Annotated in this window: 56 protein-coding genes and 3 tRNA genes (1 of these 59 only partly in view); 34 read left to right on the top strand and 25 right to left on the bottom strand. The window is 49.3% G+C overall.

Annotated features, from left to right (window positions below; translation table 11 throughout):
- The 3 genes from LQZ19_RS08280 to LQZ19_RS08270 all read left to right on the top strand — a co-directional run.
- Positions 1-372, top strand: partial view of a flavin reductase gene (locus LQZ19_RS08280; protein ID WP_411047198.1) — the 3' portion only. The gene continues 180 nt to the left of window position 1, outside the view; 372 of the gene's 552 nt are visible here — the last part of the coding sequence; its start codon lies off the left edge, out of view; it ends in the stop codon at positions 370-372.
- A 127-nt stretch (positions 373-499) separates the two neighbouring features.
- On the top strand, positions 500-772 hold the full coding sequence (locus LQZ19_RS08275; protein WP_411047197.1) for a type II toxin-antitoxin system RelB/DinJ family antitoxin: 273 nt from the start codon (positions 500-502) through the stop codon (positions 770-772).
- Complete coding sequence (locus LQZ19_RS08270; protein ID WP_411047196.1) at positions 769-1,179, top strand: type II toxin-antitoxin system VapC family toxin; 411 nt, start codon at positions 769-771, stop codon at positions 1,177-1,179. The genes LQZ19_RS08275 and LQZ19_RS08270 overlap by 4 nt, the downstream gene beginning before the upstream one ends.
- A 54-nt stretch (positions 1,180-1,233) precedes the next feature.
- Here the strand turns inward: LQZ19_RS08270 and LQZ19_RS08265 are convergent, their stop codons facing one another.
- From LQZ19_RS08265 to LQZ19_RS08255, 3 genes are all read right to left on the bottom strand, one after another.
- Positions 1,234-2,130, bottom strand: coding sequence for a M28 family peptidase (locus LQZ19_RS08265; RefSeq protein WP_411047195.1), 897 nt, complete (start codon positions 2,128-2,130; stop codon positions 1,234-1,236).
- An 8-nt stretch (positions 2,131-2,138) separates the two neighbouring features.
- On the bottom strand, positions 2,139-4,859 hold the full coding sequence (locus LQZ19_RS08260; RefSeq protein ID WP_411047194.1) for a helicase-related protein: 2,721 nt from the start codon (positions 4,857-4,859) through the stop codon (positions 2,139-2,141).
- Between the two features lie 229 nt (positions 4,860-5,088).
- Positions 5,089-5,535: a retroviral-like aspartic protease family protein gene (locus tag LQZ19_RS08255; protein ID WP_411047193.1), complete on the bottom strand. Its 447-nt coding sequence runs from the start codon at positions 5,533-5,535 to the stop codon at positions 5,089-5,091.
- A gap of 301 nt (positions 5,536-5,836) precedes the next feature.
- Between LQZ19_RS08255 and LQZ19_RS08250 the strand changes: the two genes are divergently transcribed.
- The 5 genes from LQZ19_RS08250 (at position 5,837) to LQZ19_RS08230 (ending at position 11,776) form a co-directional block, all read left to right on the top strand.
- Positions 5,837-6,724, top strand: a complete 888-nt coding sequence (locus tag LQZ19_RS08250; RefSeq protein WP_411047192.1) for a hypothetical protein — start codon at positions 5,837-5,839, stop codon at positions 6,722-6,724.
- Positions 6,721-7,467 carry an ATP-binding cassette domain-containing protein gene (locus LQZ19_RS08245; RefSeq protein ID WP_411047191.1) on the top strand — a complete coding sequence of 249 codons (747 nt, stop codon included), beginning with the start codon at positions 6,721-6,723 and terminating at the stop codon, positions 7,465-7,467. The genes LQZ19_RS08250 and LQZ19_RS08245 overlap by 4 nt, the downstream gene beginning before the upstream one ends.
- Positions 7,468-7,470: 3 nt before the next feature.
- Complete coding sequence (locus tag LQZ19_RS08240; protein WP_411047190.1) at positions 7,471-8,145, top strand: hypothetical protein; 675 nt, start codon at positions 7,471-7,473, stop codon at positions 8,143-8,145.
- A gap of 470 nt (positions 8,146-8,615) precedes the next feature.
- The gene (gene ppdK, locus LQZ19_RS08235; RefSeq protein ID WP_411047189.1) at positions 8,616-11,615 is read left to right on the top strand and encodes a pyruvate, phosphate dikinase; all 3,000 of its coding nucleotides are present in this window, start codon (positions 8,616-8,618) and stop codon (positions 11,613-11,615) included.
- Positions 11,616-11,703: 88 nt separating this feature from the next.
- A tRNA-Thr gene (locus tag LQZ19_RS08230) sits at positions 11,704-11,776 on the top strand.
- 31 nt (positions 11,777-11,807) lie between these two features.
- Here LQZ19_RS08230 and LQZ19_RS08225 read toward each other — a convergent pair.
- A tRNA-Arg gene (locus LQZ19_RS08225) sits at positions 11,808-11,881 on the bottom strand.
- A gap of 7 nt (positions 11,882-11,888) precedes the next feature.
- Positions 11,889-11,960, bottom strand: a tRNA-His gene (locus LQZ19_RS08220).
- Positions 11,961-12,231: 271 nt separating this feature from the next.
- On the opposite strand from LQZ19_RS08220, the gene flgN reads away from it, so the two are divergent.
- The 5 genes from flgN to csrA are packed head-to-tail and all read left to right on the top strand — an operon-like array spanning position 12,232 to position 16,575.
- Positions 12,232-12,732 carry a flagellar export chaperone FlgN gene (flgN, locus tag LQZ19_RS08215; RefSeq protein ID WP_411047188.1) on the top strand — a complete coding sequence of 167 codons (501 nt, stop codon included), beginning with the start codon at positions 12,232-12,234 and terminating at the stop codon, positions 12,730-12,732.
- A gap of 12 nt (positions 12,733-12,744) precedes the next feature.
- Positions 12,745-14,622 (top strand): flagellar hook-associated protein FlgK, encoded by a 1,878-nt coding sequence (gene flgK, locus LQZ19_RS08210; protein ID WP_411047187.1) that lies wholly within the window; start codon positions 12,745-12,747, stop codon positions 14,620-14,622.
- Between the two features lie 6 nt (positions 14,623-14,628).
- Positions 14,629-15,876: a flagellar hook-associated protein 3 gene (locus LQZ19_RS08205; RefSeq protein ID WP_411047186.1), complete on the top strand. Its 1,248-nt coding sequence runs from the start codon at positions 14,629-14,631 to the stop codon at positions 15,874-15,876.
- 16 nt (positions 15,877-15,892) lie between these two features.
- Entirely contained in the window at positions 15,893-16,342 is a 450-nt protein-coding gene (fliW, locus tag LQZ19_RS08200; RefSeq protein ID WP_411047185.1) for a flagellar assembly protein FliW, read from the top strand.
- Entirely contained in the window at positions 16,336-16,575 is a 240-nt protein-coding gene (csrA, locus tag LQZ19_RS08195) for a carbon storage regulator CsrA (protein WP_411047184.1), read from the top strand. Before fliW ends, csrA begins: the two co-directional genes overlap by 7 nt.
- Before the next feature lie 6 nt (positions 16,576-16,581).
- Here csrA and LQZ19_RS08190 read toward each other — a convergent pair whose 3' ends face one another.
- The 10 genes from LQZ19_RS08190 to LQZ19_RS08145 all read right to left on the bottom strand — a co-directional run bounded on the left by LQZ19_RS08190 (position 16,582) and on the right by LQZ19_RS08145 (position 25,667).
- The gene (locus tag LQZ19_RS08190; protein WP_411047183.1) at positions 16,582-17,640 is read right to left on the bottom strand and encodes an HD domain-containing phosphohydrolase; all 1,059 of its coding nucleotides are present in this window, start codon (positions 17,638-17,640) and stop codon (positions 16,582-16,584) included.
- Positions 17,641-17,656: 16 nt separating this feature from the next.
- Positions 17,657-18,355, bottom strand: a complete 699-nt coding sequence (gene tsaB / locus LQZ19_RS08185; protein WP_411047182.1) for a tRNA (adenosine(37)-N6)-threonylcarbamoyltransferase complex dimerization subunit type 1 TsaB — start codon at positions 18,353-18,355, stop codon at positions 17,657-17,659.
- A 1-nt stretch (position 18,356) separates the two neighbouring features.
- Entirely contained in the window at positions 18,357-18,779 is a 423-nt protein-coding gene (gene tsaE, locus LQZ19_RS08180) for a tRNA (adenosine(37)-N6)-threonylcarbamoyltransferase complex ATPase subunit type 1 TsaE (protein ID WP_411047345.1), read from the bottom strand.
- Complete coding sequence (locus LQZ19_RS08175; protein WP_411047181.1) at positions 18,772-19,035, bottom strand: hypothetical protein; 264 nt, start codon at positions 19,033-19,035, stop codon at positions 18,772-18,774. The genes tsaE and LQZ19_RS08175 overlap by 8 nt, the downstream gene beginning before the upstream one ends.
- A gap of 36 nt (positions 19,036-19,071) precedes the next feature.
- A complete protein-coding gene (locus LQZ19_RS08170; RefSeq protein ID WP_411047180.1) occupies positions 19,072-20,178 on the bottom strand; it encodes a flagellar brake protein in 1,107 nt (368 codons plus the stop codon).
- Between the two features lie 12 nt (positions 20,179-20,190).
- A complete protein-coding gene (locus LQZ19_RS08165; protein ID WP_411047179.1) occupies positions 20,191-21,024 on the bottom strand; it encodes a hypothetical protein in 834 nt (277 codons plus the stop codon).
- 5 nt (positions 21,025-21,029) lie between these two features.
- On the bottom strand, positions 21,030-23,069 hold the full coding sequence (gene fliD / locus LQZ19_RS08160) for a flagellar filament capping protein FliD (protein ID WP_411047178.1): 2,040 nt from the start codon (positions 23,067-23,069) through the stop codon (positions 21,030-21,032).
- 21 nt (positions 23,070-23,090) lie between these two features.
- A complete protein-coding gene (locus tag LQZ19_RS08155) occupies positions 23,091-23,462 on the bottom strand; it encodes a flagellar protein FlaG (RefSeq protein ID WP_411047177.1) in 372 nt (123 codons plus the stop codon).
- Between the two features lie 172 nt (positions 23,463-23,634).
- Positions 23,635-24,489 (bottom strand): flagellin N-terminal helical domain-containing protein, encoded by an 855-nt coding sequence (locus tag LQZ19_RS08150; protein ID WP_411047176.1) that lies wholly within the window; start codon positions 24,487-24,489, stop codon positions 23,635-23,637.
- A gap of 317 nt (positions 24,490-24,806) precedes the next feature.
- Positions 24,807-25,667 (bottom strand): flagellin N-terminal helical domain-containing protein, encoded by an 861-nt coding sequence (locus tag LQZ19_RS08145; protein WP_411047175.1) that lies wholly within the window; start codon positions 25,665-25,667, stop codon positions 24,807-24,809.
- Positions 25,668-25,883: 216 nt separating this feature from the next.
- Between LQZ19_RS08145 and LQZ19_RS08140 the strand changes: the two genes are divergently transcribed.
- Positions 25,884-27,044 carry an FIST C-terminal domain-containing protein gene (locus LQZ19_RS08140; protein WP_411047174.1) on the top strand — a complete coding sequence of 387 codons (1,161 nt, stop codon included), beginning with the start codon at positions 25,884-25,886 and terminating at the stop codon, positions 27,042-27,044.
- A 9-nt stretch (positions 27,045-27,053) separates the two neighbouring features.
- Positions 27,054-29,258: a response regulator gene (locus tag LQZ19_RS08135; protein ID WP_411047173.1), complete on the top strand. Its 2,205-nt coding sequence runs from the start codon at positions 27,054-27,056 to the stop codon at positions 29,256-29,258.
- Positions 29,259-29,267: 9 nt separating this feature from the next.
- Here the strand turns inward: LQZ19_RS08135 and LQZ19_RS08130 are convergent, their stop codons facing one another.
- From LQZ19_RS08130 to LQZ19_RS08115, 4 genes are all read right to left on the bottom strand, one after another.
- The gene (locus tag LQZ19_RS08130) at positions 29,268-31,526 is read right to left on the bottom strand and encodes an AAA family ATPase (RefSeq protein ID WP_411047172.1); all 2,259 of its coding nucleotides are present in this window, start codon (positions 31,524-31,526) and stop codon (positions 29,268-29,270) included.
- Between the two features lie 3 nt (positions 31,527-31,529).
- Positions 31,530-32,732, bottom strand: coding sequence for a hypothetical protein (locus tag LQZ19_RS08125; protein ID WP_411047171.1), 1,203 nt, complete (start codon positions 32,730-32,732; stop codon positions 31,530-31,532).
- Between the two features lie 16 nt (positions 32,733-32,748).
- Positions 32,749-33,375, bottom strand: coding sequence for a TP0733 family outer membrane beta-barrel protein (locus LQZ19_RS08120; RefSeq protein ID WP_411047170.1), 627 nt, complete (start codon positions 33,373-33,375; stop codon positions 32,749-32,751).
- A 67-nt stretch (positions 33,376-33,442) separates the two neighbouring features.
- The gene (locus LQZ19_RS08115) at positions 33,443-34,234 is read right to left on the bottom strand and encodes a hypothetical protein (protein WP_411047169.1); all 792 of its coding nucleotides are present in this window, start codon (positions 34,232-34,234) and stop codon (positions 33,443-33,445) included.
- A gap of 86 nt (positions 34,235-34,320) precedes the next feature.
- Between LQZ19_RS08115 and LQZ19_RS08110 the strand changes: the two genes are divergently transcribed.
- Positions 34,321-34,674 (top strand): hypothetical protein, encoded by a 354-nt coding sequence (locus LQZ19_RS08110; RefSeq protein WP_411047168.1) that lies wholly within the window; start codon positions 34,321-34,323, stop codon positions 34,672-34,674.
- Positions 34,671-35,054 carry a chorismate mutase gene (gene aroH / locus LQZ19_RS08105; protein WP_411047167.1) on the top strand — a complete coding sequence of 128 codons (384 nt, stop codon included), beginning with the start codon at positions 34,671-34,673 and terminating at the stop codon, positions 35,052-35,054. Before LQZ19_RS08110 ends, aroH begins: the two co-directional genes overlap by 4 nt.
- Positions 35,055-35,149: 95 nt before the next feature.
- Here aroH and LQZ19_RS08100 read toward each other — a convergent pair whose 3' ends face one another.
- Together LQZ19_RS08100 and LQZ19_RS08095 are read right to left on the bottom strand one after the other, a co-directional pair.
- Positions 35,150-36,346 carry an HD-GYP domain-containing protein gene (locus LQZ19_RS08100; protein WP_411047166.1) on the bottom strand — a complete coding sequence of 399 codons (1,197 nt, stop codon included), beginning with the start codon at positions 36,344-36,346 and terminating at the stop codon, positions 35,150-35,152.
- A 287-nt stretch (positions 36,347-36,633) separates the two neighbouring features.
- Positions 36,634-37,566 (bottom strand): AraC family transcriptional regulator, encoded by a 933-nt coding sequence (locus tag LQZ19_RS08095; RefSeq protein ID WP_411047165.1) that lies wholly within the window; start codon positions 37,564-37,566, stop codon positions 36,634-36,636.
- 118 nt (positions 37,567-37,684) lie between these two features.
- Here LQZ19_RS08095 and LQZ19_RS08090 point away from each other — a divergent pair, with 118 nt between their 5' ends.
- The 9 genes from LQZ19_RS08090 to LQZ19_RS08050 all read left to right on the top strand — a co-directional run bounded on the left by LQZ19_RS08090 (position 37,685) and on the right by LQZ19_RS08050 (position 45,333).
- A complete protein-coding gene (locus LQZ19_RS08090; RefSeq protein ID WP_411047164.1) occupies positions 37,685-38,140 on the top strand; it encodes a cyclophilin-like fold protein in 456 nt (151 codons plus the stop codon).
- Positions 38,141-38,154: 14 nt separating this feature from the next.
- Entirely contained in the window at positions 38,155-38,997 is an 843-nt protein-coding gene (locus tag LQZ19_RS08085) for a formylglycine-generating enzyme family protein (protein ID WP_411047163.1), read from the top strand.
- Between the two features lie 24 nt (positions 38,998-39,021).
- Positions 39,022-39,591, top strand: a complete 570-nt coding sequence (locus tag LQZ19_RS08080) for a flavodoxin (RefSeq protein ID WP_411047162.1) — start codon at positions 39,022-39,024, stop codon at positions 39,589-39,591.
- A 14-nt stretch (positions 39,592-39,605) separates the two neighbouring features.
- Entirely contained in the window at positions 39,606-40,157 is a 552-nt protein-coding gene (locus tag LQZ19_RS08075) for a flavodoxin (protein ID WP_411047161.1), read from the top strand.
- Positions 40,158-40,273: 116 nt separating this feature from the next.
- Complete coding sequence (locus LQZ19_RS08070; protein ID WP_411047160.1) at positions 40,274-41,395, top strand: aldo/keto reductase; 1,122 nt, start codon at positions 40,274-40,276, stop codon at positions 41,393-41,395.
- A gap of 73 nt (positions 41,396-41,468) precedes the next feature.
- A complete protein-coding gene (locus tag LQZ19_RS08065; RefSeq protein ID WP_411047159.1) occupies positions 41,469-42,521 on the top strand; it encodes a flavodoxin in 1,053 nt (350 codons plus the stop codon).
- A 39-nt stretch (positions 42,522-42,560) separates the two neighbouring features.
- Positions 42,561-43,934, top strand: a complete 1,374-nt coding sequence (locus tag LQZ19_RS08060) for an MATE family efflux transporter (RefSeq protein ID WP_411047158.1) — start codon at positions 42,561-42,563, stop codon at positions 43,932-43,934.
- Positions 43,931-44,644, top strand: coding sequence for a DUF4405 domain-containing protein (locus LQZ19_RS08055; RefSeq protein WP_411047157.1), 714 nt, complete (start codon positions 43,931-43,933; stop codon positions 44,642-44,644). The genes LQZ19_RS08060 and LQZ19_RS08055 overlap by 4 nt, the downstream gene beginning before the upstream one ends.
- Positions 44,641-45,333: a flavodoxin gene (locus LQZ19_RS08050; protein ID WP_411047156.1), complete on the top strand. Its 693-nt coding sequence runs from the start codon at positions 44,641-44,643 to the stop codon at positions 45,331-45,333. Before LQZ19_RS08055 ends, LQZ19_RS08050 begins: the two co-directional genes overlap by 4 nt.
- A 142-nt stretch (positions 45,334-45,475) precedes the next feature.
- Here the strand turns inward: LQZ19_RS08050 and LQZ19_RS08045 are convergent, their stop codons facing one another.
- The 4 genes from LQZ19_RS08045 to LQZ19_RS08030 form a co-directional block, all read right to left on the bottom strand.
- A complete protein-coding gene (locus LQZ19_RS08045) occupies positions 45,476-45,757 on the bottom strand; it encodes a DUF2971 domain-containing protein (RefSeq protein ID WP_411047155.1) in 282 nt (93 codons plus the stop codon).
- Positions 45,757-46,221: a hypothetical protein gene (locus LQZ19_RS08040; RefSeq protein WP_411047154.1), complete on the bottom strand. Its 465-nt coding sequence runs from the start codon at positions 46,219-46,221 to the stop codon at positions 45,757-45,759. Before LQZ19_RS08040 ends, LQZ19_RS08045 begins: the two co-directional genes overlap by 1 nt.
- 73 nt (positions 46,222-46,294) lie before the next feature.
- Positions 46,295-46,534 carry a hypothetical protein gene (locus LQZ19_RS08035; protein WP_411047153.1) on the bottom strand — a complete coding sequence of 80 codons (240 nt, stop codon included), beginning with the start codon at positions 46,532-46,534 and terminating at the stop codon, positions 46,295-46,297.
- A 40-nt stretch (positions 46,535-46,574) separates the two neighbouring features.
- Complete coding sequence (locus tag LQZ19_RS08030) at positions 46,575-46,892, bottom strand: hypothetical protein (RefSeq protein WP_411047152.1); 318 nt, start codon at positions 46,890-46,892, stop codon at positions 46,575-46,577.
- A 241-nt stretch (positions 46,893-47,133) separates the two neighbouring features.
- On the opposite strand from LQZ19_RS08030, the gene LQZ19_RS08025 reads away from it, so the two are divergent.
- The 8 genes from LQZ19_RS08025 to LQZ19_RS07990 all read left to right on the top strand — a co-directional run bounded on the left by LQZ19_RS08025 (position 47,134) and on the right by LQZ19_RS07990 (position 56,572).
- On the top strand, positions 47,134-47,805 hold the full coding sequence (locus tag LQZ19_RS08025) for a response regulator transcription factor (protein WP_411047151.1): 672 nt from the start codon (positions 47,134-47,136) through the stop codon (positions 47,803-47,805).
- Positions 47,802-48,911: a HAMP domain-containing sensor histidine kinase gene (locus LQZ19_RS08020; RefSeq protein WP_411047150.1), complete on the top strand. Its 1,110-nt coding sequence runs from the start codon at positions 47,802-47,804 to the stop codon at positions 48,909-48,911. Before LQZ19_RS08025 ends, LQZ19_RS08020 begins: the two co-directional genes overlap by 4 nt.
- 180 nt (positions 48,912-49,091) lie before the next feature.
- A complete protein-coding gene (locus tag LQZ19_RS08015) occupies positions 49,092-50,204 on the top strand; it encodes an efflux RND transporter periplasmic adaptor subunit (RefSeq protein ID WP_411047149.1) in 1,113 nt (370 codons plus the stop codon).
- Positions 50,201-53,311 (top strand): efflux RND transporter permease subunit, encoded by a 3,111-nt coding sequence (locus LQZ19_RS08010; protein WP_411047148.1) that lies wholly within the window; start codon positions 50,201-50,203, stop codon positions 53,309-53,311. Before LQZ19_RS08015 ends, LQZ19_RS08010 begins: the two co-directional genes overlap by 4 nt.
- Positions 53,298-54,617: a TolC family protein gene (locus tag LQZ19_RS08005; protein ID WP_411047147.1), complete on the top strand. Its 1,320-nt coding sequence runs from the start codon at positions 53,298-53,300 to the stop codon at positions 54,615-54,617. The genes LQZ19_RS08010 and LQZ19_RS08005 overlap by 14 nt, the downstream gene beginning before the upstream one ends.
- A 33-nt stretch (positions 54,618-54,650) precedes the next feature.
- The gene (locus tag LQZ19_RS08000; RefSeq protein ID WP_411047146.1) at positions 54,651-54,980 is read left to right on the top strand and encodes a hypothetical protein; all 330 of its coding nucleotides are present in this window, start codon (positions 54,651-54,653) and stop codon (positions 54,978-54,980) included.
- Positions 54,980-55,852, top strand: a complete 873-nt coding sequence (locus LQZ19_RS07995) for a DUF4421 family protein (RefSeq protein WP_411047145.1) — start codon at positions 54,980-54,982, stop codon at positions 55,850-55,852. Before LQZ19_RS08000 ends, LQZ19_RS07995 begins: the two co-directional genes overlap by 1 nt.
- A gap of 54 nt (positions 55,853-55,906) precedes the next feature.
- Positions 55,907-56,572: a flavodoxin gene (locus tag LQZ19_RS07990; protein WP_411047344.1), complete on the top strand. Its 666-nt coding sequence runs from the start codon at positions 55,907-55,909 to the stop codon at positions 56,570-56,572.
- Positions 56,573-57,165 lie beyond the last annotated feature (593 nt).

Here is a 57,165-nt window from a genome sequence, read left to right as displayed (position 1 = left end):
CTCTGGGGGAAGGACGTGTCCTTTATCTTTGTCCGGCCCCAGCGTTATACCTTTGAATTTGTCAACGCCAATCCCCTGTACACCGTTGCTTTTTTTGACAAGCCCTGGAAGAAAGCCTTGGGAATCGCCGGAGCTAAGTCCGGCCGGGACATCGACAAGGCTGCCGAGACGGGGCTTACCCCCATCGTTTTCAAAGATGGTACTATCGGTTTTAAAGAAGCTACTGAAGTTATCAGCTGCCGAAGGTTTTACGACCATGATTTTGATCCCGCAAAGTTTCTGGACAAGACTCTCCGCGATACGATCTACCCCGACAAGGATTATCACCGAATGTATATTGGGGAAGTAACAACACTGTGGGTAAAGGGTTAGTGTTTTTTCTAATACCACACGCACGGTAGTTTGAGAGGACGGCTACTCAAATCATGGATAGCCTCCTAATCAATTTTGTCTTGACAATGGCCATACAGTGTCTTACATTATAAATAGAGAGGATCCTATGGCGCAATCAATGTTAAGTATAAGGATAGATGAGGGGCTAAAAAAACAATTCGACAGCCTTTGCAGTGAATTTGGCATGACTGCTACCACTGCAATAACGGTGTTTGCAAAAACTGTTGTGCGGGAGCGGAAAATCCCTTTTGAAATAGCAGCGCCGATTTTCAGCAATGGGAAAACAAGGCGGGAGGCGGTTCAATCGCTTGTTACTCATAACGGGTTGTTTAGCAATAAACGGGAAATTCTGGAAGCTGTCAAAGAGGGCAGAAAGTGATCTATGTTCTTGACTGCTCATTCTGTGCTTCGCTCTTATTACCCGATGAAGAAACAGACGAATACACGAAAAAATTTGAAGCCATAGGCGATGATGATGAAGTTGTCGTACCACACCTTTGGTGGTATGAAATAAGTAACACTTTGAAAAATCAGCTAAGACGTAAACGTCTTGAATTCAATGTTGCTATAGCATTGATTCCTGATTTTTCATCATTAATAGACACTACGGATTCAGCTTTTGGAACCGAATATTCTGAAAAGCTGCTGAGTCTGGCTAAGGAATATAAGCTCTCCGCTTATGATGCCGCCTATCTGGAATTGGTATTACGCAAACAGGCGATCTTGGGTACCCTTGATGATGATTTACAAGCTGCTGCAAAACTATGCGGAGTAACATTATTATAAAAGAAAGACTGTCGATTAACGGGTTATAGGTAGTGTTCTGTCGGGGACTGAACTCTAGCTTCGGCAGAGTTCGCAGGCAAACTTAACCACCCGGCCGTAGTTTTTGGGGGTGAGCCGGTGGGGGGTGTCGGCGGGGCCGTTGAGGCTGCGCCAGGTTTCGGGGGCCGGGAACTTTGTTGCAAGTAACGCGTCCCGGCTGATCAGGGCGTTGATGAATTCCGGCTTGTTCCGTAAAAGGGACGCTAAACCGGCGGCTTCCCGGGAGGGGAGTACCGTGATGGTTTGGGCTGCCAGGCCTGCCCGCAGGAAACCTGCGTCGTCCGAGAAGGGGGTGGGGACCAGCAGTACCCGGTCCATCATGAGGTTCCGGGCGGTTTTCAGGGCGCCGTCCCGCAGGGCTTTGACGACCCGCCGGGTATGGGCCGCTCCCGGGCCGCTTTCGTTTTTTATCAGATGATCCGCCATGGTGGAAATGATCAGCGTATCCCCGGACCCGCAGGCGTCGAAGATGTAGTACCGGCAATCCTTAAGGGCGGTTTCCCGCAGACCCTTGGCCAAGCCGTAGGAACCCTGATCCCGTATACCTTCACCGGGGCCAAGCTCCTCCTTATCGGTAAAGATGATCAGCCAGTTCCGCAGTTTATCATCCCGCATCCTGAGGGCCGCTTCCAGGAGCATGAACACCGCAGCGCTGTTATCGTTAGCCCCGGGACTGCCCGCTACCCGGTCGTAATGGGCTACTAATACTATCGTTGGAAACTCTCCGGCAGGAAAACCCTGGCCCCGGTGGGGGAGTACAAAGAAGTGCCGGAGCCGGTGCTCGGGCCGGCCTAAAACTATGGATGAATACCCAAAGCCCAATTCCTCCAGGAGATCCCCCAGTATTTTGTAGCGGTCCGCGCCGGGGGCGAGAAAATCTTTGAACCGGTGATAGGGGGGGGCGTCCTGCATAGCGATCCTTATAGGTAGTCCGAAAGCCGGCGATAAATCTGGTTAACCTGGTGTTTAATTTCGATATCCACCTCGGCGCCTAACTCGTCAATCAGGGTTTCCACGCTGGCCAGGCTTTCGTTGAGGCTGGTGTGGAATCCCCGTGAGCAGGTAAACCAGTAGCGCCCCTTATTATCGGTAAGAAGGCAGAGAAAACCCAGCTCTTTTTTTCCGTTCCGCCAAATTGCCGGGGCAAGAATGAGGGGCAGCTCCTCCAACAGGGCGGAAAGACCTTCGGCGGAATTAAACTGCGCTTTGCGGGGCCACTTTCGGGTGAGGGCGCCCTCTATGTCCAGGGAAGGGACCAGGGAGAGGATCAGCGCGAGTTTTTCGCCCCCCAGAAGGGTATACCTGCCCTCCAGGATGATTTCACCCTTGAGGCCCTTGTACTTCGATGCTTCCCCAATATCGTCTTTGACTTTGGAAAGCCGTTCCCAGTTTAGGCGCGCCGTTTTTTTACCCTTGATGGTTTCAATCTCAAAAACCTCGGCGCCGATTTTGATATTGTTGGTAAAGTCCCGGGCCTTGAGTTTTTCCCGGGGAAAATCGGATTTGTTCCCCGGCCCGGCGCTTTTGCCCCCCAGGGCTTCGTAGAGTTCCGCACTGATCTTTTCCAGGGCGTTTCTTGAAAGCGGGGAGACCGACATGGCGTACATGCGGGAGGTCCTGACTATTTCCCCCGCCACAATGTACTGGGGGTTCAGGCGGAACATCACCGAACCGGGATGGATAAGGATACGGTCCGCAGTAAGGCTGCGGTACAATTCCCGGCCATCCCGGACGCACACAAACTGTATCATCCCCCGGGCTACGGAACAGAGGTAGTCCTCGGTACTGCCGCCGGAAAGGATGGGGACTCCCAGGTCCGATACTATCAGTTCCAGCTGGGTGCTTACATTTACTATTTCCGCCATGGCTTTTTCGTCCAGGTAGCTTTTCTCGCAGAATTTTCTCCGGTCCGGGGCCGTGGTGTAGGCACGATAGAGTTTGAGGTAGGAAACAAAGTCCCCGTCCGGGTCACGAAAACTGTGGTGGGCCTTACGGGCATCCGTCTCTTCCCCCGGAGGCAGTACGTAGGGGCTTTGGGTAGACAGGAATGCTGCGGCGATGATGGTTTCCTGGGTAACGTCGGGATACCGGAGTATGGCCTCCACGATGATCCGGGACTGACGGGGCGCCAGGGGGAACTCGGTCATCATCTTTCCCACCTTAGAAAGACTGCGGTCGCTTTCCAGGGCGTCCAGGAGGTACAGGGTGTCGATGGCTGCGATAAGCCCCTCACGGTTGGGGGGTGAAATAAAGTCGAATTCCTCAAAGGCGGAGATTCCCAGATCGGCCATGCGGAGCACCACCTCGGAAAGGTCGGTGCGGTAGATTTCTTCGGTGGTAAAGAGACTGCGGTTTTCAAAGTCCTTGCGCGCGTAGAGCCGGTAGCAGGTTCCCTCCCGGGTACGTCCCGCCCGGCCCTTCCGCTGGTTCCCCGAAGCCTTGGACACCGGCCCTTCGATAAGGCTGGAGGTGAAGGTCTTGGGGTTGTAGTAATTCAGTTTGGAAAGCCCCGAATCGATCACCGCGGTAACGCCGTCTATGGTAACCGATGTTTCAGCAATGTTGGTGGCGATCACCACCTTGGTTTTTCCCCGGGGGGCCTTCTCAAAGACCCGCTCCTGTTCATCCTTGCCCAGACGGCCGTAGAGGGGGACCATGTGGAGATACTTTCCCGAAGGGCTCAGGGAAAGACGGTTCATACATTCCTTTATCATTTTTTCGCCCGAAAGGAAGATCAGAATATCCCCGTCGCGTTTATCACCAATAAAACGTTCGGTGATGGATACTATTTTATCCAGCAGTACGTCCTCGGAGGAATTCTGCGCGATACCGGGCCTTCTGCCGGCCTGACCGCCAACTTGGCCGGGAGCATTACTACCCCTGCCGTCTCTGCTGCTATCACGACCGCCTCTGCCGCCGCGTCCGCCCCGGTTATCCCGGCCTCTGCCGCTATCCCGCCTACCCTGATCATCTTTACCGCGATCCGCCGGAGCAGCAGCGGGGCCGCCCAAACCGGCTGAGCCGGGTAGGGTAGGGGCGTCAAAAACAGCTGCGCCGCTTGGGGCAGGGGGATCGTAGATCAGGGTTACCGGGTAGGTAATGGCGTCGATCTTTACCACCGGGCATTCGCCGAAGTATTCAGAAAAGATCTGGGCGTTGATGGTGGCGGAGGAAACTATCACCTTGAAATCCCGGCGGGATTCCAGGACCCGTTTGAGGAGCCCCAGGATGAAGTCGATATTGAGGCTCCGCTCGTGGGCTTCGTCCACCACCAGGCTGCCGTATTTGGAAAGCCAGGGGTCCAGCTTCATCTCCTGGAGCAGGATGCCGTCGGTCATAATTTTTATCGCCGTATTGGGATTGGTTTTATCCTCAAAACGCATTTTATAGCCCACCAGCCCGGGGATACTGGTCCCCAGCTGCCGGGCGATAAACTCACTCACCGAAACGGCGGCGATGCGCCGGGGCTGGGTTACCCCGATGATGCCGTTTTTGGAATACCCCGCGTCGTGGAGTATTACCGGCATTTGGGTAGTTTTGCCGGAACCCGTGGGGCTTTCCACTACCACCACCTGATTGTCCGCCAAGGCGGAAAGGATGAGGTCCTTATGTCTGTACACCGGAAGTTCAAGATAATTCATGATTTCAGTATAACACAGACGGGAGGAAAACGATATGCCTTTAAAAAAGGGGGCGGAATTTAAAGATTAACCACGGACCACACGGACCTCACGGACGAAGAGGAAGAAGGGGGAAAAACACAGAGGTCACAGAGGAAGCACAGAGGTCACAGAGGAAGTAAAATAAAAAATTTCTATGCGTTTATCCTGAAATGGGGTGGTCCCGGTTCCCCGAGACCGTTTTGACAGCTTATTTAGCCAGAAGCAGGACCCTATCGCCGTGGGCGCCGGTTACTTCCTGGCGCGCGGGGTTTACCGTTAGGTCCATGGCTTCCATGGGGATGGCGCCGAGCAGTACCTCGTCGCCATGAACCATCACCATCGCCTCGCAGGATGTTGAACGGTTTTTCCAGCATACCTTGACCGGTTCCGTAAATTGGCATTCCTCAGTCTCGCCGTCGGCGAGGGTAACATCGCCAACAGACTCAATGCCCAGCCCCAGTTTCTGCCGCATCGCCTCGTTGATAACCAGGGTCGCCGCGCCGGTATCCACCAGCGCCCGGACAGTTGTTTTCCGGATTTCTGCCGCTTTAATAATGCCGCGCCGGGCATTACTCACATCACCCGCATTTAGCAGGGTGATCTCTGTGTAGGTTATTCCCACCATGCGAACCTCCGGTTCGATGCCTCGTTCCATATAAGATTTAGTATACCATACCGGGGATGTTTCTGCAAACTGCAGCGGGCCTTAGTCCGAGCGAACTAAAGATCCGACTACCCCGGCGCCCCATATACGGCGCTGCCCGGTAAAACACATTAGCGGAAATAAAATTTCTTGAAAAAATTACATACCTTTATATAAAGCCCGGGTCTGACAGATTTTTAACCGGATAAAGGCCGGGAAGTATGAATTTTACCCGCATTGCCCGGTCCTGGACCATTGAACGGGGCCGGCGGGGAAATTGAATAATTAAAAAATATAGGGTATAATCCCAAACATGGTTTTATTGTTTTTCTGGCTAAAAATTGCCGCTAAAGAAATTGCCAATTTATTTAAGGTGTCTCCAGTTATTGTTATTTGGACGCTTTTAATTATAGCCGCTTTTATTGTCGGAAAGAGAGATGTGTTTTTAGCGTTGAACGAGCGGTCTCTTTTTTTCATAGTTATTGTGTTGCTTATATCGTTTATTATGTATTACAAAAAACATGACTTTTTTCCTGCTTTAATTTTCTATGCAAGAAGTAGTAATCCAATCTGCGTGTGTTTCTGTAAATTGTTCCGAAACAAGGTCAACAAAAATAAAAGAATAAAAACAAATAAGAAAACGTTATATATAAACCCAATTATTAAAAGTACTATAAGTGATTTTTGTACCATAAGTTTTATTCAAGAGGGCTTAATAAGCATTGGTTTATTTATGGTTGTTATTATGCAGCCGGTTAATAAAAATACGTATTTCATAATATTGACAGCTTTATTATCGATTGGGTTTATGGGAATCATAGATTCCATACCCCATGCAAACTGGAAATTTTATGCGATTGTTTCGGGAAATAATTTCAAGTATCATATAAAAAGAACGGCTATTTTTTTAACGGCATTTTTTGCGGTGCTGCTTATACCGTTTCTTTTTATGCTAAGCTATTTTAGTTTGTTATCATTATTAAAATATATGTTTGTGGTGGTGGTGTTATTGGTTTTATCAATAAATATTTCATTCTCCGTTGATAATATGCTTTTGAAGGCAATAGGTATGATTATTATAACGGGACTAACATTGTGGGCTTCCGCCTTAAATGTATTTCTTTTATTATTGTCAATAATACCGGTAGTCCTTACAATGGTAAGGGCAAAAAGTGAATATGGGGATTGGTATTTGTTATGATTGAATGTGTTAATGCGGCTAAATTATTTAACGAAACCGCGGGAATAAAAAATATTAATTTGCAATTTTTGCCGGGTATTATTTATGGTATTATCGGTTACAATGGTGCGGGTAAAACAACGCTTTTACGTTGTATTGAAGGTTTATACCTGCCGACATCCGGATGTGTATATCATAACGGCGTTAAAACATCCGATCAAAAGGATTTTTTCCCCATCAGAAAACGAATTGCTTTTCTCCCGACAGAGGATTATTTATACAATAGATTAACCTGTATGGACAATATAGAATTGGCGACGATTTTACGAACCGGAAAAAATAAAATATTAAAGGAAACGTCGAAACTTATAAAGTATTTTGAAGTAAACAGTTTTTTGAACAAACGGTTTAAAGATTGCTCTACGGGTATGAAAAAAAAGGTACAGCTGATTATCAGTTTAATAGGCGAAATAGATACTATTATTTGGGACGAGCCGAATGACGGGCTTGATATTGTTTCAAACATAAAAATAAAAAATTTATTAAATTACTATAAAAGTAAAAATGTTACCATATTATTTTCTTGTCATGTTATAGAGTTTCTGGATAATTTTATAGATTATTGTTTTTTGCTTAAAGACGGAAGTGTTGTAGAAGCGATGGAGGTAAAAAATGTTAATTCGCTAAATGAATTATATATTAGCCACATCAACAAGGATGATTTAATTTTTCCTTTTAATAATGATATAAAAAATGATGGATAACATATGGATATAAATACTATCATTGATTTCATTAAAGAAGTTGAAAAGGATAATGCCAATAAATATAATAATGGCCAATGTGAAGAAAGACAGATAAGCGGGGTATTCATTGACATACTAAAAACCATTATGGATAGAATGGATTTTACAGAATATTTAAAACAACCGCCCTATTCTGTGGGGGCTGAGTGTAGGAATATAAGCGATGATGTAAATCCTATTTATAAAATGACCTATGGCGCCAGAATACTTTCCGACAAAGCAATAGTCCGGAATGGCTTTAATGAAATATTTGCCCTTCCCGGTTCAACGCTTATCCAATTAAACGTCGGCTTTTCAATCACCATACAAGCGGAAAGCATGTATGTTTGCGGGGGTGTATTAAATGATGATACGCTCTTAGGTTTTCTGCATGATTACATACAAGAACATGAAAGTGAATATACTACCATCGTTGAATCATTTGATTCGGGTGTTATTATAGACAAAGAAAATTGCACGGTAAAACAGTATTTGGAAAAAGATGTATTAAGCAGCCCGGAACTGTTTGTAGAAAAGATTGTTTGGATATTTCAGTCTATGAAGCCGTTTATAGATTTTATTACCGATTCTGTAAAAGGATACACAAAAGAATTTCAGGATTACTTGCTTGATCTGCCTGATATATATAAGAAATGACATAAAATAAGAATGAAGAAAAAAAACACAGAGATCGCAGAGGGGTACACAGAGAACACAGAGAACACAGAGATAAAGCAAAGACTAACAAAAACTGTGTCCTCTGTGTTCTTCCCTCTGTGTCCTCTGTGTTCTTCCCTCCGTGTCCTCTGTGTTCTTTCCTCCGTGTCCTCTGTGTTCTTTCCTCCGTGTCCTCTGTGTTCTTTCCTCTGTGTCCTCTGTGTCCTCTGTGTCCTCTGTGTTCTTTCCTCTGTGTCCCTTCCTTCTGCGCCTTCTGCGACTTCGTGGTTCATCATTCTTCTTAAGCTTTTGACATCGTACCTGACATCGTTGGGGGCGTTGCGGGGGTGGAACCCCCGCTGAGGGGGGTGCCGGAAGCCCGAAGGGCTGGAGGCAGGGGGGAGACTTCCCCTCCTATTGCTTTTTTGCTCCTATAATGCTAAAATAGAAGCATCATATTGGAGGAATTAATGGCAAAGCAAAAATACGTGTATTTTTTCGGCGAAGGTAAGGCCGAAGGTGAAGCGGGGATGAAGGATGTCCTTGGCGGTAAGGGCGCTAATCTGGCGGAAATGACTAATCTTGGAATTCCGGTTCCCCCGGGATTTACTATTTCTACCGAAGTATGCGCTGCGTTTTATGAAAACAAGAGAAAGTACCCTGCGGGGCTTGAGCAGGATGTCCAGACTTATCTGACAAAACTTGAAAAGGTGATGGGGAAAAAGCTGGGAGACCCTATTGATCCCCTCCTGGTATCGGTCCGCTCAGGCGCGCCGGTATCCATGCCCGGTATGATGGATACGATTCTCAATCTGGGTATTAACGATAAGGCGGTTCTGGGGCTGGCTGAAAAAACGAAGAACCCCCGCTTTGCCTGGGATGCTTACCGGCGTTTTATCCAGATGTACGGCGATGTGGTCATGGGGGTTTCCGGCGACGATTTTGAAGCGGCTATCAAGAAAATTAAGAACGACCGGGGGATTCAGCTTGATACGGACCTAAGCGCTGAGGACCTGGAACTGTTGGTGAATGACTACAAAAAAATCGTCAAGGATGTAACGAAAAAAGATTTTCCCCAGAAGCCGCTGGATCAGCTTTGGGGCGCCATAAACGCGGTTTTCGGTTCCTGGAATAACGAGCGGGCTATCAAATACCGGCAGATTAACGATATTAAAAATATAAAGGGTACTGCGGTAAACGTGCAGTCCATGGTATACGGCAACTTTGGTAACGATTCCGGTACCGGGGTCTGTTTCAGCCGGGACCCCTCCACGGGGGTTAGGGAATTCTACGGCGAATACCTGATGAATGCCCAGGGTGAGGACGTGGTGGCGGGTATCCGGACTCCGGAAAAGATTTCCGCCCTGGCGAAGGAAAACAAGCGGATCTACGACCAACTGGTGAAGATTAAGGACCGCTTGGAAAAACACTTCCGGGATATGCAGGATATGGAATTCACGGTTCAGCAGGGTAAGCTTTTCCTGCTCCAGACCCGGAACGGGAAACGGACAGGCGCGGCGGCGGTTAAAACTGCGGTGGACATGGTTGCGGAAAAACTTATCGATAAAAATACGGCCATACTCCGGGTTAGCCCGGCGCTGCTGGATCAGCTGCTCCACCCTATGTTTGACGTTACTACCTTGAAGAACGCCAAGCCGATTACCAAGGGGCTTAACGCATCCCCGGGCGCGGCCTGCGGGCGGATTGTGTTTACCGCCAAGGAAGCTGAGGAATGGCACGAGCGGGGGGAAAAGGTGCTCCTGGTCCGCCAGGATACCAGCCCCGAGGATATAGGCGGGATGGTGGTTTCCCAGGGTATACTTACCTCCACCGGCGGTATGACCAGCCACGCGGCGGTAGTGGCCCGCGGTATGGGTACCCCCTGTGTGGCCGGCGCTAAGGGCGTATCGGTTCAGGGAAAAACTGCCGTGGTGGGGAGCAAGGTTTTCAACGAAGGGGACTGGCTCTCCATCGACGGTTCCACCGGCGAGGTCTACGATGGGAAACTGCCCCTGGTAAGCCCGGAAATCAGCAAGGATATGGAGACCTTCCTCAAGTGGTGCGATGAAGTTCGTACTACGGCCAGGCGGGGTAATCTTAAGGGCTTCGAGGTCAGGACCAATGCGGACCAGCCGGAAGACGCTAAACGGGCCTTTGAGTTCGGCGCCCAGGGTGTGGGACTCTGCCGAACCGAACATATGTTCTTTGACAAGGACAAGCTTATCCACTTCCGGGCCATGATTGTGGCGGATACCGTGGAAGGCCGGAAGGAAGCTTTGAAGAAGATCCTTCCCCTGCAGAAGCAGGATTTCTTCGGCATCTTCAAAGCCATGGAAGGCCGGCCGGTAACTATCCGGCTCCTGGACCCGCCGCTCCATGAATTTGTGCCCCATACCCCGGAGGAGACCCGGGAACTTGCGGAACATATCGGCGTTAGCGTGGAAACCCTGACTCCGAAGATCGACCGGCTCCGGGAAGCCAACCCCATGCTGGGTCACCGCGGCTGCCGTTTGGCGGTTACTTACCCGGAAATCTATGATATGCAGGTTGAGGCCATAGCGCTGGCAGCGGTGGACTGTATCAAGCAGAACATTCCGGTAAACCCGGAAATCATGATCCCCATCGTGGTTACCGCCCGGGAACTGAAATTGCTCCGGCCCAGCGCCGAAAAGATACTCAAGGATGTATTTGGGAAAGCCGGGGTAAAACTCCCGGTGAAGATTGGTACCATGATAGAGGTACCCCGGGCAGCCATCCGGGCAGGCCATATAGCCAAATATGCGGATTTCTTCAGCTTTGGTACCAACGATCTTACCCAAATGACCTTTGCCTTTAGCCGGGACGACGTGGCTTCTTTCCTGCCCTCATATCTCCAGCAGAATGTGCTTGACGTGGATCCCTTCAAGTCGGTTGACGAAGAGGGGGTGGGCTTCCTTATTGATTACGCTACAAAACAAGGCCGGGCGGTTAACCCGGACCTCAAGGTCGGCATCTGCGGCGAGCATGGCGGCGATCCCGCAACCATCGACTTCTGCTACCGGTCCGGTCTGAGCTATGTTTCCTGCTCACCCTTCCGGGTGCCCCTGGCCCGGCTTGCGGGCGCCCAGGCGGTAATCAACAACTCCCTCAAGGCGAAGGCCAAAGCGGTGGTAAAGAAGCTGAGCCCGAAGGTAAAAACCGCCGCAGCCAAAGCGAAGTCTGCGGTTTCCGATGCAAAGGCCAAGGCTGCGCCTAAAGCGAAAGCCGCCGCAGCGGGTGTGAAAAAAGCCGTGATCCAAGCAAAGGCGAAAGCGGCGCCCAAGGCGAAAGCAGCGGCGGCAAAGGTAAAGACCACTGCGGCAAAAGCCAAAGCTAAGGCGGCGCCAAGGGCAAAAGCGGCGGCGGCTAAGGTGAAAACCGCGGCAGCCAAGGCTGTAACCAAGGCCAAGGCTAAAACGACAGCCAAGAAACCGGCAAAGAAAGGAAAGTAGAGGAGAGGGGGATATCGAGAGATATCCCCCCGATTCGAAAAGCTTGACTAGGTAGTTATTTTTTGTCTATAGTTATTTCGTTCTTTACGCCATCTTAGCTCAGTTGGTAGAGCGGCGCACTTGTAATGCGCAGGTCTTCGGTTCGATTCCGGAAGATGGCTGTGCATAAATCATCTGACAAGTAATTACGACTGCGTCTGACACGACTCGAACGTGCTACCTACGGATTCGAAGTCCGTCGCTCTATCCACGTGAGCTACAAACGCATATAAGGGTGGATGACGGGGTTCGAACCCGCGACGGCCAGATCCACAATCTGGAACTCTACCCCTGAGCTACATCCACCGTAATAACCCCTTAATGTTCGCTTAAATCGACGGGTTTTGTCAATACCACAGAAACGATACTATTTTTGAAGAAGAATTCAACCGCAAAGGAGCGCGAAGGCGAAAAAAGAAGGGGAAATGAGCATACCTTCCTTAAATACTTCTTTAACTTCTGCGCCTTCTGCGCCTTTGCGGTTAAAATTCTTCAAATCATGGCAGTTTCTCAGCGATTGAAAAAAATCTCCTTAACCGGTCCCTTCGGAAAGCCGATATTCAATTAGAGGTATTGTATGACGGTCGATCAATATTCTGAATGTGCGCTCATATTAAAGCAAGAAATTGAGCTGCTGGAGCAGATACGCATCCTCCAGGATCAGGTAAAAAATGCGGTTACCAACCGGCAATGGACCGATTTTGAGGCACATTTGGGCGCCTTGGCGGCTATTGGCGATGAATTTGAAGCCCTGGACCTTGAACGGATAGAGATTTTTACCAATTATGCCAAACAGCTTGGTTTTAATAACGAAGGGGTAGGATTTTATAGCTTCGCCGCCCGGCTGCCGGAAGCGGAACGGCGGGAATTGTCCGAATTGTACCGGCGTATCAAGATGAAGACCCTGGAAGTACGGTTTACCAACGACTCCCTTACGGATTACCTCAACGAAACCCAGGCTGTTGTAAGCGGATTCCTGGCAGAAGTTTTTCCGGACCGCCGGGGAAAGATATATACCCGGAAGGGCACCCAGATTTCGCCGGATATGCGAAGTATGGTCCTGAACCAGAGTCTTTAAGGAGGCCTTGCCATGACATCTACCTTTGCGGGTATTGAAATAGGAAAGCGGGGGGTTATTGCCCATCAGCAGGCGCTGAATACCACGGGGCATAACCTTTCCAACGCCTCTACCGAAGGATATTCCCGGCAGCGGGTAGAAATGTCCGCCTTTGAGCCTATTTACCTCCCGGGAATGAACCGGGAAGAGACCCCCGGCCAGATTGGCCAGGGAACAGTGGTGGAGCGGATCGAGCGGATCCGGGACCAGCTGCTGGACCAGCGTATCATTGCCCAGGCTTCCGGAGAAGGGTACTGGAGTACCCGCGATCCCTATGTGCGCATGATGGAGCAGCTCTACCTTGAGGTGGGCGATAATTCCATGCGGAGCGGCATGGATGCCTTCTGGGATTCCTGGCAGGAACTTTCACAGTACCCCTCGGATACTGCACCCCGGCAGGCGGTGGTTGAGCGGGGAAAGACCCTGGTAGACTCCATCCACGAACGGTACAAGGGGCTGAAGGGTCTCCAGGATATGGTAAACCAGGATATACAGCTTACGGTAGGACGGGTGAACGATCTGTCAAAACAGATAGCCGGCCTTAACCGGGATATTCAGAAAATCCGGGCCCAGGGTGATAACCCCAACGATCTGTTGGATCGCCGGGACCTCCTGGTTGATAAGCTCTCCAGTATAATTGATGTTACCGTGGACAGCCGGGACCCCGACGAGTTTATGGTCCATACCGCCGGGTATATCCTGGTACAGGGAAAAATCGGCCGCCAGTTTGATCTGCACCAGGGGATTGACACCGAAGGCTACTCCCGCATTGTCTGGAAAGACACCGGAGACGAGGCGCACTTTGCCGGCGGAAGCCTCGCAGCGTTAGTGGATCTGAGGGATACTACCATCCAAAGTGAAATACAGAACCTGGATAATATAACCATGAACTTTGTGGATCTGGTTAACGAAATACACCGTGACGCCTATGGCCTTAACGGAAATACGGGATTGGATTTCTTCCAGGAATATCCCTTTGTTACCAACCTTAACGGAAACTACGACCGGGATGGGGACGGGACCTTTGATTCTACCTACATCTTTCGTATAAACGGTACCAACCGCCTGGAAGGCCAGGCCCAATTGGGCTTTGAAGGACAGATTACCCTGAGCGGCGCCGATGGGGATGTGCAGATTCCCTACTACCCCACGGACACGGTTACTGAAGTAGTTGCCCGGATAAACAACGCCGGTGCGGAAGTTGTGGCCCGGCTTAACCGGGAGGGGTTTCTTTCTCTCAAGGGAAGTACCGCAGAGGGCTGGGACAATCCCGACTTCGTTATCCGCCACATTGAGGACTCCGGGTATTTTCTCACCGGTTACGCCGGGATCATAAACGACCGGGGGCCCGCAGGCGCCTATGATTGGGGCCAGGCGGACGCCATGACCGCCCTCTCCGGGGGCGTGCAGAAATACTCCGTAGCGCCGGTGGCCCATCCTTCCGGGTGGATCGATTTGAACCCCGCGCTGCTCCGGGATCCGAATTCTGTAGCATCCGGGTTTGGCGCCAATGGCCGGTCCTCCAATCCCGGAAACGGAGAAGCCGCCCTGGCAATCGCCGCCATCAGGAATACTCCGGTGATGGTGGGAAACCACAATACCCTTGATGATTACTTCGCCGATTCCACCGGCAGGATAGGCCTTTTGGGGGAGCAGAGCAACCGCGCCCTGGAAACCCAGAACCTTATTATGAAAAATCTCCGTGATATGCGGGAGTCAATTTCCGGGGTCAATATGGACGAGGAACTTGCCGCCATGATCAAGTATCAGCACGGATATGCCGCAGCAGCGCGGTTCATCACCACGGTGAACTCACTGTTGGACACTATTATTAACAGGATGGGGGTATAATAAACCATGAGACGTGTTTCCACTGATATGCCAAACACCGACGTGCAGTACTATCTGCGCCGTCAGGAGCAGGGCCTTAATGATATGCAGACAAAGATCGCCAACCAAACCAGGATCAATGAGCTTCGGGATGATCCCCTGGCGGCTGCCCATGCGGTTCGTTACGATTCCTACCTTACCCGGCTGGAGCGCTTTGAGAAAAACGCCCTCTACGCCCAGAGTCACTACCGGATCACCGACGATTATATGAAGCAGGCTATCGACGTACTGCAGCGGATTAGGGAACTTTCGGTACAGGGTTCCAACGGCAGCTATGCGCCGGAGGATCTCCGGTACATGGGCCAGGAAATAAACGAGCTTATGAAGGAACTGGTTTCCATTTCCAACGCCAAGGGTAATGACGGCAACCAGATCTTTGCGGGGGACAAGGCCTTTACCGAGCCCTTCCGCATCGTGGAAGGTACCATCCCCAACGGCGGGGAGAACATGGTAGTCCGGGTTGAATACCGGGGCGCCGGGGCCGCCAGGAGGACCGAAGTTACCGAAGGCGCTTATACCAAGCTGGATATGGGAGGCGGAGAAGTTTTTTGGGCCGAACATATGCAGATCTTCTCTAACTTTGACGCAACCAATTACCGCCTTACCGAACCCGGCGCGTTTTATATTGATGGTGAGGAAATAAACGTTGGCCCCGGTGACAGCCTTCCTGCCATCGTAGCAAAGATTAACGAATCCGCCGCTGCGGTTAAGGCCTACGTCGATCCGGTAACCAAGGGTATTGCCCTGGAGGGCACAAACCCGCATCTGATCCGCCTGGAGGACCGGTTTGATTCACGGATACTGCAGGATCTGGGGCTTATCACGAATTCCGGCGATCCCGGAGCTCCCAACTGGCATCCCTCCGCCCGGGTTTCCGGAGGTTCCGTCTTTGATATGGTTATCCGGCTGCGGGACGGACTGTACCGGGGTGATGCGGATTTTGTGGGAGGCCAGGGAATAAGTGGTATCGATCTTGCCTTGGCCAATATGGAAAGCCGGCTCGCCGAAGTAGGCAGCCGGCAGGAACGGGTAGAAGCCACCTGGCAGCGCCTGAACAAGGAAATACCCGATGTGGCCGCCGCCTTTGCCAGGGAAGCCGGTCTGGACTTTACCACCGCCGCCACTAATCTGGGAATGATGGATTTTGCTCACAAGGCAGCCCTTCAGACTGCCGCCAAGGTCCTGCCCCCAACGCTGTTAGATTTTCTACGCTAGTAATAGGAGTATTATTGTGAAGGTCGCAACAAAAGCATATGGCCTAATTGAAGTCGATGAACGTCAAAGGATAAGTTTCCCCCGGGGGATCCTGGGGTTTGAACCGGTTAAGGAGTACATACTCCTGGATGCGGAGCGGCAGCCCTTCTATTGGCTCCAGGCTCTTGATGTGGAACAGGTAGCATTTATACTGATCAATCCATTCCTGTTCAGGCCGGATTACGAATTAGACATCAACGATGAGGAACTGCGGGACATCGGTTTATCCGGCCCGGAAAAGGCGCTGATCTTTTCTGTGGTAACCATACCGCCCGACGGAGGCCCCATGACCGCAAATCTCCAGGGGCCCCTTATCATCAATCGGGAAACCCGGTCCGGTAAACAGGCTGTACTGACAGACCTCCGGTGGAAGACCAAACACGACATCATGAGCGAGTTGGCCACTGCAAGGAAGGGCCCATGCTGATACTATCCAGAAGGATCAACGAAAAGGTGATGATAGGCGATGATATTTCCATATCAATTATTGAGATCCGCGGGGATCAGGTACGGATAGGGGTGGACGCGCCAAAAACAGTAAAAGTGTTTCGCCAGGAAGTATTTGATGCCATCAAGGCGGAAAATAAGGCCGCTGCGGAATCCAAACCGGTATTTCCGGAACTTGACTTCGGCGCTAAACGGGATCCGGACGCCCTATAGAATCTCTTACTTGTCCTTATTTTTTTCAAAGAGATCATTAAACTTATCGGATACGGTATAAAAGGTATCCAATAAGGTGGGATCGAAATGGGTATCCTTCCCTTTCATCATCATATTGATCGCCGTGGGATGATCAATTGGGGGTTTATAGCTTCTCCGCATCCGCAGGGCATCGTATACATCCGCAATCGCCACAATCCGTGCGGCCAGGGGGATCATGGTCCCTTCCAAATGGAAGGGATACCCCGATCCGTTCCACTTTTCATGGTGGCTCAGGGCAATTTCCTTGGCCATGGGGTTTGGATAGGTTGAAAGGATAAAAGCGCCGTTTTTTGTATGTTCCTGCATTACCGACCACTCCCAGTCCGAGAGGGGGCCTTCCTTATTAAGGATATCGTCGGGGGTACCGATCTTTCCCACATCGTGCATGGATGCCAGAAGCCCAATATTGTCGATAAAGTCTGCATCCACCCGTTCATAACCCGGCTTAAGGTGCAGCTCCTCCGCGAGACACCGGGAGTAAAAATTTACCCGGGAGATATGTTTCCCCGTATCATTGTCCTTAAGTTTTGAAGCTTCCAGGAGGCTGTTAAAAACACTGCGCAGGAGTTGGCGGTTTTCCTCGGTTACATCATCGAACATCACCACAAATTCCTTGGGCGCTGAAATATTCAGTTCCGCCGGGAAAATATAGACCTTAGTCTGTACGGTTACCATATTCCGGGATTTTATCCGGGCTTCCCCCTTCCAGGAATACCCGTTTTCTCCATTGGTTACCGTACTCCGAATCTCCCGTATATCCTTAAGATCAAAGGACTTCCCAAAAACATCGATAAAATTATTTTTCTGGAGATGCTGAAAGGAGGAAAACATTTTTTTAGAACCCGGATTGGCGTAGAGTATTCTTAACTGCCGGTTAACAATCAATACGGGGAATACACTCTCTTCAAATAAAGTAGTCGACGATTTCAACGGTTCAATTATGTCAGAGTTATCATCAAGAAGATTATCGTCACTCAGAGTTTCCAATACTTCAAGGGGTTCTAAATCTTCGGTATCTGCCATAAAAACCAACTATATTTTATTTAGCTTCAAAGGTTAATTCAGCGTCACTCTTGCGTAAATAAAGGGGACCTGAAAAGACCTCCTGCGCTGCTTTTAGTATATCCATTTTTTTAACAATGTCCAATAGCTCCCGGGCTTTTCCCCTTTTTCCCAGGGGGTCAACAAAAAACCGGCCCCGGTCAGGGGAACCCTCGAAAAGGGGGCTAAGCTTTTCCTGTAACATCTCCGCCGCCGGGCCTGTAAGCATCACCGGTTCGTCCCCGGTCACACTTGTTTTAAGCGTTTCGGCAATTTCCTCCGGGGAAGCGTCCCTGTAGGCCCCTTCCTGCAGGCCGCCTCTGTACAGGGCGGTAAAAAAACGGCCCTTCTTTGCGTCCATTGCCGGGAGGACTATCCCCGGCCAGGCTGCCTGGGTCGCGGCCATACAATCCAGGGTTGGCGCCGAAACCATGGGTATGCCCAGGGAAAGGGCCAGACCTTTGACCGCCGCAAAGGCTATACGAAGCCCCGTAAAGGAACCGGGGCCCTTCATACAGGCCGCAAGCTCAAGGTCTGCGGGTTCAAGGCCGGCGCGGCTCAGCAAATGGTCCACCACATCCATGAGCAGTTCTCCGTGGCGCAGCCCGCCATCCACCTCAAAGTACCAAACATCGGTCCCTGCGGCAAGGGCAACCGATAAAACCGCGGCGGATGTGTCCAGGGCAAGTATATTCATCTCAAGGTTCCTCCAGATCAATGCTGCGCCGGTCTTGGTCAAGCAAGCCAATCTCAATAATAATCGCTGACCGGGGAATTGACAGGGGGAGACGTTCACTCCATTCAATAACGGAAATCCCCTCACCGTCGATACATTCATTACCCCCCAGGGCTTCAAAATCATCATCTCCCTTGAGGCGATACGCGTCAATATGATAGAAGGGTAGGGCATTGGCTGCGCGGTATTCTGAGATAATGGTATAGGTGGGGCTGGTTACCTCTTCTAAAATGCCAAGACCCCGGGCAATACCCTTGGTAAGGCAGGTCTTCCCGGCGCCCAAACCACCTCTTAGGGCTACAATACTGCCCTTTTTAAGGCCCCGGGCGATCTTTTCCCCTATGGATATGGTTTCTGCCGGAGAAGAAGAAACAAACCTAACCAGGAAGGCCCCCGTTATCGTCCAAATCGGCTATAAACTGTTTTAATTCCCGCATCAGCGGAACCAGGGGATAATCAACCGGTTCGGCAATGGTAACAGAAACCTGATTCAGTCCGGTGGGCAAGGTTTCAATGGTAAAATCGATATTCCTATCAATATTTTTTCCCATAAGATCAAGTTCAAGGATCCCGGTGAACAAGCGCCGGTAATATATGGGGACATCTTTTCTTACAATATCTTTGATTTGTTTAATCTTCATCCCACCCTCTCTTTGTTTTAATCCAATTAAATCTTGTCAGTAATCACTGTATTCAAACACCATTGCGTTAATAGAATTCTGGGTTCGACGGGGCATTTTAATAAATTTTATATGGATTGTTGCGTACATACCTCCCCGGTTAATCCTGAGAACCTGTCCCAATGCAGCCAGGGATGGGGAATCGCCGTAGGCAAAATCTATTTTAACCCTGGAGCCAGGCTGTATATTTGCGGAGCTTCTGACAGAACACCCTCCTATGGAAATATCCATAATGGTGCCGGAATAGCGGTGTTTATCCAGGGACATCTTTTTCACTATCTTCCGGCGTACCTTCGTTTCCGTTACGATAACCAGGGAAAAATTGCAGCTAGTAGAGGCTTGCCTCCGCCGGAACTTGCGCTGAACCAGGGGCTTAACCCTGGCAGCATGGGCGAGCTTTAAGGCCGAGCCCTTGGGGGTTTCCGAGACACCGAGTATTTTACTATCAAAAGCATAACCCTTACTTGACTTGGTAAAGAATGAAAGCGAAACCCTGGAGCCGTTGGGGAATTTTACCGGGGTGCCTAGGGTATTTTTTGGACTATCAACCAGGATCGAATCTCCCTTGGCATTGAGTACCCTAACCTGGTAGGTTTCTCTGCCCACCGCAAGCATGGCCGCCATATTCGCCGGTATCTGACGGGTTGATGTGGCGGTGCCGGTGGTATTTTGTGTAGCCTCAATGGAATTTCTGGTGGAAAAGAGAAGGGCTATCCGCTGCTGAACCACCGCTTCATCATCCGCGCTGTTTTCAATACGCTGGTACGCTCTCTTAAAATGCTTATCCAGAAGGGGAGTACTCTGTATCACCGCAAGGGGATCCGTTACCGCATCGTTTCTAAAAACATCCTCCAGTACCTTTCTCTGGGACTTATCCAGCCCGTAGGAATTGGCTATTCTCCGTATGGCGAAGACGCTGAACCGGCGCGGCGCTCCGGCGCCTTTTCGGTTTCTGACAAGGCCGTTGATGAGTAAAAAGAGAAAAAGTCCCCCAAGGAGCACCCCTATAATCGGAGCTGTCCAGGGGTTATCTTCACCTGAGGATTTAAAATAAACTATGCCATCTTGGAGAAGATAGAACCCTAAAAGCCCCCGGATAACCATATCCGGTACCTCCTATGCGGCGGTTGGGGTTTTTATAGCCGAATAAAAGGTCCGCAACCGCGGTGCCAGTTCATATTCCGCCAGATCCCCCACTAAAACCGCATCTTTTACTTCGTAGGCCGCCAGCAATTCCTTCAAGGCGGCGCTAAAATCGTCGATAAATGCGCTAAAAGGCACAGTATCGATTATTATAGTATCGGTAATTATACCTTCCAGTCTTAGTAAAGAGAAGAGCCTAAAAAGTTTTTCGGCAATATTAGAAAAAAGTTGTACCGTTTCCGCCGCCCGGCTATCCTTCCCGGTTTGAATATCCAGGGGCAGATCCTCAAGCCGTTTCGCCGTGGCCTCCACCAGCCCCTCCAGGCCGCTGAGTTCCAGCCGGGGGTCCCGTAGTTCCCGGAGCCGTTCATCCACCAGCGCCGCAAGGGAAGAGGCGGCCAGGCCTTCTCCCCGGAAGCTGCGGCTTATGTGGTCAAAAATGTCCGGGATCCGTTCCGCCAGGAAGCTTGCCACAGGGCTTTCTTCCCATTCCCGCTGTATACGGCGTTGATCCTCAAAGGAGGCGTTTCCGTAGGCGGTAATATCGTGCTGAATATCCACCAGGGCTTCCGCCATAAGCAGGGGGAGACCGGTGGTCCGGATATCCAGGACTTTTATACCCTCCAGGGGCCGGTCAAATACATCGTTTATAGAAGCGGCGTTAATAAGACCACCGTTTATGCTTAGTCCGCTCAGGGAATACCCCGACCCGGCAAGCCAATCACCGATGCCTCCGAGGAGTTCCCCAATGGTTTTTTCTTTTTCAAGGACAATATCGGCGGGTTTCCCGTCAATCGTAATTTCCATGTACCTTACCTGCCATTATTGTTGTTTGACTGCTGGCTAAACTGATCCAGGGAAGTGGACATCCGTTCCATGCGGGTAAAAGCCCCTTCCATCTGACCATACTGTATCCTGAGGGAGGATTCCTTGCTGGCAAGCTGCCGGTCCAGGGTTTCCATCCGCCGCTGATCCTGGTCTACCCGGGAATCGATAGAGCTTGTCTTAAGGCTGATAATCCCCCCGGTCTCCACGTAGGGTTTGGAAAGGTTGTCTATGGTATATGCCAACCCGGTATCCACCAGCAGATCCCCGTCACTGTCAAAACCGAAGAGCTGCCGTATCTGGGGAATCCGTGTTTCCAGGGCGGCGTCCAGAATTTTTTCATCAATCTCAAGGTAACCCCGCAGCCGGGAAGCATCGTAACCCGAGGAAGCGCCGGAACGCCGCACGTCGGTACCCACGCCGATCTGAGAAAGCAGTAAGGGCGCATCCGAAGTAGGGTAGGGCGTCGTGGCAGCCCTTTGGAGGGTATTTTTAAACTGGCTCAGGGTTGAATCTCCGGAGAAGATTCCCAGCCGCTTCCGGTAATTCTCCTGCTCCTCCGTGGTGAGGTAACTCAGTTCCTGAATTATCCGATCGTCGTTCCGGGTTAAAATATTCACCTCCGCCATAAGGCGGTTATAATTCCCCACCAGGGAGATAATGCTGTCCTTTATCCCTTCCCGGTCGGGCTGAACCCCAAGACTCACCGGTCTGTCGGAGACATTCCTGGGGGTAATGGTGACCCCGGGAATAAGATCATCAATATTATTACTGGGCCGTTTTATCTCGATGCCGTCCATGGCGATAACCGCATCCGATGCAAGGGAAACGGGGTTATGGGCCTTGAAGCCTCCCCCGGTCGCCAGAGGATCGTAGATCCGGACATTTTTGATAGATACATCCCGGTGGGTATTGTGATTTACCAGTTCCATGGAGATGATGGTTCTATCCCCGGCTATATCCTGAAGCCGGTATTGGTAGGACTTAAAATTTTCAGAATCCGAAATGGGCGGCAAAATGGTGGTGGTTCCGTCGGAATAGTTAAAGGTTAAAACCCCAAAGTCATCAACCCTGGGCGGGATTGGCGGAGGAGTCCAGGGGGGGAGGGGCGCTGAGGAAAGGTCGTTTTCTATGGTTATATCCCCATAGCTCGCCGACCCCGTAGGGGGAAGCTCCGGGCCCGTAGGCGGCTGGGGTATGATTACGGCGCCATTCTTTTGCACCACCGTGGAGACTTCAAAGCTTACAACCAGCTCCGGGGAGGAACGAATAGCCACACCGGGGCTTATAAGCGCCCTGCCCCCCGCATTGACACTGAGGATATTGTTTTCAAGGGATATGAGCTTGGGATCCGAATTACGCCCCGGCTGCACCGTGGCATTACTCAGGGTAAAATCGACCCGGGTATCGTTTACCCGTTCCGCCATGCCCACGCTTATGGCCAGGGCTTCCGCATCTTCATAAAAGCCCAGGCGGTTCTTTTCCCCTGTTACCAGGGATTCTAACAGCAGGGATCTGGTTCCCGGCTCAACCTGGATAAGGCTGGCCTGTATTTTTTCCTTGCCCCGCCTGTTCAGGGCCTCGGTAAATTCCCGAAGGCTGCCCCCGCGGAATGCAAAGGAGATCTGGTCTTCCCCCACGGAAAAATTGTACGTTCCGTTAGGTACCCGGTAATTTTCATCAAGGGGGGAGGATATGAACCGGTCCGCTGCGGCAACCTGCTTCACCGTAAAGCGGTGGGACTGCTCCGTTGCTTCCCGGGTGGCGTTGGCGCTAATTACCGAATCGTCCTCTGAAACAACTATCCGTTCATTAAAGGGGTTTTGAAAAGAAAAAAGGAGCCGGGCGCTATCCCGCAGGGTACCCATGCGCCGGCCCATCTCCTGCCAATAGGTCTTTTCTGTTTGGAGTGTCTCGACACGTCTTTCCACGCGGTCCCTGGGAACGCGCTCGACCTTCATCAGGTCATCAATGAGTTTATCGGTATTAAACCGGCTTTTTACTCCGGGAACATAAATATCGGACATACTCCGCTTGCTTTGGTAACCCTACACTTTTTCGTCGAATAAGAAACCGATGGTTTCCTTGATGTTATCATGCAGTCGCTGCAGTTCTTCCGGTGGAAGTATCTTAATTACCTTATCGGTTTCGCCATCAATGACCTTGACGATTACCTCGTGGGACTCGTGATCTACTTCGAATTTAAGCCTTCGATTTAAGGCCAGCGTGACCCGTTCAAGGTCCGCAACGGTAGCTCCTATATCCAGGGAAACTTGTTCCGCTGGACTCTGATTTCCCGGCATGGTTGATTCAAATTTTTCTATTGCAGCGGCATGGGCTGCCGAAGCGGCTTTAGACGCACGAATCTGCGGGAGTTCCTGCTGGGGAATTACACCCCGAGCGGCTAATACAGTACCCATATAGGTACCTCCCAAAAACATACATAACCCTCATTAAAAATGAAGATCGTGGCTTTCAAAAAAGGGCGGAGAAGGGCGCGACTTCTCCGTCCAAGCAATCTGGGATTGCAGCAATCAAGGATTGCACGTTTCAAAAGACGACGTCCAGAAGTCTCTTGTTACGAGTGGCCTATTAGCCCAAAAGCTGTAACACCGACTGGGTCTGTACATTGGCCTGGGCCAACATAGCATTCCCCGCCTGGGACAGTATCGAATCCTTGGTAAAGGCAACCATTTCGGTCGCCATATCCGCATCCCGCACCCGGGATTCGGAGGCCTGGAGGTTTTCCGCTGCAACAGCGATTCCTTCCGCGGCCATTTCAAACCGGTTCTGATACGCGCCAAGATCAGCTCGCTGCTTGGAGATTAACTTCAATGCAGAATCGATTGAGCCGATAGCCTGATTAGCTTCCTCAGGGGAGACGATGGAAATATTCCCATCTTCGCCCTGGGTGTTCTGTAAACCAAGCGCCTGAGCGGTCATGGTACCGATAAAGATCTGTTCGTTCTGATCCATATTGGCCCCGACCTGGAGCTGCATAACCCGATTAACGGATGAATTCTGGGCAAAGGACCCGGTGAGGATGTTCATCCCGTTGTATTGAGCATGGCTCGCTACACGGTTGATTTCATCGACCAACTGGGAAACCTCAACCTGAATCTGCATACGATCCTCATCGGTATAGATACCGTTGGCGGACTGTACGGACAGCTCCCGCAGACGGTGCAGGATATCCTGGCTTTCCTGAAGATAACCTTCGGTAACCTGGATAAAGGACACACCGTTCTGTATATTGCGCTCAGCCTGGTTCAAACCCCGGATCTGGCCCCGCATTTTCTCGGAGACCGCGAGCCCGGAAGCATCATCACCCGCCCGGTTAATACGCTGGCCTGAACTGAGCCTTTCAATGCTCCTTTGTACATCAGCCTGCGTAACCCCAAGTGTGCGATTGGCAAACATGGCGCTCATATTGTGATTAATAATCATATAACCCTCCTTGCGTTGGTAAGTACGGCTTTCCTTTGCCATACTCGAACCGCACGATAAGCCGTTCCGGAAGGAGGTTCGCGCCATTCCTCCCGAAACTTCTTTGAACGGAACGAAACGGTTATCCCGGGTTACACCCGTTATAAACGATCCGTACCGCCGTGCGCACACGCCAACGAGGGTTTTTTTGTCAAAGAACATTGAGAATTAAAAAGTTGTACTTTTTAATTCTCTTGGGAGAATTCCTTCGGAATTCTCCCGGGTTGGGGCATCCTATCCTAAGATAGAACACCCCTTTCAATTATAACTGTAACGCGTTATTGGAGAAGTTGCAAGACCGAGGTGGTCCGCTGGTTCGCCTGAGCCAGCATGGCCGTTCCGGACTGGGACAGGATCTGATCCCGCATATAGCTCACCATCTGGCTAGCCATATCGGTATCCCTGATCCGGGATTCCGAAGCCTGCATATTCTCCGCTCCGATGTCCAGGCCGACAATGGCGTGTTCCAGCCTGTTCTGGTAGGCGCCCAGGTCCGCCCGCTGCTTATTGATAATCTTGATAGCAGCGTCCAGGGTCCCGATAGCCCGGTTGGACTCTTCCGGGGACTGCATGTCCATGAAATCGCCGTTTCCGACATTGCGGAGCCCAAGTCCGAAGGAGGTCATGGTGCCGATAAACACCTGCTCCCGCTGATCCATGTTGGCGCCGATATGGAACCACATAGAGGCGGTGACCACGTTGTCCCCAACCTGATGGGCGAAACGGCCGGTGAGCATGTTCATGCCGTTGAACTGGGCATGGCTGGCAACCCGGTCGATTTCGTCGATGAGCTGGGAAACTTCTACCTGGATCTGCATACGGTCTTCGTCGGTGTAAACACCGTTGGAAGCCTGTACCGCCAGTTCCCGCATACGCTGGATAATGTCCTGGGTCTCCTGGAGATATCCTTCGCTGGTCTGGATAAAGGAAATGCCGTTTGCGGCGTTTGCGGAAGCCTGGTTGAGCCCCCGGATCTGGCTGCGTAACTTTTCCGATACCGCAAGTCCGGAAGCGTCGTCTCCCGCACGGTTGACACGAAGTCCTGAAGAAAGCTTCTCCATGGACTTGGTAAGGTTATTTTGGGTAACCTTGAGGGACCTGTCCGCAAACATTGCGGATAGGTTATGGTTGATGATCATATCATCCTCCTTGATAATGTCTCCCAATGCATCCTTGCTTTGGGTTGGCAATTTACTGTTTAAAAGACCAGTAGGTCTTACGACTCCTTGCCATTACCAGTTTCGGTAGAAAACGGCATAAACTTTAGCTTTTTTTGATCCGTGCTTGTATTTGTCAATTTTCTGGGGTAAACTGCTGTGATATAGTAGAATATTTTACAGGTAGCGGGTAAAAAAATGATAAAAATGTTAAGTGCCTCTACAACGGAAATTGACGATGTAGATTTGGCGGTAGCGGAAATCCTCGAACAGCTTGATTTATCGGGCAAATTGCTTAAAAATTCCGTGGGTATCATAGCCTGTTACCATGAATTTATCGAAACCGGGGTGGTGGAGGCGGTCTGCAAAAAGCTGCCCTTCGACGTGGTGGGTTGTACCACCCTGGGCAATGCGGCCCTGGACAAGTGCGGCCTGGAGCTTTTGAGCCTTTCGGTGCTGACCAGCGACGATGTAAGCTTTTCCGCCGCCATATCCGGGGAACTGGACCCGGGGGATATACGGCCCGCCATTACGGGGGCTTACAACCAGGCTTTGGCTTCCCTGGGTGGGGAGCCGGTGCTGATACTTTCTTACGCACCCATGATGAGTTCCGTGGGGGCCGCCCCGATTTTGGAAGAAATAAACAAACTGGGCCGGGGCATACCCGTATTTGGCACGATTTCTTGCGATTCAACCTCGGATCTCCATGAAAGCAAGGTTATCCATAATGGTGTAGCCTCTAAAAACACCCTGGCTCTGGTCCTGGTGAAGGGGAATATCCGGCCCGCCTTCCATGTAAACTCCATCGCGGATGACAAGATCCAGAAATTAACCGCCGTTATTACCGAATCCGAAGGCTGTCTGTTGAAAAAGGTGAATGATATGTCCTTCCTGGATTACCTTGAAACCATAGGGATTTCCAAGGAACGGGTCATTGAATCTCCCACTTCGTTTCCTATTATGGTAAACTACAATGACGGTACCAAGCCGGCTGGTAGAGGTATCTACGGCTTAAGCCCGGAAGGTTACGCCCTTTTGGGCGGGGAAGCGCCTGTGGGCGCCACGGTGGCCCTGGGAACCATGGACTATAAGGGGGTTCTGGAAACTGCCGAAACCGCCGTGAAAAAAGCCCTGGAGGACGGAACTATCAGCGGTCTCCTTTTGTACCCCTGCCTGACCAGGAACTTCATGCTTGGCCCTAACAGCGATGATGAAATGAAAAAGGTAATGGGGGTTTTAGGCGGAAAATACCCCTATCAAATATGTTATTCCGGCGGGGAAATTTGCCCATCATCTACAGAGGATGGCAAGCTTTTAAACCGCGTACATAATTTTACCTTTGTTATTTGTACTTTTTAGAGGAACATAATGGATAGCTCTGGAAGTCAAAACAGTCCTGAATCCCGCACGGTAGAATCTTTGTCCCTTAGTGTGGGTCAAACCATAACGCCGGAGATCCTTGAGTACATTCGGAACCTTACGGGGGACAATGCCCGGCTTTCCCGGCAGGCCCGCAGGCTCCAGGAAACACTGGACCGCAATAAGCGCCTTGCCCTGGCATCCACTAACTTAGAATCCCTGCGGACCCTGGAGCAGATGAAGCAGGAAAAGTATATGCACCTGCTCCTGGAAAACAGCCCGGATATGATCATCATTCTGAATGCGGAAAGCCGCTTTGTGTACTGCACCAATGCTTTTCTGCGGGAAGCGGGGATAGAAAATTTTGGGCATATCAACGGCCGTCCTTACCGGGATGTGTTCGATAAGTTTGCTAACCCCGATTGGGGGGCCATGCTTTTTGAAATATTCCGTACCGCTATGGAGGAGCGGAAATCTCTGACCCTCCAGGAAAGGGTGGATATCAAGGCGGATGGTTCGCCCCGGCGCTATGTTATCCATTTTACCCCCATGGTTTCCGAGGCGGACACCGTGGAGGGGGCCATGCTGATGCTTCACGATGTGGAGGATCTTGCCCAGGCCAAGGAAGCGGCGGAGCGGGCCAGTTCCGCCAAGTCGGACTTCCTGGCCAATATGTCCCACGAGATCCGTACTCCCATGAACGCCATCATAGGGATGACCCATATCGCCAAATCCTCCAATGAGCTGGAAAAAAAGAATTACTGTTTAGGGAAGATCGAGAATGCCTCTGCCCATCTCCTGGGGGTTATCAACGATATTCTGGATATGTCCAAGATCGAAGCGAATAAGTTTGATCTTTCCTATACCGAATTTGACTTTGAAAAGTTGCTTATCCGGGTAACCAATGTGGTGGAATTCAAGGTTGAGGAGAAGTCGCAAAATTTCTTTATCCACACCGATGATGATGTTCCGGAATTTATCATCTCCGACGAGCAGCGGCTCTCCCAGGTTATTGCCAACCTCCTCTCCAACGCCATAAAATTCACCCCCGAAAGGGGAAATATCACCTTAAACATCCATAAAACAGACGAAAAGGACGGGATCTGTACCATCCAGATCGAGGTTATCGATACCGGGATTGGGGTTACGGAGGAACAGAAGTCACAGCTTTTCAATTCCTTTGTGCAGGCGGATAGCAGCATCTCCCGAAAGTTTGGGGGGACAGGATTAGGGCTGGCTATTTCAAAACGTATCGTAGAAATGATGGACGGCAGGATCTGGGTGGAATCGGAATACGGTAAGGGCGCCGCCTTTAAGTTTTATATCCAGGCTGAACGGGGGAAGGAATCTAAGAAACCGGCTGCAAAGAAGGGCCTCCTGGAAATCGGCAAGATCAATGTATTGGTGGTGGACGATTCCGAGGATCTGCGGGCGTATTTCCTGTCCATGGCCCGAAAGATTGGCTTCCATTGCGACGTCGCCGAGGATGGCCAGATGGCGACCAGGCTTATCGAAGAAGGCCGGCATTATGATATGATTTTTGTGGACTGGCGTATGCCCGGCATCAGCGGTACTGAATTAACCAGGACCATCAGAAAAGTTGTGGGCAACCAGGTAATAGTAATTATGATTTCTGCGGTAGAGTGGGCTAAGATCGAAGAGGAGGCAAAGGCAGCGGGAGTAAACGGTTTTATCCCCAAGCCTCTTTTCCCATCCCTCCTGGTGGACTGTTTTAATCAATACCTCAGCCCGGATACCGGCGGCGCTGTGGAAGAAACGGAGAAGTCCGAGGACCTGCACCTGGAAGGAAAGCGTATTCTTCTGGCTGAGGATGTGGAAATTAACCGGGAAATCGTAATAGCAATACTGGAACCCTACGGCCTCACGATAAACTGCGCCGAAAATGGCATTGAGGTGGTCAAGGAATTCGAAACCCATCCGTACAACTACGACATTATCTTTATGGATGTCCACATGCCCGAAATGGACGGCTATGAAGCGACCCGCCGAATACGCTCCCTGGACATACCCCGCGCCAGGGAAATACCTATCATTGCCATGACCGCCAATGTCTTTGCGGAGGACGTGGAAAAATGCAAGGCCGCCGGGATGAATGACCATGTGGGTAAGCCCCTGGATATGGAACAGGTAATGGCCGCCCTGAAAAAATACACCGGCCCGGAATATGCCTTAAAAGAACTCCCCTCCGTATAATTACTCAGTCTATTTAACCATTCCTTTAAGCAGCAGACTCCGCCACTTCCACAGTATTGGTCCCTGTTTAGCCCGGTCCCGGAGCATGGCGGACAGGACTTGGAAATCCTTTTCCCCAAGCGCTTTATGGATAAAGCTTCCCCAGCTTGAACGTTCCGGGTCAAACCAGAGGGAAATGTCCCGTTCGGTAAGGAGCCGTTCTTCAGCCTGGTCCAATACGGTCAGGGTAGTTTGAAACCCCGCCGCAGTAAAACTGTGTTCCAGGGTTTCGGCGTCCCAGGTCCAGCGGCCGGCTCCTTCGGTCGCGGCGAAAAAAGCTTCCTCCGCCTCCGCAAGCCGGCGGATCAACTCCGCCGTTTTACTATCCTCATCGGCGAGGATTCGGGATATACGCTCCCCAAGCTTCGGCGGAGACTGGAGCAGTACCAGATCCCCGCTGTCCGCCAGCAGATTGCGGGCAGCTTCCGCAAAGGCGGTAAATGCCGCCTGGGGAGCGGCGCCAAATCCCCGCCGCCAGGGCTCCCGGGCAAGGATGTGGTCAAAGCTATGGCAATCAAACCAGGTATCCGCATCTTCCGGAGAAGGCAGGAGCGGGCCCCCGCTCTTTTGTACGGCAATTATAGGCTGTTCAGGCTCATCGATCCCGGCGGCATAACGGAGCAGCGCTTCCCGGGCGGTATCGCTGTCCACTAAGGCAGCGGACAGCCCCTCGGGGGCACGGCGAAGGCATTCCCAGAGGAGGAGGCCGTCGTTGGCGGCGGCAATCAGGATGCGGTGATGCCTGACTATGGAACACTGCTCCAGGATAGTGTCCCGGTCCGATAGGAGGAGGGCGCTTCGGCCGGATTCCAGCCGCTTGAACCAGCCTTCCCGGCCCTTTGAGGAAGCGGACCAGGAGAGGAATTCCCCGTCGGCGGCATCGCCGTGGGCGTCGCCTATGATAAGCGCAACCTGGAGTTCCCGCTTTTTCAGCACCTCCTCCCGGATTTTACCTTCGTACCCGATGCGGGAGGGGTTGTAAAAGGTTTTGCCCCGGAGCAGGGTGGGAAGGTACTGCTGGGCAGCCCAGTGGTCCCGGTATGCATGGGGATAAATATAGCCCTCCCCGTGACCAAAACCCTCCTTGTCCCGGCTCGCGTCCCGGAGATGGCTGGGAACCTCGGCGTCCTCCCGGTCTACCTCCGCCAGGGCGTCGAAGAAGGCCAGGGTGGTATTGGATTTAGGCGCCGTTGCCAGGTACAGGCAGGCATGGGCCAGGGGGAAATTACCCTCCGGGAAGCCGATACGGTCAAAGGCCTGGGCGCAGGAGATAACCACGTTTATGGCAGCGAGGTCCGCAAGGCCCACGTCTTCGCTGGCAAGGATGATCATGCGGCGGAAGATAAACGAGGGGTCCTCACCGGCGCGGACCATCTTGGCCAGCCAGTACAGGGCGGCATCGGGGTCGCTGCCCCGGACACTCTTTATGAAGGCGCTGATGGTGTCGAAATGGTAGTCCCCATCCCGGTCGTAGAGAACCGCCCGGCGCTGTATGCTTTCCTCAGCAGCCTCAAACCCAACCAGGATTTCCGTTCCTTCCGCTGGGGGCCAGGGTACGGAGGTTTCAATCGCCAGCTCCAGGGCGTTGAGGAGGCTCCGGGCATCCCCGCCGGCCACCTCCACCAGGTGTTCCAGGGCGCCCTCCTCAAAGCTCACCCGCCACTTGCCGTAACCCCGTTCCTTATCCGCCAGGGTCCGGTCCGCAGCTTCCCGAAGATTTATTGCAGTTAGGGGCTTTAGCTGGAAGATACGGCTCCGGCTGACCAGGGCCCGGTTTACTTCAAAGAAGGGGTTTTCCGTGGTGGCCCCCACCAGGATCACCGTACCGTTCTCTACCCAGGGGAGCAGGGCATCCTGCTGGGCCTTGTTCCAGCGGTGCACTTCGTCCACAAAGAGGATGGTCCGCTTGCCGTAGAGCCGCCGCCGTTCATCGGAACGGTCTATGGCTTCCCGTATATCCTTTATCCCCGCAAGGACGGCGTTGAGGCTTACGAAGTCGCCCCTGGTTGTATTAGCGATAACCCGGGCCAGGCTGGTTTTACCCGTACCTGGGGGTCCGTAGAAAATTACCGAGGAAAGGCGATCCGCCTGTATGGCCCGGCGGAGCAGCCTGCCGGGACCGACGATATGATCCTGGCCCACCACATCGTCCAGGGTCCGGGGACGCATACGGTCCGCTAAGGGACCTTCGGAAGCTCCCGCACCTTGGACGGTAAAGAGATCAGCCATTGCTTAATTTTTTTCTTCGTGGTTCCATTGCCAGCCTCCGCTAGACCGGTTGCGATAGGAATAGAGCCCTTCCTTTGGGGTGGAGGCAAACATGATAGGATCCGAATCCGGATCATTATTGATGCTATGTTCTAAGGCGCAAATTGAAGTGACCGGATATCTCTCTAAGGTAGAACCATAGTTCCCGTTTTTTGCAATTGAGGTAGGGTCATCCCCTCCCGGATTTTTATGGCCTCCCACAACTCCGGAGTTTATATCAAATAGCACTTCTCTGTAGCCGTGGTTGGCGTAGGAGGTTCCCCCATTTATGCCTATAAGGAGCAATTGACTAGTACCAGGTACGGGCGAGCTGCCCGTATAATCATAGGCCCAAGCCAAAGTAAGGGCGCCGGTAAAGGTCCCCCCTAATGATGTTATTGTAAAACCGTCTTTAGTACCGTACAAAATATTACCGTTTCTGCTGGCAGCTATGATATGATTGGAATCGGGCTGTAAAAATCCTGCAATCCTTTGGGGAATGGCACTCGCGGGACCATTGGTAAGCGTTGCCATCGTAATAACAGGGGCGGCCGGCGGCGCGAACGTTACCTTTAAGATGCCATCTCCCAGGGTTCCCAAATAGTAGACATTATCTATTACGCCGGCTCCGGTGAGGACTCCGTTGAGGGCCTCATCGGGGTCCTCCTTTGTTTCGGTTAAAAAGAGTAGTTTGTTCCCGTTTTTGTATAAAATCGCGCGGCTAGTGCCCTTAGATGCCCCGGCAAACAACTGGTCCCCGGCGCCGAATATACTCTGCACAACGGTGTAGCCGTTTGTGTCGCTTGAATCAACCTCAAGCTGCGTCCAGGTGTTACCACTTTTTTGAAATACCCGGAAATCAAGCTCGGTACCAAAAACAGATAGGGCATATAGAGAGCCGGAAGCAACGGCCAAATCCTTGATATTTCCGCCGGGTTCATAAGCGGATCTTTCCCAATGTCCGTTCCCGGCTAAATCGTATTCAAAGATATTGCCATTGGCAACATAGAGCTTTTCCGCCGCTTTGATCATTTTGGAAGGCCCCCCCTTAATTAACGGCTTGGTGGGCGCCACTTCATGGGATATATCATCTAAGATGGAATCCTGGGCACAGCCCGCTGCTATAAACAGGAGGGGAAGTAAAACAGCGGGCATAAAAAGTTTAATTTTATCATACAATGTAAACATTTTTTTCATCCTAATATTAGAAATGATACTGTGCCGATATGGTAAGTTCTGCGAAATTACCGTACACAGTCCTAGCCGCCCATTGGGGGACCAACCACCATGCGGTGTTCAGCCCAAATGACCAGTCGGGATTAAAACGCCAGAATAGGGAAACAGAAGGTTTTGCAAAAAAACCAAAATAGTCTTCCTCCAAATATATTTGAGGGGCAAAACCAACCATGAGGGAGATGGGCACTTCAAAGCGTCCCAGGATAAACTGATAGCCTACCCGCAGACCCATGGGGACGATAAACACATTATTTTCCCCTATTGTTGAGGCAAACATACCTCCCAATTCCCCTCCCAAAAACAAATGACTGTTAAAAAAGTAACTGAAGGAAAGGGCAAGCGTGCCGCCTATGTTTACATTGTTCGGCAGAATACCCGATTCTCCGACAAAAAACAGGGGGAATAGGGCGCCCACGGAAATACCGAAAATCTTATCGCCCCGGGAATATACCTCGGGGAGGCTGTCCGGCCAATCCGAATCTATGGGGAGTTCAACACCTCTGCCATCATCTTCCGAATCCTGAGCCGCCAAAGGAAACAGCAAAACCCCAAGGAGTATCAAAAAGAAAAAAGTTCTAAACCTAGTTGCGGTCATGGATAAACCTCTCAATCAAGATATGCATAGGACATATTATACTAAAATCATCATCATTAATACAACATCAAGGCTTGGGCAGAGCCAGATATTGGAGTAATATCGGGTATTTGGTGAATAACTCACCATACTTTTCCAGTTCGTCGAAACGGAAAAGGGAATTAATGCTCCGTTCCGCCTGACCCGCCATTTCAGTGTTAAGGAATTCCTTCTGCTTATCAAGGTACTCCTCATAAATCGACCGGGCCGTATTGTAGAGGGCAAGATCGGGCAGCTTGATGTTCCGGATAGTACAGGAAAAGTTATCTATATCCGGAAAAGCCTGGAGTATTTCCGCCTCTAACCGGGCTGCGGCGGCGGTCTTTACGGGGCCTTGGGTAAATTTTAGGTCCATGGCATAGGTTTCAAGCCGTTCCAGGACAAAAAAATCGAGTTTTTCAGCCAGTTCATTTTCATAGTCTTCCAGGCTCTTCTGGCTGTCAAGCCCTTTTTCGCGTACCAGGGATGGCAGAGAAGCGGCCCTTAGGGTAAAGGAAATAAGCGCCCCTAACTCGTAGGAAAAATCTGCGTTAATCCCCGCCGCCGCCGCATAGGTTCCCGCAGATGGCAGATTCCCACTGGCAGAAACGGTTCTGGAAACCGGGTTCAGGGTAAAAGCCAGGGTAACCGCATTGGTTGGAATAAGTTTATACCAGATCCAACGGAATTCCCCTTCCCGAATCAAGACCGTATCGACGCCGTGGGTTTTTGATCGTATCACTCCGTAGGAACCGGGCGGAACCGGCATCTGTGCCCAGCCGAAAAAAAAGGCCGTCCCGGCAAGAATAAGTATTATCAACAGCCCAACTACTTTCTTCATAAAACCTTCCTGATATATTATATTATCATATCAATATGATAATATGTAACCTGGATTTCTAGCAATCCTCAAAGGAGATAATAAGGATGCCCGCTTTCCGGCCATTAAAAAAACCTTTCATCGCGATCCTGGTAAAACGGGCGGTTCTTTTTTTCTTTTTTCTCAGCCTATTGGTGGTATACCTCTACGGCATCGGAACTGCCCAGGAATTTATGGACCGGACCCAGCTATTGCTCCTCCGCCTTTCGGTTATCCTTGGGCTCTCCCTGGCGGTAAGTTCGATTTATGGGATCATTCTGAATGTATGGATTATCGTTCACGACAGAAGGTATCATTTCCTGGGAGGCGCCGGATTCTATATAGCCCTGGGGATACTCGGCATCGCCATAGCCACCTTGGCGGCGTTTATCATGGTGGCAGCGGGAGGAAACAGAACATGACGGCAGACAAACGGCTTTTCGCCCTTAGGGGGGCAACCCAGTGTAAAAACGATCCCCAGGATATTGTGGAACAGGTGGCCGCCCTATACGACGATCTCCTGGTTCGCAATAAGCTGGAAGAACCGGATCTGGTTTCGGTGATATTTTCGGTAACGGCGGATCTGGACATATTAAACCCCGCTACCGCCCTGCGTAAATCCGGCCGGGCAGGGGAGGCTGCCCTCTTCTCCCTCCAGGAGTCCGCCGCAAAGGGGAGCCTCCCAAGAACCATTCGGGTTCTGATCCACTGCTACATGGCCGAAGGCGCCGTACCCCGCTATGTATACCGCAACGGAGCGGAGGTCCTGCGCCCGGACCACGCCGCCGAGGGGACAAGATAAAGAAACCGCAAAGGCGCATAAGGAAGTAAAGAGGAAAATTTGAAATTTACTTTTGCGCCTTTGCGGTTCAAATTTCTTTGCGGTTAAAATTCCTATTATGTCAGTACACTTAGGGCTTTATCCATATCTTTTGCGATTTTTTCGTCCACATAACCCTTGCCTGCCATATCGTAGAGAATTTCCATGGTAGTTTTGTGATCCCGCTCCGGGTGATAGGGCCGCGCTTCGCTTACCGCCTGGTATATATCGATACAGGCCATAAGCCGGGAATTAAAATCAAGCTCATTTGCCTTTTTCCCAAAGGGGTACCCGGAACCGTCCAGCTTTTCATGATGGTTGGAGGCCCAGTTCCGGATCTGTTCAAACCCGTCTATGTCCCCAAGGAGCTCATAGGTTTTAAGCGCATGCCCTTTGATGATGTTGAATTCATCGTTGTCCAGTTTATCCGGCTTTTCCAGGATCTGCGTAGGGATAGCCAGCTTGCCGATATCGTGGAGACTGGCGGCGAGGTACAGCTCCGACAGCAGGGTATGGTCATAGCCGTAGTATTGCCCCATGATCCAGGATCTGTCAGCGATTCCCGCGGAATGGCGGCGGGTAAAGGCGGATTTATAGTCGATAATATGGCTGACGAAGCCCGCGAGGTTCAGAATCACCTGGCTGTCCATGTCCATGGTCCAGGGGGGAATCAGCCTGTTTGCGGTATCCAGGATCCGGTTATCCCCCAGGGAAAGAAGCATGGCTTCGTCCAGAGCCGCCAACATAGCCTCCGCGGCGAGGGGGGTATGGATTACGCCGATATTATCGGTAATATCCCGCCGGAGCTGGGGCAGCCGGTCCGGGCCTACCGTTTGCAGATGATGGGAAACATCGATAAAATCGGCAATCCCGATCAGCTCCGCTCCAAGGGGATATTCTCCTGTCTTTTTCCCGTAGGGCCCATCGCCGTTAGCCCGCTCGTGGTGGTAGAGAATAAAGCCGTCAATGTTGGTTTTGAACCGCAGGGTATCCGCATTCCGCTGGCCGAACTGACAGTGGAGCTTCATACTGGAATCCTGCTCCCAGCCTTCGCGTTCGGACAAAATATATTCAGTCAGGGCATTGTCATGGAGCAGCGCACAACTGGTCAGGGAACTCAGGTCGTCTTCACTCAGCCCCAAATACCGTCCCATGGCGGAACAAAGAGCGGCGATGCGTTTCCCGTGGTGGGTACTTGCCCCCAGCAATTCCCCTTCGACAATGTCCAGGGCAACCGCAATAGCCTCAATCAAGGTATCCATTCTGATATTCATTGTTATACTGTAGTTCATATTATGGTATCTTCTACATAGCTTGTCTAGGGCACTTTTTACTCTGTTTTGCTTGATTTTACTGGCAGTTTTACCAACAGTACAGTCTAAAAGACCCTCGGAACTTGTTACCGATCTCGTCCATGAAAAGCTCCTTTACTCCGGTCCGAACTACTACCGGAACTCGGTATTCACAATTATGAAGCTATCAAGATTTAAGGAAAATTATACCCGGAACCCCTGAACTATAAATGAGAGAGAGCTATACCACAGGCCGGGAGATCGCCCCCTTACACCATTTCTTCCCCTAACACCGCCCCCGTAACCAGCAGCCGTTCTATATCCCGGTGCGGCGGTTCGCCGAATTGCCGCTTGTATTCCCGGTTGAACTGGGTTGAGCTTTCATAACCCACCGCAAAGGCCGCTGTCTCGGCGCTTTTGTCCTCCGTCAACATCAGCCGCTGCGCCTCGTAGAGCCGCAGCCGTTTCTGGAACCGGAGCGGACTCATGCCGGTAATCCGGCTAAAATGGCGGCTCAATGAAGCCTGAGACATATTAACCAGCCGGGAAAGTTCCGTAAGGTTAAAAGGCGAGCAGTAATTTTCCCGCATCCAGCTTATGGCTTGGGCAATCTGATTATTGGGTGTTTCATGGGTTCCCAGAAGCCTAAAATCTTCCCCTTCCGGGCCGATTAAAAGGAAATAGTGAATTTCCCGGATAATCATGGGGGCGAGAACCGGTATCCTTTCCGGTGTATCAAGCAAGCTTATCAGGCGGAGACAGGCATCCAGCAATTCAGAGCCAGCCTTTGCCGCCGTCAGCCCTTTATAAGAAGCCCCATTGCCGGGCGGAGGCCGCTTCTCTACCCCCGTTACAAGCTGGCTCATAATATACCGATCAAGAGGGATAGACATAGCAAGATGGGGCTTTTTTGGCGAAGCCCCCGTAATATGGCTGATAGCGGGCAAGTCCATTCCGTAGGCTATATACCAGCCTTCCTTAAAGCGGTATTCCTCATCCGCAACAATGGCCCGTTTATCCCCCTGGACTAACACCCCAATGCAGGGATCGTTAAAACAATCCATCCGTACATCGTTGTCCATCCGGTAGATATACACCCCTTCAATAGCAGTGGGGATTTTCCCCGGTTCCGGCGCCAACTGCGTCAATTTGTCTCTGAGTAACCCAATAATCCGTGTTATGGACTGTCCTTCATTTTTCATACCTAGGAGTTTATCACGTCTGATAAGATTAGGCAAGAAATTGATAAGATTGTAGATAGCGGCATTACGCCGCAGCCAGTACCCTATTCATGAACAATAAGCATTTTCGGAGGAAAGAATGGGCAGCAAAATTGGTATTTTTGCCTTTTTGGTTTTGACATTGACCCTTAGCTCTTACCGTGTTTTCGCGCAGGACAGGGGAACCTTAACAGACAAACGCCTGAAAATCACCATTGGAAACACGGTCTTAACCGCCGTGTTAATCGACAATGAAACAACCAGAGATTTTCTAACCCTCTTACCTATGACGGTCAAAGCCAGCGACTATGTGAGCCGGGAAAAATATTGGCATTTGCCGCGGGCTCTTGCCTTAACAAGCGACCGCCAAAGCGAATATGAGCGCGGCGACTTGGGCTTTTGGATCCCCAACAACGACATGGCGCTTTTTTACAACCATGACGGATCGGCATTACCCAATCCCGGCCTTATCGTCATAGCCAAAATCACTTCCGGCCTCAATGTCTTTAACCAGTATCCGGGTTCAGCAAATTTTAAGATAGAACTGGCTGAATAAGGAGCGCATAGACAATGAAAACATTTTTAGTATGTTCCATTACCATTTTTGCCGCCGTAACAGCCGCAGCGCAGACACAAGGCGCGGATAGTTTTGTTTTGATAAAGGGTGGAACCTTCACCATGGGAAGCCCCGCAACGGAAGCATGGAGGGAACAGGACGAAATTTCCCACCGGGTTACACTTAGGAATTTCTACATAGGAAAACATGAGATAACACAAGGATCGTACCGCGAAATTATGGGAAACAACCCAAGCGAATTTAAGGACGACCATTTACCCGTTGAAAATGTGAACTGGCTTGAGGCGATACAGTATTGCAATGCACGAAGCGTAAAGGAAGGTCTTACCCCGGCGTATACGATAAACGGCGAAAATGTCCGGTGGAATACATCAGCTAACGGCTATCGGCTGCCCACCGAAGCCGAGTGGGAATACGCTTGCCGCGCCGGGACAACAACACCTTTCAATACTGAAAATTCTATCAGCCCGCAACAGGCAAATTATTTCGGCCACTATCCCTACACGATAGAGGAAAATTACTTTTCTCAAAGCAAGCTGGAAACAAAACCCGGCGAGTACCGGCAAAAGCCCGTACCGGTCGGTAGTTTTTCCGCCAATAAATGGGGCCTATTTGATATGCACGGTAATGTGGGCGAGTGGTGTTGGGATTGGTACGGCGAGTATGTTACCGGGACGCAGACAAACCCCGCAGGGCCGGAGACGGGAACTATGCACATCAGCCGGGGCGGAGGCTGGAACGATTTTGCAAAACATTTACGTTCCGCCTACCGTTCCGCTAATCCGCTGTCCCATAAGATGTTCAACCTTGGGTTTCGGCTTGCCAGAAACGTATAATACTATTTCCAGGAGAAAATTAAAATGAAGAAAGGCTTACTGTTTGTTTTAACATTTATCTGTTTGGGGGCCGGCATGGAAGTTCAGGCGCAAAATCGGAGCGGCGGGGGCAAAACCCTCATTGTGTATTTTTCCTGGGGCGGGAACACTCGTGGAATAGCCCGGCAAATCCAGCAGCAAATCGGCGGGGATATTTTTGAGATTGAACTTGTAAAGCCCTATTCATCCAATTACAACACCTGCCTTGACGAAGCCCAGCGCGATCAGCGGCAGCAAGCAAGACCCGCGATCAAAAACCGTGTGGCAAATATCGCCCAATACGATGTAATTTTACTCGGCTATCCAAACTGGTGGGCTTCAATACCAATGCCCATTGCGTCATTTTTGGAGCAGTACGATCTTTCCGGGAAAACAATTATTCCCTTTTGCAGCCACGGCGGGGGCCGCTTCGGACAAAGCCTTTCGGCCATTGCGAAACTGGCCCCCCGTACCAAAATGGGGGAAGGGCTTTCGGTCAATTATTCCGGCGGTAGTTCGCTGCCGAATGACATAACGGCGTGGCTTCGCAAGAACGGCATAGCGGTACGCAATTAAATAGGGAGAGTAGGATGAAAAAACTTTTTTTAATAATAACATTTTTTTGTATGGGGGCTATTATGCAGGCAAACGCTCAAAACCAGAGCAGTAATGGGAAAATTCTTGTTGCGTATTTCTCATGGGGCGGTACCACCCGTTCCCTTGCGGAACAAATTCACGGCAAGACCGGCGGAGACCTTTTCGAGATTAAAACCGTAACCGCCTATTCGTCAAATTATAACACGGTACTTGACCAAGCGCAGAATGAAAAACGGCAAAATAGCCGTCCGCCCCTTGCCACCCATGTGGAGAACATAGCTCAATACGATATTGTATTCATCGGCTTTCCCAACTGGTGGGCCGATATGCCGATGGCGGTGTATAGCTTTCTGGAGGAATATGATTTTTCCGGCAAAAGGATTGTCCCCTTTTGTACCCACGGCGGCAGCGGATTTTCCGGCACTATCAGAACACTTCGCAACAAACTGACTAATTCAACCCTATTAGAGGGATTTGACGTTAGCGGGAAGGCTTCACAATCCAATGTGGATAGATGGCTTCGTAAAATCGGCGTGATTAACTAAGCGGCCGCTTCAAAGAATCGGCTTATGATGTGGGAAAGCGGTAAACATTTTGAACAATAGCAGCGTTTTATTGAGGGCGCTCAGACTTAAAAGTGGAATAATAAGGTGAATATGGCATGAAAAAACTCGGATTTGGATGTATGCGCTTGCCGCTGTTGGACGAAGGCGATCAAACTCGCGTCGATATGGAACAGACAAAAAAAATGGTGGACACTTTTCTTGAAAGAGGGTTTACTTATTTCGATACTGCGTGGATGTATCACGATTTTCAAAGTGAAATAGTAATCAGGGAAGCCTTGGTAAAAAGGTACCTGCGGGATTCCTTTCAACTTGCAACCAAGCTGCCTACATTCAGTCTGGAAAAAGAAGGAGACGCGGAACGCATCTTTAACGAACAGTTACAGAAATGCGGCGTTGAATATTTTGACTATTATCTGCTTCATGCTTTGACCAATAACTATGAACTGACAAAACGGTTTGATTGTTTTGGTTTTATCCGGCAAAAGAAAGCAGAAGGCAAAATTAAAAAAATAGGTTTCTCGTTCCATGACCGCGCAAACCTTTTGGATGAAATCTTGACAGAACATCCTGAAACGGATTTTGTGCAGCTACAGATAAATTACCTTGACTGGAATAGTGAAAGTATTCAGTCCGGCAGTTGTTATGAAGTTTGCGAAAAACACGGGAAACCGGTTATTGTTATGGAACCGGTTAAGGGCGGTATGCTGGCTTTTGTTCCCGAAAAAGCAGAACGCCTGATGAAAGCCTATGCGCCGGACGCTTCCCCCACGTCATGGGCGCTGCGTTTTGCGGCAAGCCATCAAAACGTCATGACGGTACTTTCCGGCATGAGCCGTTATGAACAACTGGATGAGAACACCCGCATATACCAGGATTTCTCGCCACTTTGCGAAGCGGAATTTGAAATAGTAAAGGCAGTTACAAAAATTATACAGGAAAGCATATCAATTCCATGTACCGGCTGCCGTTATTGTGTAGCAGGATGCCCGCAGAACATTGCCATTCCCGAATATTTCTCCCTGTATAACGCAGAAAAACAACATCAGGCAAACGGTTTTTCCATCCACACCATCTATTATGGTAACTATACCAAACACAACGGAAAAGCCTCTGCCTGTATTGAGTGCAAACAATGTGAAGAACATTGTCCGCAGCATTTACCTGTCATACAGAACTTGAAGCAGGTTGCCGCACTTTTTGAAAAATCTAATGGATGAAACAAAATTTTCAACAACGGAAAAGGGTTGATCGAGGCTGTTTCCCGAAAAAGATAAAAAGAGAGGAAAATGAATGAAGAAGTTATTTGTAATGGTGATTGCCTTTGGCATGATTTTTTCTTTTCCGGCTTGCGGAAGCGGTCAAAATGCCGCTGATACCGGCATTGCCGTCAAAAAAGAAAATCAGAACGGTTCAAATATTCTGATTGTTTATTTTAGTCTCCGGGAAAATACCGGGCCTAATAAGGCGATAGACGCCTCAAGCTCCGCCAGTGTTGTTGTTGACCAAAGCGTCCCTTATGGCACGACAGAGTATATCGCCCGCATAATTCGGGAAACCACAGGCGGCGATATTCACCTGATAGAAACACAGGACGCTTATCCGCATGATTTTCAAGCCGTAATTTCCCAAAACCATGATGAGATGAATAAAAATTACCTGCCGCCCCTAAAACATACTAATCTGAATATAGGACAATACGATACGGTTTTTATCGGATACCCGGTATGGGCAACCACCGTACCCCAGGCAATTATTTCTTTTCTAACCGGATATGATTTCTCAGGAAAAATAATTATTCCCTTCTGTACCCATGACGGCTATGGAAGCGGACGCAGCTATGCGGATATACAAAAAGTATGCCCCGATACTTCCCTGCTTGCGGGCATTGCCGTCAATGCAAAAGACACTCCCGCCGCAAAAACCACGGTACTATCATGGCTCAACTCAATCGGCCTTACACAAACGGCAGCAACGAAAAATGATGAAAGCACAATTACGATAACCATTGGTAATATTATCCTCAACGGCGTAATGTACGATACCCCGCTTGCCCTTGAAATCAAAACCCTGTTCCCGCTGACTGTTTCTATGGTGGGATTTGGCGGACGTGAGTATTACGGTAACATTTCACAGCGTCCGGTCAATACCGGCAAAACCCAAAGGAATTTTATAAATGGCGATATTACCTATTGCGCTCAAAATAATACCCTGGCTATTTTTTATGCACAAACTGACCGCCCAAACCTGGGGATGGATGTAATCCCCATTGGCAGGGTTATTTCGGATCTGTCGGTATTTCCCAACATGGGAAGCCATGTAGAAATGCGTTTTGAAGCAGAGTAAACAAGTTTAACACTTGAATCAATATCATAAGGATTGAATATGAAGCTACCGTTATCTGAAAACAAAACGCTGAACATGACAGCGGGAAAAGTACGCCCCATGCTTATTTCCTTTGCCATGCCCTTGATGTTTGGCAATCTTTTCCAACAGCTTTACAGCATGGTAGACACCGCCGTAGTAGGGCAGGGCGTAGGTTACAAAGCTCTTGCCGCCGTTGGCGTTGCCGCTCCCGTTGTGCAGCTTTTTCTTGGGCTGGGGATTGGACTTGCAAATGGAATTTCAGTAGTCATTGCACAGCAGTTTGGTTCAAATAATGCAAAAAGGACACGAGAGGCGGTAAGTAATGGAATATATCTTAGCGCCGCTGTTACCCTGCTGATAACCGTAGGCGGGGTTTTGCTCTGCCGGCCGCTCCTGCGTCTTATCAATACACCCGGAGAAATTATCGAAGAAGCGGCGCTTTATGCCACTATCAATTTTTGGGGAGCAGCCGCAACAGTCTGTTATAATGTCCAGGCTGGTATTTTACGCGCCCTTGGAAATAGCCGTACGCCGCTTCTTTTTTTGGTAATAACATCTCTACTCAATGTTATTCTTGATTTTTTGTTTGTTATGGGGTTTGGCTGGGGTGTAGCAGGCGCCGCCGTTGCCACGGTTATAGCTCAAATAATTTCCTGTATATGCTGTTTCCTTTATATTCGTAAACATTTCAAAATTTTACATTTCCAGAAAGGAGAATGGCATATAGACAGCGCACTCATGGGAAGCCATATAAAAATCGGTACGCCCCTTGCCTTTTTTGACTGTATTTTGTTTGTGAGCTTCTTATTGCTGCAAGCATCGCTCAATTCATTAGGCAGTGTTGATATGGCGGCTTATACTGCAGCAAGCAAAATGGATACCGTAATGTACCGTATTTTGGGAGCCTTTGGAACGGCAGTAGCAACGTTTACGGCACAGAATTATGGTAATGCCTCTTTTAGCCGTATTCGTGAAGGTGTCCGCTCATGCATGAAAATCACCATAGCGATTAGTATTGCGGCGACAATTTTAATTTTTTGTTTTGGTAAATACTTCATGCTGCTCTTTGTCGGAACCAGTGAACAAGAAGTTATTGCCGCCGGTACAACATATATGAGAATAGCATCACTATTTTACATTATTTTGGGTGTCAATTTTGCGATACGATTTGCGCTCATTGGACTTGGCAAATCTTCAATTTCAGTCATGGTAGGTGTTATGGAAGTTATTGTCCGTTCCGTTTCGACCCACTTCCTCGTAAGCAACCTGGGATTTTTGGGGATGACCTTTCCCAATCCGCTTTGCTGGCTTACATCCACCGTATTCGTTGCCCTTCTGTATCCACAAATGATGAAAAAAGCCGAATTGTTAAAAAATAAGGGGAGCCCATGAAACCCAAAATGATATTAAAATTATCCATTGACTTTGTAATGACCGTATTACTACTCGTGCAAATGGCGTTTCAAGTAACCGGACAGGAAGCGCATGAATGGACAGGCGCAGGGATGTTCGTATTGTTCCTCATACATAACATACTGAATATCAACTGGTATAAAAACCTGCTAAAAGGTACATACACCGCCATCCGTACTTTTCAGACGATAATCAATTTGCTGGTATTAGTTACCGTAATTGCCCTTGCGATAAGCGGTATCATCATGTCCGAGTATGCGTTCGGGTTTCTTTCAATTAAGGGTGGAATGGCATTTGCGCGGCTCCTGCACCTGTCAGCCGCTTATTGGGCCTTTGTATTGATGAGTATGCACCTTGGCTTGCATTGGGGCATGGTAATAACCATGTTTCAAAAACCCATGAAGCGGACACCTATCTTGACCTTGCCCGCCCTTGTCCCGATGTGCATAGCCATAGCCATAGCCGTATATGGAGCATGGAATTTTTATAAGATGAATATCCTGTCCTATATGTTTCTTCGTAGTCAGTTTGTTTTTTTTGATTTTGAAAAAAACGCCTTTGCCGTTTTTGCCGAAAATACTGCCATGATGGGATTATGGATATGCGCCGCCTATTATGCCGCCAAGTTCCTGAAAAAGATACATACCACAAAAAAATCCATAGAGGCCATTGAAGAAAAACCCAAATGAAAAAAGTATCAATTTTTCTAGTCATTGTGTTATTAGTAATTTCTCATGTGGCCTGTCAGGGCAATAAAGACACTACTGCAAAAAATGATACCGCTTCTTCGCAAGGAACGATACCCGCAAACACACCGCTAAAAAACGATAGCAATATTCTGATTGCCTATTTTACCTGGGCAGATAATACGATTGTAGCCAATCCTTCTTCGGTAGATGTAGATGCCGCAACATCGGCAAGCGTACTTGCCCCCGGTGATACCGCACGAATTGCTCATTGGATTAAAGAAACCGTAGGCGGTGATTTATTTTCTATAAAAGTAACCGATCCATATTCCAGCGATTACAACAAATGTCTTGACCGTGCAGCGGAAGAAAAAGCAAAGAACACCCGCCCGGAACTTTCCGGATCGGTGAAGAACATAGACGCTTATGATGTACTATTCCTAGGCTATCCAAACTGGTGGTATTCGGCTCCTATGGCGCTTTTCTCATTTCTTGAACAGCACGACCTTTCAGGCAAAACAGTAATACTATTTTGTACCCACGGAACAGGCGGATTAGCCCGGAGTGTTCGCGACATAAGCGCCGCCATACCCAATTCCACCATAATAGAAAATGTCTTTGACGTATTCCGTGATGATGTGGCTTCAGCGCAGCCAAATGTTAAAAAATGGCTTACCAATTTGGGGTATTAAAAATCATTGGTTCCTAGGACTTCTTTTTAGCTAAAGAACCGGGTATGCCTCTGCATTGCCATAAAATGGCTACATCACTTGTCGAAATAATATATAAGGAAGATAGGAAGATATGAAGAGTAACAAGCAGAAAGTTAATACTTCAATACATAATCGCCTTGTTGAAATTCGCAAGGCAAAAGGACTTACCTGCATTTTGAATGACATCCCTTTTGTACAGATCAAAAGCATCTATTTCCGTGATGTTTTTTTTGTATTCTACTTTCTCAACTTTATAAGGGATAGGCGGATTCCTATATTCCTTCCTTCCGTCTGTATAAACGCTAGCGGGATATCTTTTTAGTGGATTCTGATAAATTATATTTTCACATGGATTAAAAATCAAACAATATCCATTATGCTGATTGGCGTAGTGTGACCACATTATTGGGTTATTATATCCCTTGTAAAAGAACAAACATAAACAAAAATATGAACACTTGCATGAATAAAGAGTATTGGTTTTTCTATAATTTGTTGCATATAAAAAATAGTTTCCAATGTACTATCTATTTTTATTACACTGGCAGCTATTGTGGCGAATTCATTAGATTTCAGGGTAGCTATCAGTTCGCCATAAGTTTTTTCAGTACGTGCTAGGAAAGAAGCCATTTCGGTAATATCTATTTTCTCTTGTGGCATGCTTGATAAAGCACGACGAATTATTTCTTCATAGTTTTCTTGATTTGGCTTGAAAATAAGGCAAAGTCGAGTATCGTATGGATCATTAAGTTCAGCAAAGTCTGAAAAGTAAAGCTCTCCATATTTCAGCTCTTTTATGGCCAATGGAGTATAAGGCCGGAATTTAAAAATAAAAGAGGGAAAATCCGCAACATCCTCTAAAAGCATTACTTTATAACACCCCCATATCCAGGTTCAATAAAGAGCGTCTCAGTTAGTCCTATCAGACCTAGTCTTACTCCTATACCCCCACCGCAGCTCCAATCTTCCCCCGTCCCGTCCTATCCCGGCAAAGCGAAATCCCCCAGGAAGCCAAAGTAATCTCCGCCTTATGATTAATTTCATCAACAGACAAACCCTCATTCTCGTCCTGGACTTTTAAGCGGATCGCATGAATTTCCTTCGATAATTCAAGAGAATCCTTCAAAGCCGGATCATCGGTAATCCGGGGGTCATTCATATAATCCTGTACCGTCTTCATAAATCTGGCTCCCTCCACAGGACGGTATATCCCGATACCGTCAAAGCCTTCCCGAATATTGACCTTCCTGACCTTTTCCACCGTCCAGGGCCGCAAGCCGCTTGGCATCTTCATTTTCGGGCAGCACAATGATCCCATAATCAATGACCAGCCGCTTCATATTTTCCCGCTTTTCAGAATTAGTCTCTGCTTCAATCTCCTGAACGGCATAGATAGACGTATATGCTTCATATTTTCCAGCCTTGATCTGGTCAAAAATCTGCCGTACCTGGGCTTTAAGCTCCGAATACCCCGGCATATCCGGGGCATAATAAAAGCTGAACATCGTCGTTTCAAGGTAAATTTTTGCCGTTTCCATCAATAAATAATATATCACAAAGGCAGAATTTTGTAAAATATCCACTTTTTCATACGCTAATGATTAGACATTTTTTACGCCGACATACCCCCTAACGGAGGTGTAAGTAAGGGTTTCCCCTAATAGAGAGAGATTTTTAAGTTTTTGAGGGTTAAATCCTAGGGGCTCTATGTAACATTTAACAAATCTTTAACAACTTTTTTTGCAACTTATGATAAAATCTACCCTAAGGAGGAATCCTATGATCAACATACTGGTTGTGGAAGACGATGAAAAACTGAACCGCCTTGTCTGTACCCACCTTACCGAGCGTGGTTTCAGGACAATCGGCTGCCTTCGGGCGGTAGAAGCCTTTGATCGCATGATAGATACCCTCATCGACCTCATAATTTCGGATATCATGATGCCGGAAATCGACGGCTTCAAGTTCGCCGCCATGGTGCGGGAACAGGATAAAACAATCCCCATGCTTTTTATGACATCCCGCGATGACATTGCATCAAAGGAGCAGGGCTTCCGTATCGGCATTGACGATTACATGGTCAAACCCGTTGACCTGAATGAATTAACCCTGCGTATCGGCGCGCTCCTGCGGCGGGCGAATATCGCCAATGAAAAAAAGCTTACTGCCGGAAGCCTCGTCCTTAACGCCGACGAGATGACGGCGACACTGGCAGGGGAAGAAATACCCCTTACGGTCAGAGAATTCAACGTTCTGTTCAAACTCCTATCGTATCCCAAAAAAACCTTTACCCGTAATCAACTTATGGACGATTTCTGGGGTACAGAAAGTGAAAGTACCCCGCGTACCGTGGATGTGTATATTACCAAACTGCGGGAAAAATTTTTCGCCTGTAAGGATTTTGAAATTGTAACTGTCCACGGGCTGGGGTATAAGGCGGTACCCAAGTGAAAAGAAAAGCAGAAGTCCTGCGGCACCGTATATTCGGAGAAAACGACAGCCGTGTTAACGCCGGGTATATGTCAATAAAAGAGTATCTTTTATTGTTCTTTGCGGTGGCGGCGATAAACGGATTTCACATGGTTATTTATCAGGAATTCGTAACCCGGGGCATCATGGAAACCCATGTCCAATTGGTAATAAATATCTTGATGGGCTATGTGGTTTTAATGGCCGCGCTATTAATGGCGCTTATTGCGCTTGTGCGTCATGTATCATGGAACCGTCCCATGCGGCGACTGAGTGAAGCGGCGCGGAATATTGCCCAGGGGGATTTTTCGGCCCGTATCGCGCCGCGCCGGAAAGACGGAAAAAAGGATTTTGTTGAGGTGATGTTTGATGACTTCAATACCATGGCCAGGGAACTTGAAAGCATCGAAATCATGAAAAATGATTTTATCGCCAATGTATCCCACGAAATCAAATCCCCCCTTTCGGTTATCCAGAGTTATGCCACAGCATTGCAAAACGAAAAGCTTGAACCGGAGGAACGGCATGAATACATCAAAACTATCGTCAGCTCATCACAAAAACTCTCCACCCTGGTTTCCAACATCCTCAAGTTAAACAAGCTGGAAAATCAAAAAATCCTTCCCGCCGCTTCGTGTTATGTATTAAGCGAACAGCTTCGCCGCTGCGCCCTTGCCCTTGAGGATCTCTGGGAACAAAAAAACATCAATTTCGAGGCCGACCTGGACGAGATAACCGTCTCTTATGACGAAAATATGCTGGAAATTGTCTGGAACAACCTCATAGCCAATGCGATCAAATTTACCGCCCCCGGAGGAACCATTGCCATGAGCCTAAAAAAAGCGGCGGGCGGTTTTGCGTGGGTACAAATTACCGATTCCGGCTGCGGCATGGATGAGGAAACGCAAAAACGTATTTTCGATAAATTCTACCAAGGGGATAGTTCCCATTCACAGGAAGGCAACGGTCTGGGGCTTGCATTGGTGAAAAAGGTGATTGACATGACCGGTGCCGAAATAACGGTTATAAGCAGGGTCGGGGAAGGTACAACCTTTACGGTTTGTCTGAAAATCGCGAAAAAAGTGTAAATCTGCAAACATTTCCTCAAATTTAACATTTCATTAACAATTCCTTAACATCTCACAACATCCATACAGGATATTGGACTTATGAGGAAACCTTGTTGGTTTCCTCATAAGTCTCGCAAAATGTTTCACATTTTGCAATTTTTCAGCGGATCGTTTGGCCGTTTGAAACAGGAGTTTTGTATGCGTAATGCCTTTTTGTTACTACCTGCCCTGGCGGTCTTACTGGCGGCTTGCTCCGCCGGCAAGGATAACCGTGCGGAAGCTAAAAGCATGGAACAGCTTTATAGCGAAAACGGGTTCCCGGTCAGGGTACGGCAGCTTGAACCGGAGGATTTTTCAGTTTACCTGAAATATCCCACAGTCCTGGATGCCCAATCGGAATCCACCGCCTACGCTTCCCTCAACGACGTGGTCAGGAACATTGCCGTAAAAGTCGGGGATCAGGTTAAGCAGGATCAGGTGATCCTGTCCTTTTCGGAAAACAACCGGACATTACAGCAGGCCCGGCTCAGTTATGAAAATGCCGAAACCGCCTATAAGCGGAGCCAGGTTCTCTACGCCAGCTCGGATATTTCCCGCCAGGATTTTGATAATTCCCGGATGCAGTATGAATTGGCAAGGGCCAGCCTGGATGCGGCCCGTGATATGATCTACATTAAAGCGCCCATAGCGGGAACCCTTATCCATCTGAATGTCCGGGCAACGGAAAATGTGAACCCCGGAACGCCCCTTTTTACCGTATCCAATCAGAATGGTTTGGTTACCCGTTTTTATGTGGGGGTCAACGAAATAAACCTCATAAAGAACGGGGCCAGGGTTTATATTGACGGGCTGGAAAACGTCGATATTTCCAATTTCAACTGGAAGCTCAATTCCCAACAAGTGACCTTTGAAGGTCGGGTAAGCCAGGTTGCCCTTTTAATGGACAGTAAGAAACGCGCCTTTCCGGTAACCGCTTTTTTTGACATTACCGACCTTATGGCGTTAAATCAGGCGCGGCCCTTTATCAGCGGCATGAGCATTGATATTGTGGTAGAAACCTACCGGAACGAAAACGCCCTGGTAGTTTCCCGCAAGGAACTGCTGAAAACCGATTTGGGTTACGCCGCGTATGTCGTTCGGGACAATAAGGCGCAGCGGGTCGATGTGCAGGTGGGGCATGAACGGGGCCTGGATTTTGAAATCTCCGGCGGCTTGGAAGGCGGGGATCTCCTAATTTATGACGGGATACAAAGTCTTTCTGATAATACCCTGCTTAACATAGTGGAAACAGCCCAGGCGGTAACCCGATGAATGTGGTTGATCTTTCCATCAAGCGGCCCGTACTTACCCTCATGGTTCTCCTGGCTTTTGTAATCTTCGGTATCCTGGCCTATGTTTCCCTGCCCGTGAGCCTCTTCCCCGATATGTCGAGTCCCATGGTAACGATTCAAACCATATACTCCGGGGCAAGCCCCCAGGTAGTAGAAACCCAGCTTACCAAAAAGATAGAGGATCAGGTCTTTGCCATCGGGGATCTCGATTCAATCACTTCCTATTCAATGGACAGCGTTTCTGTGATTACCGCTTCCTTTAAGTATGGGAAAGATGAAAATACAGCCCTCCAGGAAGTGAAGGATAAGGTTGAAGTTATTATAGCCGATCTTCCGCTGGACGCCAAAAGGCCGGCGATTTCCAAGATAGATATTGCATCGGCCATTCCCGTTATGCAGATCGTCCTTGAGGGCGATATGGACAGCACGGAACTCTATACCCTGGCCTCAACTACCATAGGGGATCAGCTTTCCCAGGTTTCCGGTGTCGGGAGCATAAACCTTTCCGGTGGGGATAAACGGGAAATCACCGTGGAACTGAACCGGGCCACGGTATTTGAACGTGCGGTCCCCATAGAACAGATTGCGGGCCTCCTTGCGGCGGCTAATCTGGAACTTCCCGGCGGATCAATTGAGACGGCGGATCAGGACATACCCGTCCGGTTCAAAGGGGAATTTACTTCCCTTGATGAGATCAGCAATCTGGATGTTCCCACCGCCGAGGGGGTTTTCAAACTCCGGCAGCTTGGGGATGTCAGGGACACCCATACCGTTGTCAGGGAACGGACAATTCTATTGGACAAAGGAGCGGGAACCCGTAACGAGGGCGCCATCCTTTTAAGTGTGGTTAAGAACCCTACCGCCAACAGCCTTGATGTGATCGACGGGGTGATAAAACGTATCCCCCGAATTGAAGCTGAATCGGGCGGCCATATACGGCTTAAGGTCATTCAGGAAGACGCAACCTTTATACGGAACGCGGTGAATGATACCCTGGGCAATGTGGTGTTGGGCATTATTCTTACCGCCCTGGTACTGCTCTTCTTTCTTCACGATGCCCGTTCCACCCTTATTGTCGCCTTAGCTATGCCCTTCTCGGTTATTGCCACCTTCTTTATTATGAAGCCACTCAATATCGGTATCAACGTACTCTCCCTCATGGGCCTTTCCTGTGCCACCGGAACCCTGGTCGCCAATTCAGTGGTGGTACTGGAAAATATTTTCCGGTATAAGGAGCAGGGCTTGTCCCGACATGATTCCGCGTCCAGAGGAACGCGGGAAGTGATGTTGGCGGTCTTTGCTTCTACTCTTACAAATGTGGCAGTTTTTGTTCCCTTAGGTAATATGGGCGGCGGTATGGGGAAGATACTTTCCGATTTTGCCTTCACCATTGTTATTTCCACGGTGTTTTCCATTATCGTCTCCTTTACCCTGACCCCCCTTATGGCATCCCGGATACTGCCGCTAACGGCTAAACGGGACGGCCCTCTGGGAAGAAAACTGGAAAGTCTATTCAAAAAATGGGAAGACCTGTATGGACGTTCAATTTCATTCCTGTTAAAACGGAAACGGCGCAGCGCCCTTGTAGTTGCGGTAGTATTGGTGGTTTTCATCCTCAGTATTGCGGCTTTTCCCCTGCTCAACATTGAACTCATGGCCAAGAGCGACGGGGGAAAAATTCAGGTTGATGTGGAACTTCCCCAGGGGAGCGACCTTGACGCTACCGCAGCGGTACTCGCGGAGATCGAAAAACGGCTTGCCGCATATACGGAAGTGGAGACGGTCCTTACTGCTCTGGGCTCCATGGGTTCCATGACACAGGATGTGAGCGTTGCGCGGGTAGACATAGCCTTGGTCCCCAAAAAAGAGCGCACCCGGAGCAACAGCGATATTGCCGCCGCCATGACCGCAACTTTGAAGGATATACCCGGCGCGGCTATCCGGGTTTTGCCTCCATCGGAAATTGTCATAAGTCAGGGCGCCCCCATCGATCTGTACCTCCAGGGGACGGATAATGAGACCCTGCAGGATATTGGGAACCGGCTTAAAAACCGCATTGAGAAAGTACCAGGCGCCATGAACGTCATGGTGAATTCCAAAGCGGGCAAGACAGAACTGCTCTTTGAACCAAACCGCAAACGGCTTTCCGAGGACGGCCTTACGGTACAGGCCGTGGCAGTTTCCCTGCGGGCCGCAGTGGACGGCCTGGTGACAACCACTTATAAAGAGAACGGGCAGGAATACGACATACGGGTCAAACTCGCCGATTCGGCTCTTACGGATATTGAAGACCTGCGAAACATACCCATTGTTTCCCGCGCGGGGGTCAATCCCCTGTCATGGTATGCGGATATTCGCTTTGACAATGGCTATAACATGATCATGCGGGTAAACCGTTTCCGCACCGTGGAAATCACCTCCGAATTATTGCCCGGCTATTCCCAGAGTTCTTCCCTTTCCGCAGTTATGAAAGCTGCCGGAGAAATAAAACTCCCCGAAGGGTACACTTTAAAACAGGCCGGCATGTCCGAAGCCATGGGAGACTCCATCGTGGATATGCTTTTGGTATTTGTGATCGCAGTCCTCCTGGTGTATATGCTCCTTGCGGCGGTCTTGGAAAGTTTCATCCAGCCCCTATTCATCCTTGCCACGGTTCCCCTTTCCCTCATCGGAGTTATTGTGGGGTGCCTTTTAACCAATACGGTATTAAACGTAGTTTCCATGCTCGGTATTATCATGCTTGTAGGCGTGGTAGTAAATAACGCTATCCTGATCCTGGATTACTATAACCAGCTCAAAAGGGAAGGAGCAGGGGTACAGGAAGCGCTTATTAAAGCCTGCCCAACCAAGCTCAAACCAATCCTGATGAGTAATATTGCCATCGTCCTGGGTATGCTCCCCATGGCTTTAGGGATAGGCGAATCAATGGCCGAAATACGGCAGCCCATGGGGGTCGTTATCATCGGCGGTATTATCTCCGCAACTTTTCTGACCTTCTGGCTTATCCCGTCACTGGAATATGTGCGTACAAGCCGTTCAAAGTTAAACGTTCAGACAGACAAGGAGGGCATCAATGCTGCGAACTAACATAATACTTATGCTTTTATGTGGATTAGCCGTCATGACGGCTTACGCTGGGGAATATGATCTTGATTCGTACCTGAGACGGGTTGAACAAAACAACCCCGACCTTTCCCTTGCATATAAAGAACTTGATCTTGCAAAGGAAAATGTCGTACAGGCGCGATCCGCCCTGCTGCCGAACATAGGCGCACAGGGCAGTTATACCCGGAATTTGCAGGACATTAAACAGTCAACGCCGGTGGCCGCCGATCCTGCGACCGGACGCATTATCCGGCAGGACATTGATTCGAATTACGATAACGAATTGACCCTTGGCATCGGCGTTAACCAAACCATTTTTGACGCTGCCGCTCTTTCACGGTATAACCAGACCGTAAAGGCCCGATCCATTCAGGAACAAGCCCTTGAAGCGGCAAGGCAAAACCTGCGGGCCGCTGCAAAAAAACTCTATGCCCGAACCCAGCTTGCTCTCGCGGTAGTTCATATTATGGAAGCATCAGAACATACCAGCGAAGAAATCTATCAAAGCATTGAACGAAAATACAAAGCCGGGGTAGCAACCGAGTTGGATCTTCTTATGGCGGAGGTAGACTGGAAATCGAAAATCCCCACTACTGCCGAATCCCGTAAAAACGCCGAGTTGGCAACTATCGCCTTTAAGAACCTTGGGTGGATTCCCCTTTCGGAAGAGGTCCTTCTTACTGAGACCGACGAAGCCCTGCCCATTATTCCCGGTACGCCGCAGCTGAACGCTGTATTTTCAGGGCGTCCTGATTATCGTGCATTGCTTTTGAACCGCGAACTGAGCGATATAGGCCAAAGGGCGGCGGTAAGCGCGTTTCTGCCCACTGTCTCTGGCGGCTTTTCTTTTGCTTTCGGCGGCATGGGAAATGATTCGTTAACCGGCGATTATGATTACACCTCCATGCAGCTCAAGCTCGGCGTAAACATACCGCTCTTTGCAGGCGGATACCGGATTTCCCGTCTGAAAAGCGCCAAAACAGAACAGGAAAAAGCCGCCCTCAGCTTGATAAAAAAGCAAATGGAAATAGAAAGTGAACTGATTGAAATACGGTTAAACCTTGATGAGGCATCGGAACGCATAAACTCCGCCCGGCTTATCGAAGCCATGGCAAGACGGGCAGTCGCCCTGGCGCAGACCGCATATATCAATGGCGCCGCCACACAGCTGTCCGTAACCGAGGCGATCAACAAACTCGATCAGGCAAGCCTGGGGCTTCATAGCGCGATATTTGAATATCGTTCAGCCTATTACGATTGGGAATTGGCGACAGGAATAGTGAGATAGGGGGAAACCCTAAAAATAATATTGGAGGTTTTTATGAAAAGCAAATTGAATGGATTATTAATTCTTGTATTAATTACAATCGGACTATTGGTTTCCTGTATGTCAACGGGGGAATACAAGTCGCTGTCCCAGGATGCCAAAGTAATCGGTACGGTTCAAGCCACATTTATTTCTACACCCGGTTTCAGCAAGGAACCGGTTAATATCCAAGCCTATGTTAGGCTGCTGGAAGAAGCTCACAAAAGATATGAAGGCAATATTGATGTAGGAGATATACTATGGACTACCAGCAGAAGAATTGACAATTCAGCGGATTATGAGTTTGTCGCAAGCGGTAAAGTGGTATTGTACGGTCAGGACTAATGGGAAGTTTTGTTAAAAGAACATACCTTCCCATTCTTGTTTTTTTATATGTGTGTATTAGTCCACATAATACAGGATTGTTGTTTGCCGAAAATCCCATTGTTCCATTTGATGAAAAGGTAGCCCTAAGTTTTTCCGGGAAATATAACATGGGTATCTTTCAACAACAGGCAGCGGGATACACAACCGACAAGCCCTGGGATATTGGTCTGGGTATTCGATATAAAAACATTGCCGCACAACTATATATTCCTATCTCTTTTAATAATGATTCATTTGATGTGGCGTTAAATTTCTATCTTGAGGAAATGTATTATGAAACATTCATTAAACGATACAAAAACTTCCATAACGGCGATAACGAAACCGGTGAATATGAAAACGTTGGATTGGATATAATGAGCAGCGGAATAATGGCTGGCTGGATACATAATCATAAAAACCATTCACTCCGTTCAGTATTTACCATGTCTGAAAAACAAACAGCATCAAATGGAAGTTTGCTTTACGGTTTCGGGGTATTTTACACGTCGATATATTCAAAGAGCGAGGACATGGCACGTTATAACGAGCGGGTACATATTGTACATTTTGGACCAGCGGCAGGGTATTCCTACACATGGATACTTCCGAGCAGTATGTTTTTGAATGCAGGTCTCAGTATTGGGGCAAACTTGGGAATAAATACAAATGATACGAAAATACTTTTTATCCCCCAAATAAATCCCAAAATCACCTTCGGTCATCACAATACGTCATGGTCAATCAATACGGTGATGGGCTGTACTGCATCGGTACTGTTATGGAGCATGGACAATTTTGATGTATTAATCCCAGCTACCATGAGCATAACGTTTTCAAAGCGATTTTAATACTTTCAATGGGTACATTCGATATAAAATAATTAATAAGGAAGAAAGGAGAAAATAAAGATCCCCAAGAAACAGTTTGATACTTCAATACATAATCGGCTTCTCGAAATTCGCAAAGCAAAAGGACTTACTCAAGAAGAATTTGCGGATAGGATTAAGATAAGCCGTTCTATGATTAGCTCCATCGAAGAAGGAAAGCGGGAGGTAAAAGATCGCCTTATTTCTTTGGTCTGTTTTGTTTTTGGAGCTAACGAGCATTGGATTAAAACCGGCAAAGGAACCATGTTTGACACCCCGAAAAATGAACGGCTGGAACGGATCATTTACAAATTCAAAAATTGGATAAAAGAAACCTATCCGTATTCCAGCGATTACAACAAATTTCTTGACCGTGCAGCGGAAGAAAAAGCAAAGAACACCCGCCCTGAACTTACCGGATTGGTGAAGAACATAGACGCTTATGATGTACTATTCCTGGGCTATCCAAACTGGTGGTATTCGGCTCCTATGGCGCTTTTCTCATTTCTTGAACAGCACGACCTTTCAGGCAAAACAGTAATACTATTTTGTACCCACGGAACAGGCGGATTAGCCCGGAGTGTTCGCGACATAAACGCCGCCATACCCAATTCCACCATAATAGAAAACGTCTTTGACGTATTCCGTGATGATGTGGCTTCAGCGCAGCCAAATGTCAAAAAATGGCTTACCAATTTATGAGAATAACCTCACTATTTTATATTATTTTGGGTGTCAATTTTGCGATACGGTTCGCGCTCATTGGACTTGGCAAATCTTCAATTTCGGTCATGGTAGGTGTTATGGAAGTTATTGTCCGTTCCATTTCGACCCACTTCCTCGTAAGCAACCTGGGATTTTTGGGAATGACCTTTCCCAATCCGCTTTGCTGGCTTACGTCCACCGTATTCGTTGCCCTTCTGTATCCACAAATGATGAAAAAAGCCGATCTGTTAAAAAATAAGGGGAGCTCATGAAACCCAAAATGATATTAAATTACATACATTTTTAGCTTCATAACTAACTAAGGTATTAAGCCCTTATTGGTTAGGGGCTTAATAAGGCGGTAATGTATGATGATGGTAATAACTTCCAAAATAGTTAACGGTAAGGTAATCACCTCTAGCGAAGGTAATATGATTCCTTATACCCCCCCCCCAAAATGATTTTATAATCCCTACAGATTTTAAGGTTCCCAAACGAATTGAGGATTTAACCCCCAAACAGATTGAATGGAGCCTAGCCTTGGATGAAATGTTGAAAGCTAGAAACCTTGTAGTTAGGGCGGGAATCAA

Origin of the sequence: Treponema primitia (assembly GCF_046533075.1) — a bacterium.
Lineage (GTDB): Bacteria > Spirochaetota > Spirochaetia > Treponematales > Breznakiellaceae > Termitinema > Termitinema primitia_B.
This window is presented reverse-complemented; position numbering and strand designations above follow the sequence as displayed.

Coding starts and splice junctions, on each gene's coding strand:
- LQZ19_RS08085 (WP_411047163.1), top strand. CDS start 38,155: ATGAAAACATTTTTAGTATGTTCCATTACCATTTTTGCCGCCGTAACA.
- LQZ19_RS08150 (WP_411047176.1), bottom strand. CDS start 24,489: ATGATTATTAATCACAATATGAGCGCCATGTTTGCCAATCGCACACTT.
- csrA (WP_411047184.1), top strand. CDS start 16,336: ATGCTGATACTATCCAGAAGGATCAACGAAAAGGTGATGATAGGCGAT.
- fliD (WP_411047178.1), bottom strand. CDS start 23,069: ATGTCCGATATTTATGTTCCCGGAGTAAAAAGCCGGTTTAATACCGAT.
- LQZ19_RS08075 (WP_411047161.1), top strand. CDS start 39,606: ATGAAAAAACTTTTTTTAATAATAACATTTTTTTGTATGGGGGCTATT.
- LQZ19_RS08035 (WP_411047153.1), bottom strand. CDS start 46,534: ATGAAGACGGTACAGGATTATATGAATGACCCCCGGATTACCGATGAT.
- LQZ19_RS08115 (WP_411047169.1), bottom strand. CDS start 34,234: ATGAAGAAAGTAGTTGGGCTGTTGATAATACTTATTCTTGCCGGGACG.
- LQZ19_RS08095 (WP_411047165.1), bottom strand. CDS start 37,566: ATGAAAAATGAAGGACAGTCCATAACACGGATTATTGGGTTACTCAGA.
- LQZ19_RS08165 (WP_411047179.1), bottom strand. CDS start 21,024: ATGGAAATTACGATTGACGGGAAACCCGCCGATATTGTCCTTGAAAAA.
- LQZ19_RS08260 (WP_411047194.1), bottom strand. CDS start 4,859: ATGAATTATCTTGAACTTCCGGTGTACAGACATAAGGACCTCATCCTT.
- LQZ19_RS08060 (WP_411047158.1), top strand. CDS start 42,561: ATGAAGCTACCGTTATCTGAAAACAAAACGCTGAACATGACAGCGGGA.
- LQZ19_RS08065 (WP_411047159.1), top strand. CDS start 41,469: ATGAAGAAGTTATTTGTAATGGTGATTGCCTTTGGCATGATTTTTTCT.
- LQZ19_RS08130 (WP_411047172.1), bottom strand. CDS start 31,526: ATGGCTGATCTCTTTACCGTCCAAGGTGCGGGAGCTTCCGAAGGTCCC.
- LQZ19_RS08090 (WP_411047164.1), top strand. CDS start 37,685: ATGGGCAGCAAAATTGGTATTTTTGCCTTTTTGGTTTTGACATTGACC.
- LQZ19_RS08145 (WP_411047175.1), bottom strand. CDS start 25,667: ATGATCATCAACCATAACCTATCCGCAATGTTTGCGGACAGGTCCCTC.
- LQZ19_RS08155 (WP_411047177.1), bottom strand. CDS start 23,462: ATGGGTACTGTATTAGCCGCTCGGGGTGTAATTCCCCAGCAGGAACTC.
- LQZ19_RS08250 (WP_411047192.1), top strand. CDS start 5,837: ATGGTTTTATTGTTTTTCTGGCTAAAAATTGCCGCTAAAGAAATTGCC.
- LQZ19_RS08055 (WP_411047157.1), top strand. CDS start 43,931: ATGAAACCCAAAATGATATTAAAATTATCCATTGACTTTGTAATGACC.
- LQZ19_RS08120 (WP_411047170.1), bottom strand. CDS start 33,375: ATGACCGCAACTAGGTTTAGAACTTTTTTCTTTTTGATACTCCTTGGG.
- LQZ19_RS08050 (WP_411047156.1), top strand. CDS start 44,641: ATGAAAAAAGTATCAATTTTTCTAGTCATTGTGTTATTAGTAATTTCT.
- LQZ19_RS08015 (WP_411047149.1), top strand. CDS start 49,092: ATGCGTAATGCCTTTTTGTTACTACCTGCCCTGGCGGTCTTACTGGCG.
- LQZ19_RS08265 (WP_411047195.1), bottom strand. CDS start 2,130: ATGCAGGACGCCCCCCCCTATCACCGGTTCAAAGATTTTCTCGCCCCC.
- LQZ19_RS08240 (WP_411047190.1), top strand. CDS start 7,471: ATGGATATAAATACTATCATTGATTTCATTAAAGAAGTTGAAAAGGAT.
- LQZ19_RS08245 (WP_411047191.1), top strand. CDS start 6,721: ATGATTGAATGTGTTAATGCGGCTAAATTATTTAACGAAACCGCGGGA.
- flgN (WP_411047188.1), top strand. CDS start 12,232: ATGACGGTCGATCAATATTCTGAATGTGCGCTCATATTAAAGCAAGAA.
- LQZ19_RS08045 (WP_411047155.1), bottom strand. CDS start 45,757: ATGTGGTCACACTACGCCAATCAGCATAATGGATATTGTTTGATTTTT.
- LQZ19_RS08030 (WP_411047152.1), bottom strand. CDS start 46,892: ATGGAAACGGCAAAAATTTACCTTGAAACGACGATGTTCAGCTTTTAT.
- LQZ19_RS08275 (WP_411047197.1), top strand. CDS start 500: ATGGCGCAATCAATGTTAAGTATAAGGATAGATGAGGGGCTAAAAAAA.
- LQZ19_RS08140 (WP_411047174.1), top strand. CDS start 25,884: ATGATAAAAATGTTAAGTGCCTCTACAACGGAAATTGACGATGTAGAT.
- LQZ19_RS08170 (WP_411047180.1), bottom strand. CDS start 20,178: ATGGTTATCCGGGGGCTTTTAGGGTTCTATCTTCTCCAAGATGGCATA.
- LQZ19_RS08070 (WP_411047160.1), top strand. CDS start 40,274: ATGAAAAAACTCGGATTTGGATGTATGCGCTTGCCGCTGTTGGACGAA.
- LQZ19_RS08125 (WP_411047171.1), bottom strand. CDS start 32,732: ATGTTTACATTGTATGATAAAATTAAACTTTTTATGCCCGCTGTTTTA.
- LQZ19_RS08135 (WP_411047173.1), top strand. CDS start 27,054: ATGGATAGCTCTGGAAGTCAAAACAGTCCTGAATCCCGCACGGTAGAA.
- LQZ19_RS08190 (WP_411047183.1), bottom strand. CDS start 17,640: ATGGCAGATACCGAAGATTTAGAACCCCTTGAAGTATTGGAAACTCTG.
- LQZ19_RS08255 (WP_411047193.1), bottom strand. CDS start 5,535: ATGGAACGAGGCATCGAACCGGAGGTTCGCATGGTGGGAATAACCTAC.
- LQZ19_RS08110 (WP_411047168.1), top strand. CDS start 34,321: ATGCCCGCTTTCCGGCCATTAAAAAAACCTTTCATCGCGATCCTGGTA.
- LQZ19_RS08100 (WP_411047166.1), bottom strand. CDS start 36,346: ATGAATATCAGAATGGATACCTTGATTGAGGCTATTGCGGTTGCCCTG.
- aroH (WP_411047167.1), top strand. CDS start 34,671: ATGACGGCAGACAAACGGCTTTTCGCCCTTAGGGGGGCAACCCAGTGT.
- LQZ19_RS08025 (WP_411047151.1), top strand. CDS start 47,134: ATGATCAACATACTGGTTGTGGAAGACGATGAAAAACTGAACCGCCTT.
- ppdK (WP_411047189.1), top strand. CDS start 8,616: ATGGCAAAGCAAAAATACGTGTATTTTTTCGGCGAAGGTAAGGCCGAA.
- LQZ19_RS08005 (WP_411047147.1), top strand. CDS start 53,298: ATGCTGCGAACTAACATAATACTTATGCTTTTATGTGGATTAGCCGTC.
- flgK (WP_411047187.1), top strand. CDS start 12,745: ATGACATCTACCTTTGCGGGTATTGAAATAGGAAAGCGGGGGGTTATT.
- LQZ19_RS08000 (WP_411047146.1), top strand. CDS start 54,651: ATGAAAAGCAAATTGAATGGATTATTAATTCTTGTATTAATTACAATC.
- LQZ19_RS08010 (WP_411047148.1), top strand. CDS start 50,201: ATGAATGTGGTTGATCTTTCCATCAAGCGGCCCGTACTTACCCTCATG.
- LQZ19_RS07995 (WP_411047145.1), top strand. CDS start 54,980: ATGGGAAGTTTTGTTAAAAGAACATACCTTCCCATTCTTGTTTTTTTA.
- LQZ19_RS08205 (WP_411047186.1), top strand. CDS start 14,629: ATGAGACGTGTTTCCACTGATATGCCAAACACCGACGTGCAGTACTAT.
- tsaB (WP_411047182.1), bottom strand. CDS start 18,355: ATGAATATACTTGCCCTGGACACATCCGCCGCGGTTTTATCGGTTGCC.
- LQZ19_RS08040 (WP_411047154.1), bottom strand. CDS start 46,221: ATGCTTTTAGAGGATGTTGCGGATTTTCCCTCTTTTATTTTTAAATTC.
- LQZ19_RS08175 (WP_411047181.1), bottom strand. CDS start 19,035: ATGAAGATTAAACAAATCAAAGATATTGTAAGAAAAGATGTCCCCATA.
- LQZ19_RS08080 (WP_411047162.1), top strand. CDS start 39,022: ATGAAGAAAGGCTTACTGTTTGTTTTAACATTTATCTGTTTGGGGGCC.